The sequence below is a fragment of the Humiphilus diazotrophicus genome, assembly GCF_059726315.1.
On the sequence record NZ_AP040870.1, the window covers coordinates 4,366,300 to 4,417,500 of the forward strand.

The following is a 51,201-nucleotide window of genomic DNA, read 5'->3' on the forward strand; positions in this document are numbered from 1 at the left end:
GGCGACTCGGCCGCCGGAGTGGTTGGTTATGGTTCCGGCAAGGCGAAGGAAGTGCCGCAGGCGATCCGTAAGGGCATCGAGTCGGCAAAGAAGAATCTTATCCGTGTAAATCTGACGGAAACGACCATTCCGCACCAGGTGCTGGGTCGCTTTGGATCCGGACATGTGCTGTTGAAGCCAGCTCCCGAAGGTACCGGTGTTATCGCCGGTGGCGCTGTTCGCGCCGTTATGACTTCGGCTGGTGTTCAGAATGTTCTGACCAAGAGCTTGGGCACGGCAAATCCGCACAACGTGATCAAGGCTACCTTTGATGCCCTCGGCCAACTGCGCGACAAGGGCGAGGTTGCTTCGATCCGTGGCAAGCAGGTTGAGGAGCTCTAGTCATGGCAGAAAACGCGAAGAAATTGCGGATTCAGTATTACCGTTCGGCGATTGCCACGCCGGTAAAGCACAAGAAGGTCGTTAAGGGCCTGGGCTTTACCCGTTTGAATCAGATCGTCGAGCGGGAAGACTCTCCTTCGATTCGCGGCATGGTGAAGGCTGTTCCTCACCTGGTTCGCATCGTAGACTAATCAAGGCGGTGGCCTTAGCGCCACCTGCACCCCGATAGGGACAAACGCGAGTCGTCGGAATACCACCGTACGGCGTTGAGCGAGGATAGAATGGCGAAGAATCTTTCAAATTTAAGAGCTCCGAAGAAGGCGAATTCGGGGCGTAAGCGTGTCGGCCGCGGTATGGGTTCGGGCATGGGTAAGACCTCAACCCGCGGTCATAAGGGCCAGGGCTCCCGTTCCGGTTCGAGCCTGATGCGTGGTTTTGAAGGCGGCCAGATGCCGCTGCACCGTCGCTTGCCAAAGCGTGGCTTTACAAACATCTTCCGCACCGAGTATACCGTTCTCAACCTTGATCGCATTGCAGAACTTGGCGTTGCCGAACTTACGGTAGAAGAGCTTACTGCGCGCGGCTTCCTCAAGAAGAACAATGGCCTGATTAAGGTTCTCGGCAATGGTGAGTTAACCTCTCCAGTGACCGTACACGCGCACAAGTTCTCTAAGGCCGCTCAGGAAAAGATTGAAAAGGCTGGCGGTAAGGCTGTAGTAATCGGCTAAAGCATTTAGGTTTTACTATGGTTCGTTGAGAAATAGTGAAATGTGGCCGTTCTCTGACTGGATGGCCACATACTCATTGGATCTCTGGACTACACTGAAACCTAAAACGCTCCAACGGTAGCGTCGGGGCTCCGACGGGAAGCAAACGAATTGTATGTTTGAAAAGCTGGCCAATATCTTTCGCGTTCCAGATCTGCGCAAACGCGTATTGTTTACGCTGGGTCTGCTAGCCGTCTATCGGTTGGGCGCACATATCCCAACTCCAGGTGTTAATGCCAAGCTGCTGGCGCAATTCTTCGAACAGCAGCAAGGGTCGGCCTTGGGGCTGGTTGATCTATTTTCGGGCGGCAACCTTCGCCGTCTGACGATTTTTGCCCTTGGCATCATGCCGTACATCACGGCATCCATCATCTTCCAGCTGCTGACCGTTGTTTATGAGCCTCTTGCTCGTCTGCAGAAGGAAGGAGAGCTCGGACGTCGGAAGATCACCCAGTGGACCCGCTACCTAACTGTGGTCCTGGGCGCAATTCAATCCTTTGCGATTGCTATGACTCTCTCCGCGGGCTCTGGTGGCCAGTCGATGGTTCTCAATCCCGGACCATCGTTCATTTTATTGACAGTTCTTACTCTGACCACTGGTACGGCATTCATCATGTGGTTGGGCGAACAGATTACCGATCGCGGAATCGGCAACGGAATGAGCTTGCTGATCTTTGCCGGTATTGTCGTTGGTTTGCCGCGCGGTATCGCCGACTTGGTTGAAAAAGCCAAGAGCAGCGCCTGGGGAGCCTTTACGGTTCCTGCTCTGGTCTTGTTGCTTGCCGCCATGGTCGCTGTGGTCGCCTTCATCGTATTTGTCGAGCGTAGTGAACGCCGCATCCCGGTCCAATATGCCAAGCGGATCGTCGGCCGTAGAATGATGGGCGGTCAATCGACGCACCTGCCGTTGAAGGTCAACTCCGGCGGTGTGATGCCGGTTATCTTTGCCAGCTCGATCCTGTCGGCTCCATTGCTTTTCGGCAATACAGCATTTGTACGCAATAGCGCGTTCCTCTCCTCGATCATGGATGCCATGAGGCCGGGTGAGCCGTGGTACGAGCTGCTGTACATGCTGTCTATCATTTTCTTCGCCTACTTCTACATCTCGATTGTCTTCCGTCCGGATGACATTGCGGACAACATGCGGAAGTATGGTGGCTTTATTCCTGGCATTCGTCCTGGCAAGCGGACGGCGGATTTCGTGAACGACATCCTCACCCGCATTACCCTGATCGGTGCTCTTTACTTAATTGTGATTTCGCTCGTTCCGACCTTCCTTATGAGTGGGTTCCATTTGAATCACCTCTGGCTGGTTGGCTCGTTCTTTGAACGGCTTCCATCGTGGGTCACGAACGGACTCAATGTGAACTTCTACTTCGGCGGTACTTCACTGCTGATTGTGGTAGGTGTTGCGATGGATACCGTAAATCAGATCGAATCTCAGTTAATCATGCGGCACTATGAAGGCTTTTCGCCGAGATCGGGCCGCATTCGTGGAAGGAAAACGTGGTAATGGTTTCCCCGGCGACAGCAGGACAGGCTCTGGGGAATACCAGAAAGTTCATTCCTGGTCCTATTCTCCTTCTGGGAGCTCCGGGTGTAGGTAAGGGCACGCAAGCGAAGGAACTCGTGGCCGCTTGGGGCATTCCGCAGATTTCAACCGGCGATCTTCTGCGGAGCAACGTTGCGAAGGGCACAGAGCTTGGCAAGTTAGCTAAGGAAATTATGGGTCGTGGGGAGCTGGTCCCCGATGACCTTGTAAATCAAATGGTTGCGGCTCGGTTAACCGAGCCCGACACCGCTTCAGGTTATATACTCGACGGTTTTCCCCGGACTCTGGCGCAGGCCAAATGGTTGGATGAGCGTCTCGCCTCCGAGGCTGGTGGCCGGCCAGTGGTTGCCGTGAGTATCCGGGTTGGGTATACTCAACTTCTGCGCCGTATTACCGGACGGCGTAACTGTCCTACCTGTCAGCGGATTTATAACATCTACTTCCAGCCACCGTGTACGGATATGCGGTGTGACGTAGACGGAACAGAGCTGGCTCAACGTGCGGACGATACTGAGAAGGTCTTCGAGGAGCGCATGCGCACCTATGAGGCTCTTACGGCTCCTGTCGTAGAACACTATCGTGCGTTAGGGCGGTTTGAAGAAGTCGATGGTGAGCAGCCCGTTGCGGAGGTATTCGCCGGGATAAAGATCGCTTTAGAGCGGTTGAGAAAGTAGGAACCCGTGGCAGTAGTCATTAAGACGCCTCAAGAGATTGAAAAAATGAGGCGCGCTGGCTCGGTAGTACGAGAAGTTTTGGAGCATTTACGTACGGTTGTAAAGCCGGGTATTACTACGTTAGACCTGGAAAAGGCAGCCGCACAAAAGACAGCGGAATTGAAGGCGATTCCCGCTTTTAAGGGATATCACGGATATCCATGCGTGTTGTGTGCTTCTGTGAATAAGGAAGTTGTTCATGGAATTCCATCGGCAAAACGCGTTTTGCATGAGGGAGATATCGTCTCGCTTGACTTTGGAGTAGTGATCGATGGCTACTATGGCGATTCGGCGATCACAGTTCCGGTGGGGAATAAGATCGCTCCCAAAACACAGCATCTGCTGGATGTGACCAAGGCATCGCTGGACCGGGCGATCCAGGAAGTAAAGCCGGGGGCGACGCTGGGAGATATCGGCGCAGCTGTTCAGGAAGTGGTTGAAGCAGAAGGGTTTAGCATTGTTCGCGATTTCGTAGGACATGGAATCGGAACTCATATGCATGAAGATCCCCAGGTGCCGAATTACGGTCGCCGTGGTCATGGCCTGAAGTTACGCGAAGGTATGGTGATTGCCATCGAGCCGATGGTGAATGCCGGAAAACCAGGCGTTGAGGTATTGGAAGACGGCTGGACTGCTGTAACCGAAGACGGTAGTATGAGCGCCCATTTTGAGCACACGGTAGCCGTAACGGCAACCGGTGCAAGGATTTTGACCGAGTAACTGGTCTGGCCGGTGCAGCCGCACAGGCCGACAACAGGCAAGCCGGATTGCCGGCGGGAACAGGACACTGATTGTCGAAGGAAGACGCAATTGAGGTAATGGCAACGGTCTCTGAGACCTTGCCGAATGCGATGTTCAGGGTAAAGCTCGAGAACGGGCACGAAGTGCTGGCGCATGTCTCGGGCCGAATGCGGAAAAATTTTATCCGTATTCTCCCTGGGGACAGGGTAGCAGTCGAGTTAAGCCCGTACGATCTAAAGCGCGGGCGGATTGTTTACCGTTATAAATAAGCCGCCAGCTGGGAAGCAGGAAGAAGGAAAATGAAGGTTCGGGCATCAGTTAAGAAGATTTGCGATAAGTGCAAGGTGATTCACCGCCGCGGAGTAGTGCGGGTGATCTGTGAGAACGCCAAGCACAAGCAGCGCCAGGGTTAAGTCCCGGCGTTCCGGTATTCAGAGCATATTGCTTTGAATGTTCCTAAAGTGAGTGGAGTTCTTGAACCGAGAGGTTCAGGCAGGGCGAGTTAGCCGGGAAAGGCTTGCGATGAACCCTGATTCCATTCCAAACGGCAGCTCCGGTGAAGCTGGAGTTGTATAACCGCCACAGAACGCAAGTTCTGCGGGCAATAAGCTAAGGATAAGCATGGCACGTATTGCTGGCGTCGATCTGCCCCGCAACAAGCAGGCCCGGATCGCGCTTACATACATATTCGGAATCGGCAATCCCCGTGCGCTACGCATCCTGGAGAAGGCGTCTGTTGACCCTTTAAAGAAGATCCAGGATCTTGGCGAAGACGAGGTAAACCGCATTCGTCAGGTCATTGAGGAAGAGGGATCCGTCGAAGGCGATCTACGTAAAGACGTCTCGATGCACATCAAGCGCCTCATCGACATTCAGAGCTATCGCGGCACACGTCACAGGCGCAGCCTCCCGGTTCGGGGACAGCGCACCCACACCAATGCCCGCACCCGTAAGGGACCCCGTAAGGGTACGGTAGCGAACAAAAAGAAAGCGACGTCTAAGACCTAATGGCAAAACCACAGCAGAGCGGCGCTGCCGGAAAGGCCGCCAAGAACAAAAAGTTCAAGAAGCGCGAACGCAAGAATGTGCCTTACGGTTTGGTGCACATTCAGGCTTCGTTCAACAATACTATCGTGACCATTACGGATGGGCAGGGCAATACGCTCTCCTGGAAGAGTTCGGGTTCGCTCGGCTTCCGCGGGTCGCGTAAGGGTACTCCATTTGCCGCTCAGCAGGCAGCAGTGAATGCGGCCAATATGGCACGTGATCATGGTCTGCGCTCGGTAGATGTTCGCGTCAGCGGTCCCGGTTCCGGTCGTGAGTCGGCCGTCCGTGCATTGGCAGCGGCTGGTCTTGAAGTCCGCTCAATCCGTGACGTTACCCCGATTCCGCACAACGGCTGCCGTCCGCCGAAGCGTCGCAGAGTGTAACTATAGTCTTTAGCCGCTAGCCCTTTGGGTTAGCGGCTATTGCAGCATCTGCTGATCGAAGTCAGCTATGCTCAAGAGTTAATGAATAGCTAGAAGCAAGTAGTAGTTGCGGATAGCTGAAAGCTGAACTTTGAGGGACTGGGACGAAGGGGAGCCCCCCGTAAACCGGTCGTCCTCCGTAGTTCAAGGAGAAATAAGTGGCACGTTATACAGGAGCAGTCTGCCGCCTTTGCCGTCGCGAAGGCACCAAGCTTTTTCTGAAGGGCGCTAAGTGTTTTACCGACAAGTGCCCCATCGAAAAGCGCAATTTTGCCCCCGGCCAGCACGGCCGTGATCGCAAGGCAAAGATCGTTGGTTACGGTCTGCAGCTTCGTGAAAAGCAGAAGGCAAAACGTATCTACTTTGCCCTGGAAGGGCAGTTCCGTGAGTACTACGAGAAAGCCAGCCGCGCTACCGGCGTTACCGGTGAGTTGCTGTTGCAGCAATTGGAGCGCCGTCTGGACAATGTGGCCTATCGCCTTGGCTTTGCCATGTCGCGTCGTCAGGCCCGCCAGGTAGTTCGTCACGGACACGTTGAAGTGAATGGCCGCAAGGTGAACATCCCTTCCTATCAGGTTCATGTCGGAGACGAGATCCGCATTCGTGAGGGTTCGAAGAAGTTGATTATTCTCGAGACCTCTCGCGACTTTGCCAGCGGTCAACCGGCACCCACTTGGCTGTCTGTCGATCACAACAATCTTTCCGGAAAGGTTCTGGCCTTGCCGAAGCGCGAGGACATCAACCTGCCGGTCAACGAGCAGCTGATCGTCGAACTTTACAGCAAGTAAGCTGGTAGCTAAAAAGCTGATAGCCAAGAGCCGGGCGGCTAAAGTCCGGTTAGCTAAAAAGCGGGCAGCCAGAGAAGTTAAGAAAGACCTTCGGTCTCCACATCTAGCCTTGTTGGTTTGATGTGGAGGCTTGAAGATGAAAGCAGTACTACGCATTGCGTAGGGAACAAAATACATAAGGGAGAAACGCGTGCAGCCGTTGCAGAATGCTTCGCGGCGCTAGCTGCACAGAGAGAGCGATACGTATGCTTTGGAGAGGATTTCAAAAACCGAAACGTTTGGCAGTCGAGACCGAGACACTGACTGATAAGTACGGCAAATTCAGTGCCCAACCTTTTGAGCGTGGTTTTGGTACGACAATTGGCAACGCCCTGCGGCGTACACTGCTGTCCTCCATTGAGGGTGCAGCCGTAACCGCTGTAAAGATTGAGGGTGTGTTGCACGAGTTCCAATCGATCACTGGAGTGGTCGAGGACGCAACCGACATCATTCTGAACTTGAAGCAGATTCCATTCAAATTGAATGGTGAGGGTCCAAAGGCTCTTTATCTGCACGCAGAGCAGCCGGGTGTAATTACGTCAGGAATGATTGAAGCTGACGGCGACGTTGAGATTCTCGATAAAGACGTCTATATCGCAACCGTGAGCGAAGGCGGCAAGTTGGACATGGAAATGCGCTTAAAGCGCGGCCGTGGTTACATCTCTGCCGACAAGAACTTCGACTCCGATCTCGGAATTGGTTTTATCCCTGTCGACTCGGTTCACTCTCCTGTCCGGAAGGTGAACTACACAGTAGAGGCTGCTCGTCTTGGTCAGATCACCGACTATGACAAGTTGAGCCTGGAAGTTTGGACCAACGGTGCAGTTCTGCCGGCGGATGCAATCGGACTCGCAGCAAAGTTGCTGAAAGATCACATGAGTATCTTCATCAACTTTGAGGAAGAGATCGAGACCGAAGGTGCGGTGGATGAAAACCGCATGCAGCTGCGGAATGAGAATTTGAACCGTTCGGTTGAGGAGCTGGAGCTGTCTGTTCGCAGCTACAACTGCTTGAAGAACGCAAATATTCAGACGATCGGCGAGCTGGTCCAAAAGACCGAAGCCGAGATGCTGAAGACGAAGAACTTCGGTCGCAAGAGCCTGAACGAGATCAAGGAAATTCTCGCTCAGATGGGATTATCGCTCGGTATGCGCATCGACGAGAACGGGAATGCCGTCCCCGGCCCGACCAGCGTGCTGCCGGCTGCCACTTTGGCCGCCAACTACAGCCGCTTCGACGAGGATGAGGACGACAGCCTTGAGCCTCTGGATGCACCGCTCCCCGGCGAGACGGAGAACTTCTAGTTCTTTCAGGAACGACTTAAGAGATTCTGCAGCAACCCTGTTCGTTAAGGGTTGCTGCAGCGACAAGAAAAGCTAGAGTATGCAACCGCAGGGATTGCGGTTACCAGTAAAGAGAGATGCAACATGCGCCATCGGAATGCAGGATATAAATTAGGACGCAATACCAGCCATCGCCGTGCGCTTCTGCGCAATCTGGTTACGTCCATTCTTCTTGAAGACCGGGTGGAAACGACCGTCGTCAAAGCGAAGGCGGCTCGTCCACACGTAGAAAAGCTCATCACGCTAGGCAAAAAGGGCGATCTGCATTCGCGGCGTCAGGCTTTGTCGTATTTGCAGACGCGTGAGGCTGTGACCCGTTTGTTTGATACCGTTGCTCCTCGTTATGGAGAGCGCAATGGTGGCTATCTCCGCATCGTTCGCACCGGCTTCCGCAAGGGCGATGGTGGCGAGAAGGCCTTCATCGAACTGCTCGGAGCAGAGGCGATTCTCGATGAGAAGCGTCAGAAGCGTGCAGACGCTCGCGCCAAGAAGCGTGAGGAGATGCAGAAGGCTCTTGCCGAGCAGCAGGCCGAGGCTCCTGAAGGCGGCGAACAGCAAGCCTAAGTCATCTAGACTTCAAATAGCATTCTCGGGCGCACACTCCTTCTAAGGAGCGTGCGCCCTTCCTTTTTTGCTTCAACTGTATTGTTTTCTCTTCGTGAGCCTAGCTCGCTTGAGGTCTAGAGAGAAGCTTCCGGTACTCTCTCTTTGCTCACGAATGATACGAATCGTTGCTAAGGCGGGATCGCGTCAAGGTATCAATTCGATAGCCGGGCGATACTTCGTCGGTTTTACTGTTGAGGCTGAGGCTAGGCTAGGGTTTCAACTGGGTGTATTGAAGAGATGATGAAAACGGGCGCACAGCTCTTAGCTGTACGCCCCGAGTGAACCATTGTTAGAACTCGAATTTCGCTAAGACCTGACCTTGACGTGGTCCGACGATGGTCGCAGTTGGATCAAGATAGCCAAAGCTATTCAGATCATTAGGACCACCAGAGTTTGCACGGTTGAAGATATGCCGATTGAAGATGTCGATTAGATCAACTTCAAAACGGAACGAGATCTTCTCTGTAATATGAGTTCTTTTAATTATGCTGAGATCTTCAGAGAGATAGCGGTTCGTACGAATCTCGTCAGTCGTCCGCGCCATATTCCCGAAGCTATAGGAGCCACGTTTTGCAACCGCATCGGTCGTATTGGGATCGACTAGAGCTGCATAGTTAAAGTAGCGGTAAGGTTCAGGGTTCGTCGTGGCATCATAGACATCTGTTCCACCCCAGGTTGCTGGCTGTAGAGCCGGGTTAAATTTCCCATCTCGTGCCCACTTGCTAAGCAATTGCTGGCCGGGAACGCGCTGATAACGAATTGCTCCGTCGTATCCTGGAACCCCCGTGGCTGCGTAGAAAGAAATCGGTTGACCAGACATATAACGCTGGACGCCACCGATCTGCCATCCTCCAACGAAGACATCTGTAAGGCCACCCTTGCTGAGGAAGTGCTTGTTCTTCCCGAAAGGTAGTTCGTAGGTATACCCCACGACGAAGTTATTCGTCAGGTCCTGATTGCTGATAAAACGCTCTGCACGGGTATTGAAGACATTCTGAATCTGGCCGCCGCCGTTGGAAGCTGAGAAATAGGGGACAGCAGAATCTGCATTTGTCATCGTCTTTGACCAGGTGTAAGAGGCCTGCAAGGTCATTCCATTGCGAGAACGACGTTGCAATGAGAGCTGCATGGAGTTGTAGTCAGAGCTGCCACGATTCTCCAGACAGCAGTCACTGTTAAGTGCATAGAACTGAGGATAAGGACGAAGCGCCTGACCAACCGTATATCCAGTCGGGAAGGAGCTGAACGGGACTTTGATATTTGCAGCTTTGGCGTCTGTAGAATCAACAGTCTTGTTCAGCAGGCTACCCAGTCCGAACTTATCCAGACTGATGGAGTTTGTAGCATCGAACGTAGAACGGAGATGACGGCCGCGAGACCCAACGTAGGCCATGCTGAAGATAAGGTCAGGCACAATCTGCTGCTGAAGTTCCAGGCTATAGTTCTGTACCATTGCCGGACGGCCATGCGCACCCCCAATAAAGGCATTGGCAGGATATCCTCCGAAGTTGGATAGAGAGGCATTCAGTACTGGAGGCTTGGTGTAATTGGGGAATCCAGAGGCGAGCGTGAGGACCGGATCCAAGCCGTTCGAACTAACCCAGGTGGGATCGGTTTCGAAGCCCTGGCGCATCGCGCCTCCGTAGTCGGCATACTGCAGAGCCGAATACAAGATGCCATACTCGCCGGCAAGAGAGAAGGTATTGTTTTTGGAGGAAGGAGACCAGACAAAACCTACGCGTGGCCCAAAGTCCTTAGACCAGGTGTCGGCCCAGCGTTCATTGGTCTTTCCTGTTCTTCCAGTACCCTTTCCTGCGAATACGAGTGCCCCAGGAAGTCCGTCAGCACTGGGGTTTGGTGTTGTAAGGCTTAAGTTAGAGGTATTGTCATGTGCCTCTCGACGCGGAATATCCACATCCCAACGCAGACCATAATTCAACGTCAGGGATGGACGGACTTTAAACGAGTCCTGTAGGAAGATCGCATAGTATGAGGAGAGCCACTTCGGTTGGCTGGCATACGAGCTCAAAGCCGCATAACCGGGCGTACCCAAGAGCAAACTGGCAAAGCCATTGCCGGTCACTCCATTTGTGTTGACGTCGGCAGCAGTTGTAAGCAAATTGAAGTCGATTCGACCCGACTCTTGGCTGTGAGTAATCGGTGTGAAGACCTGGTACCGATAATCCACGCCAAATTTAACGGTGTGGCGTCCCTTGATCCAAGTTACTGTATCGTTGACGCGATAACCGTTATCAATTGCATCTCCGTCGACGGTTCCTCCCAATCCTGCATATCCCGCAATATAGAAATACGGGAAGTTCTTTCCAGTAGCACCATTGATACCCAGGAGAGAGTTCCAGTTTTTGCCGGAAGTCACGCCTGTGTCGTAATTTCCGCTGTTGGTCCGGTTATAGCCCAAGGTGAGGTGATTCAAGAGATTCGGGGTCAAAGTGTAATCGTGACCGAAGCGAATGTAGTGTGTGATGAAGCTCTGGTCTCGTCCCTCTCCGGCTGCATTCGGAAGCCAGGGATCGACGGATTTCCGCTCGTTATCGCGTGAACTGTAGGTAAAGAAGAAGCGCTGCTTTTCGCTGATGTTGTGATCGATGCGGAAAGTGTAGGTCGTATCGAGCGTGGGGTAGCTGAGTGTTGTAACGAAGTTATTTGTAAGGGACGAATTTGTTGGCGCCGGATAGTATGCCGCAATGTTGTTGATGATTTTCTGGGTAGCGCTATCGATGGCAAACGATGAAAGATTGATTTTGTTTCCAGGAAATGCCGTACGGCAAATGGTTCCGTTAGACAGAGTCTTTGTCGTGCGTGGATCGAAAATCTGTCCAGCGTAAACGGGAGTTCCGTCACAGGGATTACTTGCTTCTTTCACTGTGGATGTCAAACGGGCGCTGAAATCACCGGTTCGCTCCGCAGCAGTAGGAACCGTCTGATTGCTCGTTACGCCTGTATTCTTGCGATATTGTTCCCAGGAAAAGAAGAAGAAAGACTTGTCGTGTCCGTCGTAAATCTTGGGAAGACGGATTGGTCCTCCAAGATTTAAGCCATAATCGTTTTTCTCGTCTGGCTCCCGCCCCCACTGCTTTTTGCCCGCTGCAGTGGTAGCGCGAGAACGATAGAGATTGCGTCCCCAGTTATTTGCGTTCAGAACGCGGTTCTTGAACAACTCGTATACGGTGCCGTGATAAAGATTAGATCCGCCTTTTGTGTTGAAGCTCTCGATACCACCAGTAGTACGGCCCGATTCCGCAGGAACCGAAGAGACGCTCACTTTAAATTCCGAGATAGCTTCAACAGAGGGTGCCGTTTCGTCAAACGAAGATCCATTCTCAGAACGGTACATGCTGACTCCGTCCAGAAGAACTTCGGTTGAGTAATTCTGTCCGCCGTTGATCTTCGATTCCCAGGTGCCGCCTTGTCCGTTGGCCGTTCCGGGTCCCGCAGTACCAGGAAGCAAGAATACGAAGGCTTCAGGAGAACGCATTCCACTTACGACGCTGCCATTGAGATTAAGGGGAAGATCCAGAGCCTGCTTAGGGGTGATGACTCCCGCAATTTCAGAAGATTCAGTGTTTATAGCAAGACTGTCAGCCTGGACCGTGATGGTTTCCGATACGTTTCCCAGCTCGAGGGTCACAGGAATTGTGGTTGTGGTTCCAACCAGAACCGTGACGTGCTGAATTTCGGCGGTCTTGAATCCCTCTAAAGAGGCGACCAGCTTGTAGCTACCGATATTCAGGTTCGGGAAATGAAAGCCTCCAGCACTATTGGAGACTGCCTTGTAGTTCACACCAGTTTCCGTATTGGTGATCATTAACTGTGTATTGGGAATGACGGCTCCCGTGGCGTCCTGTACGGTTCCTGAAATTGCGCCCTGGCTGACCTGCGCAGAAATCTGCTGCATAAGTAGCACTGGCATCCCAATAAAGAAAAGTAGGCACAACAGTAAATGTTGCGCCTTACTGCCTAGCTGTTTTCTAGTTTTCATCATTTAGCGACCTTCCAACTTTTGACCTTGGGGGTACTCAGTCTCGTTGCCTGGCAGAGCCTTCGTTATTGATCGGGTGAAGTCTGGATTGGCAGCAGAGTCCTTTGTCCTTAGCCTGTTATGTAAGAAATCGTTTGCTATAAAACAAAATCTGGCTTAACTGCAAGTCGTGGGGATTCCATCAGCAAAACTCGAGAGCTACAACGCTATTTACGGTTTTTATGGACGTTAAATCCTGTAATTAGTTGTCATTATGTGATTTATATATTCATTAGCAATAGTGCCTATGCCCGTTAAGGGGCCCGTTATGAGGTGCTTTGAGCAGGTATTCCACTTTAGAGAGAACCCTCTGTCTTCTGGTCAACCTGGAAAGAATATGAGGCCTCTGTAGAAAATGTTTTCAGATCAAGCTGCGGCTATGTTGTTGATAAAAAAGCTCTTCGGAATAGACAAATTTTTAGAAAAGGCAGGGATAACTCCTGTGTTTTCAGCGGATATCTCGGAGAGGTAAAATCCCACTTCGAGCCAACGCCAGATAATTCCCGGCTTTAGAGGATTTTCGGACGCGAATGTCTATTGCGAGTCCACCTGAGGTTTGTGAACCGGAGATGTTCAGTCCGGAACAGATCGCGCTGATACGCCGGCATCTTGAAGATGTCCTGGCGAGTCATGCCTTTGCGGGAAGTAAGCGAACCAGGGATTTCCTCCAGTTAGTTGTTCGCCATGCTCTTGATGGAGAAATCGATAGTCTGAGAGAGCGAATGATTGGCGCCGAACTCTTCGGGCGTCCTGTCGATTACGACACCGGCAGTGATTCCGTCGTTCGCGTGAGGGCAAGCGAGGCTCGAAAGAAGTTAGCCCAGTTCTATAGCGACGCAAAAGAAAAGTCTGCTATTCGTATCGAGCTTCCAAGCGGATCTTACGTTCCAAAGTTCCATTTCGCCGTACAGGAGGTTGAGTCTCCTCTGCCGGAATCTTCTTCAAGTCTTCCGGCTGCTGATCCTGACGTCCAAGAAGTGCCGCCGGTCTCGACTCCAACGGAGGAAGAATCTGCCTCAATTCAAGTGGCTCCGGCAAAGGGGCTGGTGTTTCGGCGGTGGCATGTTCTAGCACTGGCTCTGCTTTCAGTAGTGCTGCTGGCCATTATCGCTGGGGTGAGTTATAGGAAATGGTTCGGTCGGCTGGCAGATCGCCGAGAAGTTCATTCGGTTGCAGTTTTGCCTCTCGAGAACCTCTCCGGAATCCCTTCTCAGGATTATTTTGCTGATGGAATGACGGAAGAGTTAATCAACGATCTGGGGCAGGTTTCTACGTTACGGGTGATTTCCATGACTTCTTCAATGAGCTATAAGGGCACGAAGAAGCGGTTGCCGGAGATTGCGCGGGAACTATCAGTAGATAAGGTCGTTGAAGGAGGCGTACTCCGGGAAGGGAATCAGGTACGCATCAGCGTTCAGCTGATCGATGCCAGAACGGACCGTCCTATCTGGGCCCATACCTATGTCCGGGATCTACCCAGTTCCCTTACCTGGCAGGGCGAGGTCGCAAAGGCGATTGCGGAAGAGATAAGCAGCGAAATTACTCCTCAGGAGCAGGCTCGTCTTACGCGTAAGCATCAGATTGATCCCGAGGCTCAGGACCTATATTTGCAGGGCATTCTTCATCTGAATAAGGATGACTGCACGGATGCCATTGGGTTCTTCCTGAAAGCTTTGGCAAAGGATCCGAATTATGCTCCAACCCATGCATCTTTAGCCAGCAGTTATGGACGCCTGGGGGAATCGGGACGGATTCCTTACCGCGAAGCCTTTATGAAGCAGAAGGCTGAAGCCCTCAAAGCTATCGAGTTGGATGACTCCTTGTCTGAGGGACATGCTGAGCTGGCAAATACAGCAATGACTCTCGACTGGGACTGGCAGACCGCTCAGACCGAGTTTCATCGAGCTTTGGGGCTCGATCCAAGTTCAGCTTCGATTCATAAGAAATATGCTTTTTATCTGGTCAGAGTGGGGCAATTAAAAGAAGCGATGGCCGAGATGGAGCGAGGCGTCAGCCTTGATCCTGTCTCGGGAAGTACCTTCCACGCCGAAGGGTTCATCTACTATTTTGCGCGCCAGTATGATCGTGCACTGGCTGTGACACGGACTGTTCGGGATTTGAAAATAGATCCGCCTGACTGGAGTTTCCTGCTGGGCGATATCTATGCGGAGAAGGGGATGTATGCAGAATCCATTACCGAATTTCTTAAGTCGGGCGATGGCCCTTATTCGCTAGGGCATTTAGGAAATGCCTACGCTCGTTCTGGTCGAGTCGATGCGGCTCAAAAGACAATTTCACAGTTACAAGAGCATGTGAATAAGAGTGGTGTGGGACGATACGAAATTGCCCTGGTTTATGCCGGAATGGGGAAGAAAGAAGAAGCCTTCAAGTGGCTCGAAGAGTCTTATGCGGCTCATGATGTGGGACTCGTTTATCTCAAGATTGATCCTTGCGTGGATCCGCTGCGTTCCGATCCACGCTTCGGAGATCTATTGCGGCGGGTGGGCCTTACTCCGTAACTATGTTCATTGGAGACATGCAGACCCCCATGCGATTTATTGTGCTTCGCAGTAAGTATCCTGAGCTGTAAGGAGTCGATACAACTTATAAAGAAAGGGCACAGCATCAGCTGTGCCCTTTCTTTGTACTTTTGCACTTTGTAAGCTATTGCTCTTATTACTGTCGTGCTGTCAGCATCGGTGTGCCCTTCCAATTAGAGGGGTTGTTGATGCGGGATATCCAGATAAGGAAAAACAACAAGACAAGTTGTGTCGCTAATGCACCGCTCATGTCGATGATGACGTCATGAGGAGAGCTCGTTCTACCCGGAATCAGGCCCTGGTGATATTCATCGGAGCTTGCCAGAAGAGCTGTGGTCATCAGCGCGTAAACACAAGCGCGAAAACGTCTGGAGCCCTTTGTGCGAAGTGGCATCGAGAGATACCAGGCACGAAAGAAGAGAGCACTGACCAGGCCATATCCAGTGAAGTGGCCTGCCTTTCGGATGTAGTGGTGGACGAGCTCCCACCTTCCATCCGAGACAGATCCGAAGAGAAATTCCCAAACCCTCCGCAGAGGCCCGGAGGTCTCTGCGGCGCCCATCATAACGGTTGACTCCAGCGCGATGATACCGACACCGAGGAAGGCCGGTGCCCAGATATACAGCAGGCGGGGCCAGCCGCGGAGATTACTCAACATGATAGTTAGGTGCTTCCCGGGTGATGATGACGTCGTGAACGTGGCTTTCGCGAAGACCTGCATTCGAGATACGCACAAAACGAGCTTTCTCGTGCAGTTCGCGAATCGAACCACAACCGACGTAGCCCATACCGGAGCGCAAACCTCCAACGAGCTGATAGATCATTGCTTCGAGCGGTCCACGATAGGGAACTCTGCCTTCGATTCCTTCCGGAACGAATTTTGCCAGGCGGTTCTGTCCATTACGTTCCCGATTAACGACACCTTCGCTGCTGACATCGGCGACGTCCATGTCTTCCTTACCTTGGAAGTACCGCTCTCCTGAGCCTTGTGCCATGGCGGAAAGAGAACCCATGCCTCTGTAGGCCTTAAAGGAACGGCCTTGATAGAGAATGGTTTCGCCCGGACTCTCGTCCACACCGGCAAAGAGCGAACCGATCATCACTGCTCCGGCTCCAGCTGCAACTGCTTTGGTGATGTCTCCCGAGAACTTGATTCCGCCATCGGCGATTACGGTGACGTTGTGTTGGCTGGCTGCACGATAGGCTTCCGAGATCGCTGTAATCTGCGGCATCCCTGCACCGGTAACCATGCGGGTTGTGCAGATAGATCCAGGGCCGATTCCTACCTTGATTGCATCTGCACCAGCATCAATCAGTGCCATCGCTCCTTCATAAGTCGCGACGTTGCCGGCCAAAAGTGAAACCTCGGGGAAGCGCTTCTTTACAGCGCGTATGGCATCGAGAACACGTGAGGAGTGTCCATGGGCTGAGTCGATTGCCAATGCATCGACACGGTTGCGAACCAACTCTTCGGCACGCTCCAGGAAGTCGCCTGTAGCTCCAATGGCTCCCCCGACACGGAGGCGACCCTGCTCATCTTTGCAGGCATTGGGGTACTTGAGTTTCTTCTGGATATCTTTAACCGTGATAAGACCTTTGAGCTCGTAAGCGTCGTTGACTACCAGGAGCTTTTCTACACGGTGTTTATGAAGGATCTTTTCGGCGTCTTCGAGGGTGGTTCCAACTGGGACGGTGATAAGGTTTTCCTTCGTCATCACGTCGACAATCGGGATATCGGTACGAGTTTCGAAGCGCAAGTCGCGGTTGGTCAAAATGCCAACCAGCTTTTTGTTTTTGGTAACCGGAACTCCAGAGATCTTGTAGCGGCGCATCACTTCGAGTGCGTCGGCAATGGGGCGGTCCGGGTGGATCGTGACAGGGTCGACGATCATGCCACTCTCCGAACGCTTTACCTTGTCGACTTCACCGGCCTGTTGCTCCATCGTCAGATTGCGATGGATGATACCGATACCTCCCAGCTGTGCCATCGCGATAGCTAAACGCGACTCGGTAACTGTGTCCATTGCAGCAGACAAAAGAGGGGTGTTCAGAGTAATTGTGCGGGTGAGCTGGGTTTGCGTACTGACCTGAGTAGGAACAACTTCACTGTAGGCAGGCGCTAACAAAACGTCATCAAAAGTAAGAGCTTCCGGCAAGGGATTCACAATCATGGTAGTAAATAAAGAAAAGCCGATGCTGCAGGTTGAAACTCAGCAAATGAGGCAGGCTTTTTGCAATTGTAGAGGATTCGGCAAGCAGTGTGGGACTCGCATGGGTCAATATTCCGTTTCTGCCAGGAATGGATTGGCGGTTTGGGACATTTATCTCCCGGCTATTCATATTGGTAGAAGAGAAGGTGCTCGCAGGTATGGCGTGCCACAGGCTGAGACTTCTCTCTTTTGCCTCCCCAGCCCTCCGCTATTGAATTTGACTTGAAATCGCCGTATTCTAATTGAGCAGACGAGTTTGTCCGCGATCAATGTATGCGTTGACGCGGAGAGATGAGTGGGCTAACGCCCACTTTTTCTTTGCGGCAAAATTTGTTGCCGCACGATCAAAACTGCAGAACTGAACGGCAGAATGGCTGTAGATCTGGAACAAATTCGTACCACCGCCGACCGCGTAGCTGCCTCCCATGGACTAGAAGTTGTCGAGTTGGAGTATATGGGCGGCAACAAAGGCCGAGTGTTGCGGGTTTTCATCGAAAAGAACGAGGAAGGCCGTGCGCAACTGAAGGCTCAGATTCAGGCTGGGAGCAATGAGGAATTTCCCGAACGCTTTTCCAGCGGCGAGATCAATATGGACCAGCTTTCCGGGGTTACTCACGAGGATTGCGAAGCCTTTAGCCGGGATTTTGGAACGGTTCTCGACGTCGAGGATCTAATTTCGGGAGCGGCTTACACCCTGGAAGTCTCCTCTCCGGGGCTTGATCGCAAGCTGTTCAAAAGAGATGATTTCCATCGTTTCAGTGGTAGTTTGGCCAAGGTAGAAACCGTCGAACCCATCGACGGGAATCGGTACTGGCAGGGAAGGCTTTCAATTGTTGGGGATACGGCAGTAACGCTGGATTTAACTGCGACCAAGCAGAAGGGCAAGGCGAAAAAAGCCAAGGTACAAGCCGTAACCATTGAATTGGCCAATATTGCTAAAGCACAACTGATTCCGGAAGTTTAGACAGTAGAAGCTCTGGAATAGATCGCATCTGAACTAAGAGAGTTTAGGAGTATGTCTGTGCGAAGCTGCGGAATGGCAGCAATCAGACATGACGGCGGCATCCAGCCGCGTGAGAGACGAGTTTATGGCAAGCCCTTTGTATCAAAGTATTGAGACACTGAGCCGCGAAAAAGGCATTGAGCCGGAGATTGTTGTCGCCGCCGTCGAGGACGCAATCGCACTAGCTACCCGTAAGTACTACAAGACGCAAGAGAACATGCGTGCAGAGCTCGATCGGGAAACGGGAGAAATCCGGGCTTACATCTACAAGACCGTTGTCGAAGCTGCGGATCAAATCGAGGATCCGCTGAATCAAATTGCTCTAGATGAGGCTCGTGCTCTGGTCCCTGAGGTTGAAGTCGGGGGCGAGATCCGTTATTACAAACCAACGGATGTGCTTGGCCGTATTGCGGCACAAATGGCTAAGCAGGTGATCTTCCAGAAGGTACGGGAAGCCGAGCGGGATACGGTTTTCAATGAGTACAACCATCGCATTAACGAAGTGATCAATGCGACGGTCAAGCGGATTGAACCGCAAGACATCATCTTTGACCTGGGGAAGGCCGAAGCCAGAATGCCTCGTCGCGAACAGTCGCGGTTGGAACAATTTGCTGTTGGCGAGCGTGTCCGGGTAGTTTTATTGCGTGTAGATCGCGCCGCGAAGGGCCCTCAAGTAATTGTTTCGCGCGCAGCGCCAGAATTGGTGCAGAATCTATTTCAGAGCGAAGTTCCTGAGATCTACGATGGCACCGTTCTTATTCGTGCCATTGCTCGTGAAGCGGGTGAGCGTACCAAGATAGCTGTCATGTCCCGCGATAAGGATGTCGATCCGGTCGGGGCTTGCGTTGGAATGAAGGGCATGCGGGTACAGTCCATCATTCGCGAGCTTCGTGGTGAAAAGATTGACATTATCGAGTACAGCGAAGAGATCACGACCTTTGCCGAGAAGGCTTTGCAGCCTGCCAAAGTCAGCCGGGTGAGTATTACCGACTTGGCGGAGAAGCAACTCGAAGTAATTGTTGACGATACGCAGCTTTCCCTGGCAATTGGCAAGAAGGGCCAGAATGTTCGTCTGGCTGCCAAACTGCTGAGCTGGAAGATCGATATCAAGAGCGAAGAAGAGAAGCGTCAGGAAGTCGAACAGCAGATGCAGGCCATGTCCGGTGGGCCGACTACACCAATCGAACGTGTAGCCGAACTGGGCGAGACCATCATCCAAAAGTTAGTGGCGGCAGGTGTGACAACCGTAGAGGCACTGGCCGACATGACGCCGGAACAGCTGGAGGAAGTCCCTGGCATCGGCGAAAAGACTTTAGAGAAGATCAGCGTAGCTGTGCGGCACTATTTTGGTCAGTATGAAGAGGGCGAAGCACGTGCTTCTTCTGCTGATAATGCTTCTCGGGACGAGGCTGTAACCGGGCTGGCGCAGACCGACGAACTTCCTGCTTCCAAAGATGGTTCGGGAATTGTCGATGACGATAATTCGTCCGCTCTGCTGCAGGAGATCACCGAGGCGGGACCACACTCCGGGGATGAGGGTGTTGTGAACTCAAGTGTCGGTGGCCAGGTTATTAGTGATCAGGTTGTGGCTGAGGCAGAGGGTTTGGAAGAAGAATTGGCGGAAGAAGCAGAAGTCCCTGGTGAAAAGGGTGAAGGCGATTCCGTCGTTGGCGAGCTTCCAACTCGCAGCCGTGGTCGGGATTTAGCAGACGAACATTCGGGAATTACCACCGAAGGTTCAACTGAAGACGAAGAAACTCGTGGTTGAAATGGCGATTGTAGCTCGAACGATGAGCGCACAGCGCGCGATTTCAGGGGATAATAAAGATTGGATTTCCATGCACTGCCGTGAGGTAGCTATGACAAGCTAAAGGCTTTGGGCAGGTGCCAAAAAGGGGCGGATGAGTAAAGTTCGAATCAACGATTTAGCACGCGAACTAGAAGTAAAGAGTAGACAGATCCTTGACGTGCTCGCAACGCTTGGAATCGAGGGTGGCAAAACACACTCAAGCTCTCTGGAAGGCGATGAGGCTGAGCGTGTGCGCTCCCATTTCCAACGTGGCGAACGTGCGGGGAATGGACCACAAGCGGCCAAGAATGAGGTAGATACCAAGCCCAAGATCGATTGGTCACAGGTATCTAAACCTGGAGATGTTTTGAAGGCCATACAAGCACGCAAAGAAGCTGCATCTGCTGTTAAGGTAGTTCCTCCTCAGCGCCCTGAACCTGCTCCGACGCGCCCCGTTGTTACGGCAGCGCCGTCAGCCTCGGCTCCGAAGCAGCATGCACCACATGCTCCGCATGCACCGGCTACTCCGACCACACATCACGCCCCGCAGCAGCATGTGGCCGCCAAGCCTGAGCCCAGAAGAATTGTTCCGCAGCCCCGGCAGGGTCCGAACATTATTGCGCCGCCTCCGGCTGCGCTCGCTGGTCGTCCCCCGGTTGGACCTGTGGCAGCTAAGCCTCCGGTGACGGCTGGTCATACTCCTGCTTCGACAGAAGCACGTAAGCACGTTCCGGCAACACCTGCAGCGCCTCATGCTCCGGTAGCTCAGCAGACTCAGCAAAAGTCAGTAGCTACTCCTCCGGCCCCTGTAGTGGCGGCAGTGCCAGCAAAACCGGCAGAGACGGCGGTAGCTGTTGCTCCTGCTCCTGCGTCAACTGTTCCTACAGTGCAGGAAACGCCTCAGCAGACTATTAAGCCCGAGTCGACAATGCCTACTCCAGTGGCCACAACTCCTGCTTCTCCGGCTCCAGTTGCAGCTGTTCCCACCGCTTCGACGGCACCTGCGGCTCCAGCTGCTGGTCCGGCCGCCAAGCATGGTGTAACTCCTGCTGCAGCCGCACATACTCCGATCACCCCGTCAGCTTCGGCACATGCGCCTCATGCGCCGCATGTGCCAACTCATCTCGGACCTGGAGCCCCGAAGCCGGGTGCTCCTGCTCGGCGCGTCATTATGCCGCAGACTGGGCCTCGTCCCGTCTACACGGCGCCTCCGCAACCGATTGCTCCCCCTACGCCTCCGACTCCCGCTGGTGGTATTCAGCGTGGCAAGCCGATCTTTGATCGACGTCCTCAGGGTGGTCCAGGTGGTCAGCGCTCTCAAGGTGGCGGGCAGGGTGGAGGACAGTATCCAGGTGGTCGTCGCCCCATGCATCCTACGCGGAATGCTGGTGGTCCAGGTGGTCCTCGTCCAGGTGGTCCCGGTGGACGTCCGGGTTTTGGTGGACGCCCAGGTTTCGGCGGTCCGCGCCCAGGTATGGGAGCTGCTGGTATGGTGCCGCCTCCGACCGATGCTCCTCGTGCTCAACGTGGAGCTGCCGCAAAGGGGCGTGGACGTCAGCAGTACGAGAAGACTAAAGAAGGTCCGATGAAGGGCTTTGTACCACCGCCACGTTTTGGTGGTTCGGTACCGCAGCAGCCCTTGCCGATCACTCGTGAAATTACGGTGACCGAAGGTACCAGCGTAAAGGATCTGGCTGAGAAGCTGGGAGTACGCGGTAAGGATCTGATCTCGACACTCTTGATGCGCGGTGTCTTCGTTACCGTGAACCAGTCGCTGGATACAGAGCTGCTGAAGGATGTCTCCAGGCAGTTTGGTGCAGAAGCGAAGGTCATCAGCTACGAAGAAGAGATTGCCAACGAGGCTATCGAAGAGATTCTCGAAAGCGACAATATCGACGAGCTCGAAGTACCACGTCCGCCTGTTGTGACGGTCATGGGACACGTCGATCACGGTAAGACGTCGCTCTTGGATGCAATTCGCGAGACGGATGTAGCCGCAGGCGAAGCTGGTGGTATTACCCAGCACATCGGTGCTTATAAGGTTCGTTTCTCCAAGGAAGGTTCTCCTGCGCATGGTCGCGAGATCGTCTTCCTCGATACTCCTGGTCATGAAGCCTTCACTCGCATGCGTGCTCGCGGTGCGAAGGTAACCGACTTGGTTGTGGTCGTAGTTGCTGCCGATGACGGCGTAATGCCTCAGACTCTGGAAGCTATCGATCACGCGAAGGCCGCAAATGTTCCGATCCTCGTAGCCGTAAACAAAATCGATAAGCCTGAAGCACAGCCTGATCGTGTGAAACAGCAGTTGGGTGACCGTGGACTGGTTCCTGAAGCTTGGGGTGGAAGTACCGTCTTCGTTGAAGTTTCGGCGAAGAAGCGGATTAACCTCGATCTCCTTTTGGAAATGATCTGCCTGGTTGCCGATATGCAGAACCTGAAGGCAACGCCGGGACGTAAGGCGGTTGGTACTGTACTCGAAGCCAAGTTGGATCGTGGTCGCGGTGCTGTTGCCACTATTTTGGTGCAGAACGGAACGATGAAGTCTGGCGATAGCTACATCGTCGGAAACACCTTCGGTAAGGTTCGCGCTATGTTCGACGACCGTGGCCGTCAAGTAGAAGATGCTGGACCTTCAACTCCTGTCGAAGTTCTCGGTTTGGAAGGTATGCCGGATGCGGGTGATACCGTGCTGGTCGTTTCCGATAGAGACAAGGCAAAGGGGATTGCGCAGTACCGCAAGATGAAGGAGCGCGAAGCTCAGCTTGCCAAGTCTTCTCGCGTTTCGTTGGAAGGACTGGCAGAGCAGATTCGCCAAGCTGGCGTAAAGGAACTGCCGCTGATCCTGAAGGGCGACGTGACAGGTTCGGTCGAAGTGCTGGCGGATTCGCTGCAGAAGATGTCTACCGAGAAGGTGCGCATCAAGGTTATCCGCACCGGTGTTGGTGCAATTACCGAGAGCGACGTGCTTCTGGCTTCTGCTTCGAATGCCATCATCATCGGTTTCAACGTGCGGCCTGAGCGGAAGGCGTCAGAGCTTGCCGACCAGGAAAACGTCGAAATTCGTCTACACTCGATCATCTATGAGCTGCAGGACGAGATTCATCGCGCCATGCTGGGACTGCTCGAACCGACCATCAAGGAAACCTATGCTGGTCGGGCCGAAGTGCTCAACATCTTCAAAATTCCGAAGGTTGGCACTATCGCTGGTTGCCGCGTAACCGACGGCGTCATTCGTCGCGATTCGGAAGTTCGTATAATTCGCGATGGCGCTCCGGTCTTCAAAGGCAAGCTGGGTTCGCTCAAGCGCTTTAAGGACGATGCCAAGGAAGTTACAAACGGAATGGAGTGCGGTATCGGTATTTCCAACTATGGAGATCTTAAGGTTGGCGACACCATCGAAGCCTTCACTTCCGAAAAGGTGGCAACGGATCTCGGCGCGCTTACGGAAACTGGGGTAACGGCGTAAAAGCAGCTAAGAACCGGTCAGTAAAACTCACTAGTAAAGAGGGTGTTTGGCGGAATTAATCTACGCCAGGCACCCTTTCTATTTGCGAATACTTTTTGAAAGTAGATTTGGCCTGAAAGAGATGTGTTGGCGTGTTGCTGAAGAAGATTCCGATTGTTATCGGGCGTATTTAAGAAATTTCCCGTATTCGTGAGAAAAATGTAGCTGACCGCTGTATCAGCTGGCAGGACTTTAGCTGATCGGTTTTTTGCTGACCGCTTCTTAGCTGAACTACAATCAACCTCGTTACTTATGACCATCGAAGCGATTCAAGTTGCACTCCGTGAACAGGGCCTGGACGGATGGCTCTTCTACGATCACCATCATCGCGATCCCATTGCTTATCGGGTATTAGGACTGGATGAGTCCATGCATGTTACCCGGCGCTGGTTTTATCTGATTCCAGCAGTTGGGGAGCCTCGCAAGCTGGTTCACCGGATTGAGCAGTCGCGTTTGGACACGCTTCCGGGTACGAAAGGCGTCTATTCTTCCTGGCAGGAGTTGGCGCAAGGGCTGGATGCGATGTTGGATAAATCGCAGCTAATTGCCATGCAATATTCGCCACGGAACGAGATCATGTACGTTTCGATGGTCGATGCCGGTACTGTCGAGTTCTTGAAGGGCTTGGGCAAAGAGATTGTGAGTTCCGCAGATCTGGTCAGCCAGTTCGAAGCGGTACTGACCGAAGCTCAGGTTGCCAGTCACTATGAGGCCCAACGAGCCCTGGACGAGATCCTTGCCGAAGGGTTCAAGGAGTTGGGGCGGCGTCTTCGTCCTGCATCCGGGCAGGCGACTCCTGTAACGGAACACGACATGGTGGTCTGGTTCCAGGAAGCAATGCGCCGAGCGGAGCTCATTTGGGAGAACGGCCCCAATGTCTCCATCAATGAGAATAGCTCCGATTCTCACTATGAACCGACGGCTGAAAAATCTCGTACTATCCGAGAGGGCGATTTCCTGCTGGTTGATATTTGGGCACAGAGAAACATCCCGGGCAGCTGTTATTACGACATCACCTGGACTGGCGTAATTGGCCGTGAGCCGACGGAAAAGGAGCAATTGGTTTTTGATACCGTTCGTCAGGCGCGTGACTCTGCCGTTCGATTTGTCGAGAATGCCTTTCTTAAGGGAGAGGCCATTCAGGGATGGCAGGTCGACGATGTAGCCAGAGCTGTTATTCAGAAGGCAGGTTTTGGCCCCTATTTCACACATAGGTTGGGACACAACATCGCGACCGAGATTCACGGCAGCGGGGCGAATCTGGATAATCTGGAGACCCACGACATCAGGCAGATCCTGCCGAATACGTGCTTTTCGGTGGAACCTGGTATCTACCTCCCCGAATTCGGTGTTCGTACCGAAATCGACATGATGACGACTCCAGGGGGAGCTCGGGTAACGGGACGCATTCAAACGGAGTTGGTCCGAATCTAGCTGGTATAGTCAAGAGGACAATGGTTTCAAAGACAGAGACAGTAGCGCGTGGTGAGGCAGGCAAGACAGGCTTCGTATATGGGGCTCTGATCCTTGGCTGGTTGATTCCGGGAGCGGGGCATCTGCTACAGAAGCGCTGGATACGCGGCGGACTCCTTTTCATTTCTATTTCCGCCATGTTTGTCCTGGGCCTCATGATGCAGGGCAAGCTGTATGCCTCCGCCAACGATGTTCTCGATCTGTTGGGGCTGCTCGGCGACTTAGGAACAGGACTTCTATTCCTGATAAGCCGGATGGCCGGACTCGGACAGAGTGCTGTTCAAGTAACAACCGCGGACTACGGCACCAAGTTTATTGTTGTGGCGGGATTGTTGAATTTTATTGCGGCAGTCGATGCCCACAATCTTCGTATCGGTAGGAAATCATGACCTTCGCGCCATCTCATTTTTCGGCAGTGCTGTTGTTTGCCCTTTTCGCCTCGGTGGTCTTCGGCATCACGCAGCGTTCGACGCCCAAGGCAATGGTTCGCTACGGAGCTTACTGCTTCAGCATGTTTGTTGTGTCTGTGCTGGTTGTAAGTTGGGTAATGTATTTCATTCATCGCTAACGATGAGAATAGCGGCGGCTTTGGCCGCCCAAGCCAAACTCCCACGCTTTCTTCATTGGGCTGCTTTTTAGCTTGTTGTTTGCTCGGTGGCAAAGCCACCTTAACCGGATCCTAGCTGCTTACTCTCTCGTCCACACCGCAGCGTCGAAGGTGTGAATCGTTCTGAAACCCTCAAAACGATAGAGCTCTACTGCACGGTTATTTCCCTCGGTGACGGTCAAAGAGCGCGCCTGGAAGCCACGATTGCGAAGTACTCGGGCAGACTCCTCCAACATGATGCGTGCCAGTCCTCTGCTGCGATATGCCGGATGAATGCATAGTTGGGTTACATGCCCCACATCGTCGCGTACACGAGAGCAGAGCAGCATTCCCGCCAGCATTCCGGAGTGCCGGTGCACGAGGACGCGGGAGGCCTTAGGCTCAAAGAATCCGCAGCCAGGGAAGCGAACTACGTTGTGAAGAAAGCGTAGAGACCCATTTGCCGAGCAGTATTGATCGTTGATTACGCTGTCCAGGTGGTCTTTGTAAGCCATCGTAATCAGCTCAGCTGCTGGGATCAGGTCCGAATCATTCCATGACCGCATTTCGAGCTCTTTGGGAAGAACCGGAAGAGTTCTGCGCTCCGGCTTCTGCGTCAAATCCTGCTCCATAAAAAGTCTCGGATAGATCTGGCAGTCGAAGCTGCGAAAGATTTCGGCATGTGTGCCGCTGGACGGAAGTAGAATCTGCGATTCGATTCGCTCTACATGAGGAGTATTTTGGAGTAGCTCCAGTAGATGGAGAAGCAGGGTTGACTCGATCCGGTCTGACGGTTTGGTATTTCCGCCGGCAAAGACGTCTCCAATGACAGCTTTTGTATTCTCGTGGACGCAGAAGACATATCCCAGGACGGTGCCGCCTTCTAGCGCAACATAGCCGGGCAGGATGTGGGAGTTTAGATATTGCAGAAGGAGATTCGCCGAGCCGTAGTAATCCCAGTGGAGGCGCTCGCTCCAGACGCGGCTCTCCTCCTCCAGCAGGCTGCGGAGCTTAGCGCCCGCGAAGTGGCGCAAGTCGAGAATCTCAAACGGCACAGCCGAAATCATAACGGCGAACCAACTATTTACGAAATCGAGGTACTTGGCAGAGAAGCTTAGCTCTTCAAGATCCGGCAGATACTTTATAGATCACAAGATTCTGCGCTGGATAGTCAAACAGTTGCTGATAGCTTCGTCCCTTCAAGTATTGACCCAATTCTGGAGTAAACGCCTTCCGGACTACCAGGAGATGTTCTTGTTTAGGTACCCCATCCAACTCGTAATTCGCTAACTGGTGATTCCGATAGAATGCCAGGCCAAATTCGACATCTCGGCGAACCCTAAAGACTGCAATCGTGTATCCGGGCGGGACAATATCGTCAACAATCCGAGAGAGGAGCCGTGCGGAATAGGTTGCGTCGAGTAGCTGGATGTTTCTTTTTGTCTCAGGCAGCTTGAGGAGTCCAAAGATAGGGCCGATTCCGAAGAGGAAGAAGATCAGAATCACCATGGGAGCCATGGTCGCGATACGCAGGCGTTTAATTCCAAATCTTCCTACAGAAACCAGGATCAGAATCGCTGCTGCCAGTCCGGTAATGCCGGCGGCGGCAACAGAGCGGGCCGGTGGCCAGCCATTTCCATGCACGATGTGCCAGGGGAGCAGTAACACGACGGTTGTCATGACTCCAACGAAAATCGCGTGTACTACGAGCGTCCAGGTGCGCAGTCCGCTTTGCCGGATGCGATTGAGATAATCTCCCGTGAGAATCGTAATCGGAGGAACGGCGGGCAGAATGTAACCGGGGAGCTTCGATTTAGAGAGGGAGAAGAAGATAATCGGGAAGAGGGCCCACAATACGAGGAATTCAGGGAATGCGTCACCTGTTCGAGTATGTCCTACGTAGCGAGAGGGATCTCTCCGAACCTTCCACTCTGCGAATGACTGCTTGACTGCATCGACCAATGCTTGGATCGCCACGATCGTCCACGGTGTGAGCGACAGGAGAACGATGGCCAGGTAATACCAGGAGGGCTGGATATGCTGGTAGCGATTGGTGGCGAAACGTTCCAGATTGTGTTCCAGGAAAAAGACACGCAAAAAGCTAGGATTGCGGTGCTGGACGGCGATAAACCACGGCAGCACCATCGCGAAGTAAAGAATGATCCCTGGAATCCAGATGGTACGGCGCAAAATGGACCATTCTCGTCTCAACGCCGCGAATAGGACAAGAATGGTGATTGCCATGAAGGGGGCTACAGGTCCCTTTGCCAGGGTGGCAGCTCCCACAAAAAAATAAATATCGAAGAGCCAGAACTTCGAATCCGTTTCATACCACGCGTACCAGCCCAGCATTCCTATGCAGAAGGGGGCAGCCAACTGCATGTCCGTGGAGGCGCCACGGGCAAAGCCCATGATGCCGACACAAGAAGCGGTAATCAGTGCTGCATTCAGCTGTCCACCCGGACGGAAGCGCCGGATATGCAAGTACGTGAGGATAATCAGAACGAATGCGAAGCTGGCGGAAGGTATCCGGGCCGACCAGTCATGGACCCCGAACTCCTTGAACGCAAACATGGCCCGCCAGTAATACAGTGCGGGCTTTTCCAGCCACGGCTGGCCATAGAGATAGGGCGTTACAAATGCGTTCAAACGGTCCCGCAGCGAATACGCATGATCGAGTTTGGTAAGCATCTCATGCGCAATCTGTGCGTAGCGGGGCTCGTCAGCACCGACCAGGCCCAGGTAGTCCCCTCCGAAGATAGGGACTAAACCATAGAAAAGGAAAAAAATCGTGAATACAAAAAGTGTAGCCACTTCCAGCGTCGTACTGAGCGCAGGGAAACGGGAGACGAGCGTTGTCTCGTCAGTTCGGGGGGCCGGAGTTTGATCGGAAGAGCTAGCCACTGGTTCTTTTATATCGCGTGCCCCGCCTCTGCTCCAGAGAGGTAGAAGAGGGCAACGGGACAAGGCTAACAGATTGAGGCCAATCCTCGAAGAATCTGTTCAAGCAACATCGGAGACCACGGTGGCGACTGCCCTCCGTAATTCGGTGAGGATCCGCTCGGTAGCCGTCTGCAAAGGCAATTTAATATTGCAGCCACTGGCCGAATCGTGGCCTCCGCCGCCGAACAATTCCGCAATCTTCGCTACGTTGACATTGCCTTTGCTACGGAGACTGAGACGGACACTATGGTCCGGCAACTCGCGTAAAAAGACCGCTACTTCTACCCCGGAAATACAGATGGCGTAATTTACCACTCCTTCACAGTCTTCTTCTGCCGCACGGGTCCGGATCATGTCCTGATGCGTGACCCAAAGCCAGGCGATCCGGCCTTCTCTTTGCAACGTGGAGAGGGCCGAGCCCAGAAGAAGCATCTTGGACATGGGGTTGGAAAAGTAGACGTTCTGAGCAATTGCAATGGGATTCGCGCCAAGTTCCACCAGCCGCTGGGCCAATTCAAAGGTCCGGGCTCGCGTTCCCTGGTAATGGAAGGATCCGGTATCTGTGAGCACGGCTGTGTAGATACACGTCGCCATCGCCTCCGTTATGCGAACTCGGGCCGCAACGGCAAGATCGTAGATCAGCTCTCCTGTGGCGCTGGCCTCACGGTCAATCCAATTGAGGTCGGCAAAAGCCTGACCACTCGTATGGTGGTCGATATTGATCAGGAAACGGCCTTCCAGGCCCTTCAGGCCCGTTCTGGCTGTTCCGTCGCACTCCAGGAGCAATACCGCGTCGTATTGTCCCTCGACGTTGGAGACGAGACGTACACGATTCACTCCGGGTAGAAATCGATAAATGAGAGGCACTCGATCACTGGAGAAGACATCAACCTGTTTCCCCAGCTGATCCAAGAGCATGGCGCAAGCCAGCATGGAACCAAGAGCATCTCCATCCGGTCGCGCATGTGAAACAACCAGGAATCGATGTCCAGAGCGTAAGGTCTGAAGAATTGCGTCGATGGTATGCCAATCTTCCATCATTCGCCGCTTAAGCCCGCTTTCTCCTTTTGGCGTTTTTTTGCTCTGCCAAGCAATTCGTCGATCCGGCTCTTCATCTTTTCCGACCGGTCGATGTGGAAGGTCAGATCCGGCACATGGCGAACTCCCATGCGCTCGAGCAGCTCATGTCTGATATAACCGCGCGCGGCTCCCAAGGCTTCGATGGTCTGTTCTTCTTCCTCGGTACCGCCATCAACTGCAACATAAACGCGAGCAGATTTCCCGCCCGGGTTGATCTGCACTTCACTTACATAGGCGAAGCTGATGCGCGGATCGGAAAGCTCACCTTCAATCATGGTGCCAATTTCTTCACGCAGAGTTTCTGCGACTCGGTCTTGGTGGTATTTACGTGCTCTCACTTCCGGCATTGTTTTGTCCTCGGTAAAACCGTCTAGAATAGCAGACGACCGGGCGGACGGGAAGGACACTTTCTCAGTCTTCGAGATATTGCCAGTACGAATCCGCCAAGGTGGCACCTAAGTCATTGGCCATCCGTGCGGTAGCTCTTTCCACCTGCTCCATTAAGCCGGAAAGATAGTCCCGGGAACGGGAAACGGCTGAGATCCCAAGCGTTGCCGAACGCCAGGTAACGGCTTCGTCAAGTTCCGATACGGAAACATTGAATCCTTGGCGAAGTTTGTCTTTGATAGAGCGGACAACCTGTCTGCGGTCTTTGAGCGATTGTGCATGCTCAATGTGGAGTTCGATCGTGAGTAACGTAACAGGCATCTTGTCTCTTTGTTGCTACGACACGTGAGAAATATATCAGCCAGACTGTTCTCAAGAATTTTACATAGCCGATAGTATTGAGAGACAGCCTGAGCTGGTTTGTCCCTGGGCTGGAACATGTGGAAGCCATCGGTATCTTGAAAACGAGTCCGGAGTGACCTCTAACTTAGGTTGATAGCAGGCTTATTTCCTGGAGGGAAGTCCGTTTAGCAGAATCTTGAGAAGTTTCTCTGCATAGGATGCGCTTAACCGGTTGCGCTGCACCATTAAGACAAAATGTAACGGGCCATACATTGCATCGAGCACTGTTTCGATATCGAAATCCTTAGGTAACTCTCCCGTGCTTTGGAAGCGCAAGAGCGCTGTCCTCCATAGGTCGCGGCGAGGCTTGAGCCAGTGCTTGATATAAGCCTCGTGTACCTCCGGAGCCACCTGTGCAGCTGCGATGACCGCTGTCATGAGCCGGCCATTTCGTCCGCTCATCGCCTTGATGAACTGACGGATGTGACCAGTGATGAATTCTTCAAGAGTGTCTGCCGCCTGCATCGGCATTTGAGGAGAGAGCGTTGCAACGAACGCGTCAATTACGACGTGCTCTTTATTAGGCCACCAACGATAAATAGTAGCCTTGCTGGTCCCAGCACGCAGCGCAATTGCATCGCAGGTAAGGTTGAGGAAACCTTCTTCGATCAGAAGATCGATAGCTGCCTCTTGAATACGGGCGCGAGTAGCCTCGTCCCGCGGCCTTCCAGGTTGCTTCGCTGAACACGGGTTGGATTGACACGCCCTCATTCTTGACTCGATAGGATATCATTAGTAATAACGAAACGAAACAGTTCTGTTTCTATATGGATGAGGTCACGATTCCTTTATGTGGGTTGTTCGGCTCGCGCTTGCACGTCCTTATACTTTTATTGTTCTAGCTGTCCTGATTCTGATTGCCAGCCCGGTTGCGATCGAGAGGATGCCGACCGACATCTTCCCAAACATCGATATTCCAGTTGTAGCTGTGGACTGGACCTACACCGGTCTTAGTCCGGTCGAATTCGAAGGCCGCATTGTTTCTCTTTATGAGCGCAGCCTTTCGACGACGGTGAACGACATTGAGCACATCGAATCCCAGACCCTCAATGGAAAGTCAATTGTTAAGGTCTTCTTTCAGCCAAATGTAAATGTCAATACGGCAATTGCCGAGGTGACCGCGATTTCTCAAACGGTACTGAATCAAATGCCCAAAGGCATAACGCCTCCGCTGATCATTAGTTACAACGCTTCTACTGTTCCGATTTTGCAGCTATCGCTATCGAGTCCAACTCTTTCCGAGCAGGAGTTGGGCGACTTAGGCATGAACACTATGCGTTCGCAACTGGCAACGGTTGCTGGAGCCGCTGTTCCGTGGCCATATGGCGGCAAGAATCCTCAGATCATGGTTGACCTCAATCCTGCGCTGATGCAAGCCAACAATGTCTCTCCTCAGAATGTGTTGAGCGCACTGACTTCGCAAAGTCTGATTCTGCCTGCAGGTACAGCGAAGTTGGGACAGTATGAATACAACGTGGATATGAATGGAAGTCCACAGACAGTGCAGGAGATCAGCGACCTGCCGCTGAAGGCCGTTAATGGCACGACTCTTTATATGCACGATATCGGAAGCGTGCGCAGCGGTTTTGCTCCTCAGACCAGTATCGTTCGACAGGATGGAAAACGCGGCGCTCTGCTCATCGTCTATAAGGCAGGTAATGCTTCCACTCTGGATATTGTTAGCGGTATTCGCAAACTACTGCCGACCGTAGCGGCGATTCTTCCCAAGGATTTGAAGATTACTCCGATTGCAGATCAGTCAGTCTTTGTCCGTGCAGCTATCAGCGGCGTAATTCGTGAAGCGCTTCTTGCCGCATGTTTGACGGGGATCATGATTCTCGTCTTTCTGGGCAGTTGGCGCAGCACCCTTGTGATTGCCATTTCCATTCCTCTTTCGATTTTGAGCTCACTTCTAACCTTGGCTGCCCTGCATGAAACGATCAACACAATGACGCTGGGTGGTCTGGCTCTTGCTGTGGGTATCCTGGTGGACGATGCGACGGTTGTAATCGAAAATATCGAGCGGTACCTCGAGCAGGGAATGTCGTTGCACAAGGCGATTCTTGCCGGTGCCTCGGAGATCTCGATTCCCGTCTTGGTATCGACTCTATGCATCTGCATTGTGTTTTTGCCGATGTTCTTCTTGAGTGGAGTGCCACGCTATCTATTTGTTCCACTGGCAGAGTCGGTAGTCTTCGCAATGTTAGCTTCATACATCCTGTCTCTAACTCTGGTGCCGACGCTTGCCCAATATATTCTTAAAAAGCACAAGGATGCGGAAGAGGTCGAGATTCAGAGGCAGAGCTGGCATCCCTTCCGCAGCTTTCAACAGAAATTTGCACAAAGTTTTCAGGCTCTGCGTGGCGGTTATTCAGCTCTTCTTGCAACATCGATTCGGACAAGAAGGGTCTTCCTTCCGGGCTTCCTGTTTTTCTTTCTTATTCTGTTTTTGCTGATCCCCTGGTTAGGACAAGATTTCTTCCCCAGCGTAGATTCGGGGCAGATCAAACTGCACATGCGTGCACCTACAGGAATGCGTATCGAAGAGACTGCAAAGATATGCGATGAAGTTGAGCGGGAAATTCGGCAGGAAATTCCGACGCGAGATTTGGATGGAATTCTGGACAATGTTGGCCTTCCGATCAGCCCAATCAATCTGACGTATAACAATGCGGCTCCTATTGGCAGTGGTGACGCTGACATTATGATCAATTTAAAGGAGCACCATAAGCCGACAGAGAAGTATGTTTCACTACTCAGCGACCGCTTACATCAACAGTTTCCAGATATTACTTTCTCCTTCCTGCCTGCGGATATGGTGAGCCAGATTCTGAACTTCGGCATGCCTTCTCCAATTGATGTTCAGGTTGTAGGTCCGAACTCTGAGGCAAATCGAGTCTTTGCCGATTCTCTGCTGCAACAGCTGCAGCATGTTCCTGGGGCTGCGGATCTTCGCATTCAGCAAGCTTTCAATCAGCCTAAGTTACATTTCCAGGTTGATCGAAGCAGGGCTGCCGAAGGTGGATTCACTCAACAGGATGTAGCGACCAATCTACTGATTTCACTGAGCGGAAGTTTTCAAACGACACCGACCTACTGGCTTAATCCGAAGAATGGTGTCAGCTATAACCTCGTCGTTCAAACTCCGCAATACCGTATCCAGAATGTCAACGATCTTAGAAATATTCCTATTAGTGGAACGAATGCGCCTCAACCTGGAATCCTGGCGGACGTTGCCTCGATGCAAAGGTCGAATGAGATGGCGGTTGTTTCCCACTATAACGTCCAGCGCGTCATTGATATTTATGGCACGGCACGTGGTCGCGATCTGGGTGCCGTTGGGCGTGATATCCAAAGAATCGTAGAAGCTAACCGTTCCAAGCTCCCCGTGGGCAGCCGCATTTTTGTTCGTGGACAAATTGCAACAATGAAAGATTCTTATATCAGTCTGATTGGTGGGCTGGCATTCTCCATCGTTCTTGTCTATTTACTAATGGTGGTCAATTTTCAGTCCTGGCTCGATCCATTCATCATTATTACCGCGCTTCCCGCGGCGCTGGGCGGTATTGTGCTGTTTCTCTTTGTCACGCATACGACGCTGAGTGTACCGGCTCTAATGGGCGCGATTATGTGCATGGGAGTGGCGACCGCCAACAGCATTCTTGTTGTGGCGTTTGCCAGAGACAAGCTACATGAGACGGGTAGCTCGGTGACTGCAGCTCTCGAAGCCGGTGCAACCCGCTTTCGTCCGGTACTGATGACGGCATTGGCCATGGTCATTGGTATGGTTCCGATGGCACTGGGCCTGGGAGAAGGCGGTGAGCAGAATGCTCCTTTAGGACGCGCAGTCATTGGCGGCCTGATCTGCGCCACTATTGCTACGTTGTTCTTTGTCCCAGGTGTATTCAGCCTGTTGCATAGAAACTATCAGCCTTCCGCTCCGCGCGAAGAGTAGATCCCGGAACGTAACAGAGAGACTTTTGAAAGAGATCGATATGGAAATGCCGAATCATCAGAATGACAGCGAACACCGGACAATGGGAATGTCGAAAACAAAGTCCTTGTTGATTTGTCTAGTTAGCGGAGCAGGATTTCTTGTTTTGCTTATTGCCTACGGCATTCACAGCCGTGTCCATGCCGAGGCTATGTTGGAACATGCTACGGAAGCAAATGCGGTGCTGCGGGTGCGGACCATTCAGCCTAAGCTTGGCTCACCATCTGAAGAGCTTGTGTTGCCGGGTAACATGGAAGCCTTTACCGATACTCCGATTTATGCGCGGACAAATGGATATCTCAAGCGTTGGTATGTAGATATTGGGGCACATGTAAAGGCTGGGCAACTGCTCGCTGAGATCGAGACTCCGGAGATCGATCAGCAGCTACGTCAGGCGCGCGCACAGCTATCAACCGCGCAAGCCGACAGCCGGCTGGCAAAATCAACAGCAGAACGCTGGAAGAACCTGCGCAAGACAGATTCGGTATCGCCGCAAGAGGCAGAGGAAAAGACCGGAGTTATGGAATCCAAGGCGGCGACAGAGGATGCTGCCCGCGCAAATGTCCGTCGGCTCGAGCAGATGCAAGGCTTCCAAAAGATCTATGCGCCGTTTAGCGGAGTGATTACTGCCCGCAATGTCGATATTGGAGATCTGATCAACGCTGGAAGTAATGGACCAGCCAAAGAGTTATTTCATTTGGCGGCAATCCGGCAGATGCGTGTCTATATTCAGGTTCCTCAGCTGAATGCACGCTCGGCCATGCCTGGAACGCCGGTGGAAATAGCCCTGCCGGAAGCCCCCGGCAAGATGATCTCCGCACACGTGGTACGGACCTCGAACGCAATGGATCCTTCCTCCCGAACATTGCGGGTAGAAGTCGATGTAGATAATGCAAATGAAGCGCTGGTTCCTGGCGAGTATGTGCAAGTTCATCTAAAGCTGGACGCCCCTTCTAATTCGTTGATCGTTCCGATTAATGGAGTACTGTTTCGCTCGGAAGGTATCAGCGCAGTTGTGGCACATGGAGATCATGTGGAGTTGCGCCCAATCACCATTGGCCGCGACTTTGGCGATGGATTGGAAGTGACTTCCGGATTGTCCCCCAGTGATCGCATTGTCATCAATCCTCCTGATTCCATTGTCTCCGGGCAAAAGATTCAGCTGGCCCAGGCGGAAGCACAATGATGAAGTCTCCGATTGTGGTGCTTGCAATTACTGCCAGTTTTTGTGCGGGATGCAGGGTGCAGCCAAAATATGTTGCTCCCAATGTGCCAGTGCCTCCAGCCTATAGGGAAGGAACTCCGGCAGTTGCTTCTGGATCGAGTGGCTGGGCGCAGGCCAATCCTGAGGATGCCTGGGCAAAGGGGAACTGGTGGGAGATTTACGGCGATCCTGAATTGAATGCTCTGGAACAGCGTATAGATGTCAGCAACCAATCGCTGAAGGCTGCAGCGGCACGATTCGTCCAAGCGCGTGCGCTTGTTCGTGAAAACCGGGCTGCCGAGAAACCTTCGGTCTCTGTGGGAGGATCTATCGCACGTGATCGTTTATCTCGAAATAAAGGAAACCCTCCGGCGGCTGCTCAGACCGATTTTGGAGATTTTGTTTTAAATGCATCTGCTTCCTGGGAGCCGGATCTCTGGGGGCGCATTCGTACAATCGTGAACGCGTCTGTGCAAAATGCTCAAGCCACAGCTGCGGATTTAGAAAACGTGCGCTTAAGTCTTCATGCAGAGCTGGCTGTCGACTATTTCGCTTTGCACAGTATCGATAATGAGAGAAAGGTCTTATCCGATTCTGTTAGTGCCTATCAGAAGGCATTGGAGCTTACCCAGCATAGATATGAAGGTGGAGTTGCAAATCGTGCAGAGGTTGAGGAAGCACGTACGCAATTGGAATCCGCTGGAGCTCAAGAAGTTGATCTAGAGAATGCTCGGACTCAATATCTGGACGCGATAGCAGTACTTACTGGACAGTTGCCGGAGAACTTTTCTATTACTGAGAAGGTTCAGGAAATGACACCGCCTGCAATTCCTGTTGGTGTGCCTGCAGAGCTGCTGCAGCGGCGGCCGGATATAGCGGCAGCAGAACGGAGAGTGGCCGTGGCCAACAGCCAAATTGGCTTAGCTCATACGGCCTATTATCCGCAGGTAATCCTGAGCGGAGTGATTGGCTTGCAAGGCCGAAGTCTGGAGAAGTGGATCGCCGGCCCCAGCCGTTACTGGGCGGTAGGTCCGTCATTATCGGAGACTCTTTTCGATGCAGGAAAGCGTCGAGCAGGAGTAGCACTGGCGAACGCCAATTATGACGAAGTGGTCGCCGATTATCGGCAAGATGTTCTGACAGCTTTTCGTCAAGTAGAAGATAATCTTGCCTCGCTCCGCATTCTGGCCGATGAGTCGGAGCGCCAGCAACGAGCCGTGAATGCGGCACGGAGTGCTGAAGCACTGTCTCTGAATCGCTATAAGGGTGGAATGGTTACTTATCTTGAGGTGATTACAACCCAAAATGCACGTTTGCAGAATGAGAGAGTTGCCGTAGGAATCCAACGTCGGCGGATGGAAGCCAGTGTGCAGTTAATTCGTGCTCTGGGCGGCGGTTGGAAGGAGAGTTCTTTGCCGAAGCCTGCTGCGATAGCAGCCTCCAAGTAGGGCGGCTGCTATCGCCGGAAGTATAGAAAATAAAGCGCCATATATTCCGATCGCGATCTGGCCGGAATATATGGCGGCGGAGTACTTTGTTATCCCCTCGTTGCTGTAGGTACGGCTTACCTGGCGCTTGTATGCAAATGCCTATGCGTGATCGGCAAACTGGTCCAACTTTTCCTGTCGGGGTGGCTTCGTGGACAGACTCACCAGAATCAAACACAGCAGAGCCGCAATCAACGCCGGAAAGATAGCATCTCGCTGTGCAATTACAGCTGGGACCTGATGCTTAACAAAGGGAAGATCCCAGCAGATTGTGACGGCTGTTCCAACCGCAATTGCAGAAACCGCTCCAGCGGAGGTTGCTCTTCGCGAATAAAACGCTGCAAGAATGACCGGAGTGAGCGCAGCGGAATAGACAGTGTAGGCATAGAGCATTTTCTCTAGAACGCTTTCTGCTCCGATTGCCTGATAGAGCGCCCAGATGCCTAGGAGCACGACGACGAGACGAGAGACGATCAGGATCTTCTTATCCGAGGCGTTGCGATTGATATAACGCGAATACACGTCGTTTACTAAGTTCGTCGCAGGCGAGAAGAGATAATTAGAGGCTGTCGAAATAATCTTTGCGAAGACTGCGCCGAGAAGTAGCGCTCCCATAAATGTGGGCATGCCGTTACGCGCTGTGTAGGGAATGATCTCGCGCGGGTGTTTAGCCACTTCACCTGTCGGGAACAGTGCCGATCCGATAACGGCAATAGCGACAATAAGTATCTCCAGCACAAAAGTTCCGGCAATCCATCCGACGACTGCGTTGCGTGCATCCTTCTCGTTTCGGGCTGAGAAGAACTTCTGGTACATGTTCTGATTTCCCAGCATGAGCAGCATTGTCGGAATTAGGAATTCAAGCGCACGCGTGAGCGTCAGACTCCCCAATACCTGAAAATGACTGGCCGGAAGAGCCGCATGTAAGCCATCCCAACCGCCAACCCTCGAGAGGAGCATGGGAACGGATGCGAGACAAATCACCGTCACCATCGATCCAATCAGAACGTCCATGTAGGCGACTGAGGCCATACCTGCAATTGCCGTAAAGACGATCACAAAGCAGGCGATGATGTACATCCCAAGAGTCGAGGTAATTGTGTTTGGAAAGATCAGGTGGAGAATGTCACCACCACCGCGAATCTGATAACTGGTGATCCCCGTATAGGCAAAGAGAATGGCAATGGTTCCCAAGACTCGGGCTGTTTGGTTATATCGGGCTTCCAACAGATCAGGGATGGTGAATTGAGCAAACTTCCTGGCTCGTGGAGCGATGAAATAAATCGCCAATAGCCCGATCCAGCCACCGGCAGGCTGCCATAAAGCCGCAAAACCGTTGCGATAAGCGTTTTCTGCTCCGGCAAAAAGGGAGCCGGCTCCGATCCAGGAGGTGAGCAGAGTAAAGACAAGAACGACTGCAGGCAAGGAGCGGCCGGCAACAAGATAATCGGCTTTAGTCTTGACCTTGCGGAGTCGTGAAAGAGAAGCAACCAACAGGCTGAGAACAATGACGCCCAGAACTGCAGCGTAGAGATTGGTCATGCGTTTTCCTTCAGTTTGGGCGTTCTATGACGTTTTTGCGTTTCTGCATCCTCGTCAATACTGAGTCTTGGTATTTTGCAAAAACGCCATCAAGGAATTCGATTTCCATCGAATGTAATTACAAGGAAGTGTAATGCAGAATACGCTGGAAGCGAATAGAGAACTACTCAACAGGGACTAATCCTTCAAGAACAGGCAGCAATTCTGCAGCTGTGCGTCCTGCTACTGCCACGACTTTTGTTCTGGATTGTGCTCCGGTGATGACTTGTACTGACGACCGCGAAACGTGAAAGAGATCTGAGAAGAATTCAATCAAAGCCTCGTTGGCTTTCCCTTCGACAGGTGGTGCGGAGAGAGCAATCTTCAAGGCTGTTCCCATTACACCAGTGATCGCGGTCTTGCGAGCACGGGGATGAACACGCACTTCCAGGGTAGCTCCTCGCGTTGTATCACGTATCGGGATCATTTCGAGTAATCTCTGGCTCCAAACAGAGCCGTGCCAATGCGAACCCGGGTGGCGCCTTCCTCAATTCCTACCGCGAAGTCCCCGGACATTCCCATGGAAAGAGTGGCGAAGTTCAGCCGGGGATGCTTGGCTGCGAGTCTATCGCGCAACTGCCGAAGCTGCTGGAAGTAGGGGCGTGCCTGTTGCGGATCTTCTGAATACGGCGGTACAGTCATGAGCCCTTGCATTTCGATATGAGGGAGGTCCGGAAGGTGCTCAAGTAGTTCGTTCAGTTCGTCAGAATCAGGAGCCAGACCTGTCTTGCTCTCTTCATGGCTCAATTTGATTTCGATCAGGACTGGGAGCTTCCGATTGAGCTTGGAGGCAGCTTCCTCCAGCCGCGTAGCCAGGCGCAAAGAATCCAGCGCGTCGATGCCCTGAAATATCTCGGCAGCGCGCGTTGACTTGTTTGATTGGAGGTGCCCGATCAGATGAACCTGAAGCGGCAGCTCTCTGAGCTGCTCAACCTTCTGCTGGTACTCCTGTACTCGATTTTCCCCGAAAAGTATAAGTCCGGCCTGATATGCCTCACGCAGTGCTTCAGCCGGATGGGTCTTGGAGACCGCCATGAGTTGAACTTCCTCAGGAGAACGATTGCATCGGCGGCAGGCTGCGGCAATCTGTTCCTGTATGTGTGCGAGATTGGCTGCGACATTCGGTGTGGTTGTACTCATGGTGAACGGCTTGATAAATCCCGAAGCCCTCTTTGTACAGTTTACAGTCCTGCCAATCTACTCGGGTTCGACCATATCCAGAAAAACTGTGCGCCCGGTTGATACAACATCGGAGGCCAGGGCATCGAAGTCTTCCATCTGGCTGCGGTGATTCACGTTTGCGATGCGTATCGCATATTCGCCGTGGAGGGTGGTTCCGGAAACGACGTATTTCCCTGACTCCTGCAACCGCAGCACAATCTCACGATTGATTCTGTTCAATGTCTCGATGTCGCATATTGCTTGCGGACGGAATCGGAAGCAGACAACATTTATGGCGCGTGGTGCCATAAGTTCCAGTTCTTTATCTGCTTCTATTAACGAAGCCAGATGAGCAGCTTGTTCAACGTTCTGTTCGATCAAGGCTGCATAGGTGGAAACGCCGTAAGTCTTGAGCGACATCCATACCTTGAGGGCCTTGAAGCTCCTGGTCAATTCAATGCCTCGGTCAGAGAAGACAATTCCACCAGCCAGCATTCCACGTTCTGTTGCTTCCAGATAATTCGCAGGAGTTGCAAAGGCGGCCTTGTGGGTATCGGCATCGCGAATCAGGGCGCAACCGACATCGAAGGGGAGCGACATCCATTTATGTAAATCGAATGCCAAAGAATCTGCTGATTCCATTCCCTCCACCAGGTGCCGGTAACGAGGCGAGACGGCCAGGAGTGCTCCGAAGGCTCCATCGACGTGAAACCAGAGATCCTCCTTCTTGCAGAGCTCTGAGATGGCTGGAAGGTTATCGATTGCTCCGATATTGACTGTACCCAGATTCCCAATAACTGCGATGGGCCGATGTCCCGCATCGCGGTCGGACTGAATGGCTGCGTCTAATGCTGTGAGATTGATCCTGCCTTTGGAGTCCACTGGAATTCTGTGCAGCGAGCGATTTCCCAGTCCAAGCAACTCCATAGATTTCCGTGCCCACATGTGGGTTGCGGTCGAGGCATAAACGACTAGCCGTGGATGTTGCCCTTGTAGGCCTTCTTCGCGCACGTCAAAGCCAGCCTTGGCATGGCGGGCTACTGCGAGCCCTGTCAAATTTGCCATTGTGCCACCGCTAGTCAGGATCCCGCTGCTGCCCTCAGGCATGCCCATAAGCTTGCGCAGCCATTCGAGCACTTGCTCCTCAACCAACGTTGGAGCTTGATTTCCGCCTGCAAGATGAGCATTGATGCCGGAAGCCAGCATATCGGCAAGCATCGCCATGGGCGTGCCATTCCCTCGCACCCATCCCCACGCTCGTGGATGGCGGTTCCCACTGGTATAGGGAAGAACATTGGTCAGGAATTCCTGATATACGGATTCCGCCGCTTCGGGATCTATTGGTAAAGGCTGGTGCTGTAGTGCAGAGCGGACATCGTGTGGCAAGGGTTGCCAGGCGGCTTGCGTTCGAAGAGTGGAGAGGTGGTCGAAGATGTCGTCGATCATGCGATGACCAAGAGTACGGAGTTTGTTCCAATTCTCTGGATCAAGCGTTAGTTCGCGAATCTCAGACTCGGTAAGTACCGGCATCGCGCGGAAACCTCGCAAGATGAGTTAAATATCAGGCGAGGCCACCACAAATCCCTATGCGAAGGGGCAACGCAGGAATCGAACGAAAGATCGTGTCTTCCGTCATCCGGTCAAACCCCACGCATATGAAAGCGTGTAAAGGAGCCGACGTCTGGGTCCACGGCCCCAAAAGGAGGGCTCGCAGCGCCAAGACTAAGGATAAATGAATTAGCAAAAGAAAACAGCGCTGCTCGAAAAGTGGCAAATCAAATTGAAAATGAAGTTCGCTTCATTTATCTGCTCGGGATTTTGATAAGGCTGAAAGCTCCTGGACAACCTGTTGCACAACCTTGCTCCAGTCCCCGAGGGCATCTTGCCGGAATATCCGGATAGAGGGATACCAGGGACTGTCTGTACTTTGAGAAAGCCAGCGCCAATCCGGGGTGTAGGGAAGCAGGAGCCATACCGGTTTGCCCATGGTTGCGGCTAAATGTGCGACTGCTGTATCGACTGAGACGATCAGATCCAGTTTCGCAATCTCTTTGGCCGTATCAAAAAAGTCCTCCGCTTTCGAACAGAGATCGGTGATTGGGAATTGGTTTTCGAGAGAAGACGTCTGTGCCAGTGCTGGTCCTTTAAATACAGAGAAGTAAGAGATATTGGGAATCGCTTTGAGCTGCAAGAAAGTACTTAACGGGATAGATCGCCTTCGATCGAAACCATGATCTGGACTGCCTGCCCAGACAAGACCTACCTGCAAGCTCTTATTCTTCATAGAGGTAGATCCGGCAGAAGTATCTACAAACGAGGGCAAAATCGCTGGAGCTGGAATACTGTCGAGAGTAGTGCCAAAGACCAAAGGCAGACTCATCAATGGACAGTGCGCATCGAATTCCGGCAATGGGTCTCCATAGACCACGATCTGCGCTATTCCTGGAATTCCTGCCAGCAGACGTTGGAGTGGCTCGCGCATTTCAAAGACAATCTCTGCTCCAGAGGCTTCTGCTGCCATCGGAATATAGCGTGCAAACTGGATGGTATCGCCAAATCCCTGCTCTGCATGCAGTAGTAGCCGCTTCCCAGGCAGCTTCTCCCCTCGCCACAGCGGCTGAGAGAAGTTTCTCTTTGGTGAGCGGAGGCTATCGATTTTCCAGCGCCATTCGTGTTCTCTCCAGCCTTCCGGATATTCACCATGCAATAGCAGAGCTAAGGCAAGATTCCAATGAGCATCGGCATAATTGGGCGAGAGCTCGGTTGCTTTACGCAGAAGCGCAATGCCCTCTTCTTCTTCTGCTGCTCCGGTAAGAGAGAGTGTTCTCCCTAAGTTACTTAATGCTTCCGGATAGTCGGGCTGGTGCTTGAGTGCCCTACGGAAGCATTGCGTAGAATGGAGATCATCCATGCCATCGAGGATTGCACCCATTAGATTCCAGGCTTCTGCGGAGTTGGCTTCCAATTGCAGAACTCGTTCTACCGTTGCTTTTGCTTCTGTGAAGTCGCCAATCTTCTGTGAAGTCGCCAATCTTTTGAAGAACAGAGCCAAGGTTTAGAAGTACTTCTGTGCTGTTGGGAATAAGTTGAGCTGCGATCTTGAGACTGAAGACGGAGGCCCTATAGTTCTTGAGCTCTTGCAAAACTAGCCCTAAGTTATTCCATGCCTCCCATAGGCTCTGATTACATTCGACGGCGCGACGAAGGGAATCGATGCTGGCTTGCAGGTCTCTTCTGCCGTAGTGCAGAAGTCCCAGGTTGTAGTGAGCATCGGCATAACTTGGGTTTAGCCGGATTGCTTCCCGATAGCATCCTTGTGCTTCGTCGTATCGCTTCAATCTGGCTAGAACATTCCCTAAGTTGTTGTGATAAGTCGCTTCGGAAGGTTTGATCTTGATTGCGGCGCGGATCAGCTTCTCCGCCAGTTCTGTGTGTCCGCTTTGATACTCCACAACTCCGCGAGAATGCACTGTATCAGGATCTTGTTCGGCGGGCTTAGGAATGGATGGTTCGGAAGACTTCCGCATAGGAAAGTCTCCCTCCTGATTTTGTCTTGGGTCTTGCATCGGATATTGGTTTCCGACTGAATTTTGTTTATAGCGTTGCTGTCGATGATGGGTACACATCCAGCCGAGGCAAATTCGTGAATTCGAAGGGTGCGTAATTGTTCTTTGCCGCTAGTATAGAAAGCTCATTAGCAACTTCTGCAATTACCGAATTCCAGTCTCCAATTGTCTTTTGTCTGAAGATCTTTGCCGTGGGATACCAGGGGCTGTCCTGGCGGTTATAAAACCAGCGCCAATCGGGACGGAATGGGAGCATGATCCATGTAGGCTTTCCCATCGTTCCGGCCAAATGCGCTACAGCCGTATCCACGGAGATAACCAGATCCAGGTCCGTGATCTGCCGTGCCACATCGATAAAATCTTGTGCCGTGGAGCAAGCATCGATAATGGGGAAGTAAGGAGCTACTTCTGTAATTTGAGCGGTTGCCGGCCCCTTGAGCAGCGATACGAACGATACCCCGGGAATTCTTGCCAGCGGTGCCAAGAGTTGAAGTGGCATTGAACGCTTGTGATCCAGCCGATGTCCAGGACTTCCGGCCCACACCAATCCCACGCGTAAACTTCTCCTCGAAGAAATCCGGGCTGGTATTGAGCACGTGAATTGAGGGATTGCCACAGGTGCTGGAATCGTATCTACAACCGTGCCTAATACCATCGGCAAGCTCATTAGTGGGCAATGCACATCGAAGGGAGGAAGTGCCTCTCCTTCGGAGATGATTTCGTTAACCCCAGGTATGCCTGTCAGCAGCTTCTTTAGTGCAGGTTGCACTTCCAGAGTGACCTTGGCTCCATAGCGCGCAAGCATTGGGAGAAAACGCACAAATTGAATTGTGTCGCCGTGGCCCTGCTCTGCATGAACAAGAAGCCTCTTCCCTTCCAGGTTTTCCCCTTTCCATTGTGGTTGCGGGAAATTGCGTTTCTTTGACGGGAAGCTAGGCGACTTCCATCTCCACTCGAATTCCTTCCAGCCCTCGGCGTAATTGCCATTGAGAAGATAGAGGAGAGCGAGATTAAAGTGAGCTTCGGCGTATTCGGGGTTGTATTGTAGCGCTCGCTGTACGCACAGCATGGCTTGTGGTTCGAGATTGTCGTGGAGAACCAATCCTAAGGTGTTCCAGGCATCAGGATAGGTGGGACGTAGGCGAATAGCCTCGTCCAAGTGTGCGATTGCAGCTCTATAGTTATCAACTCGTGATAAGGCGTTGCCCAGGTTGGCATGTCCTTCTGGAAATTCCGGATCGAGTTCGAGAGCTTTTGTAAATGCTGCAATCGCTGCCTGGTAATTTTTCATATCCATCAGTGCAACGCCAAAATTGTTCCAGGCGTCGATGTTCTGAGGATTGGTTTCTGTGGCCCGGCGAAAAGAATTAGCGCTATCTTGGAGCCTGCCCTTGAGGTAGTACATCTTGCCGAGGCGCAGATGTGCTTCGGTATAGTCCGGCTGCAGCTCTATTGCTTTTTGAAAGCTGGCAAGTGCATCGTCGATACGTCCCACGTTCTCTTCAACAACGCCCAGGCTGTTATAGAAAAAATGCCATGAGGGGTTGATCTTGATAGCTTTTCGAATTAGCCGGATCGCTGTTTTATGATCCCCGCCCTTACTAGCTACCAGGCCTAGCAAGTGATAGGCATCAGGCTGCTTGGGACACTTTTCGAGTATGGCATTGCAGAGTCGCTCTACCTCGGGGAAGTTTCCTTCCTTGTGATGCTGAAATGCAGAGGCCAGCGCTGCCATAGGATCGAACATGAATCAAGCTTCTCCTATCCCTTCAAAATGATTCTTTAAGGGTAGAGTGCTTATCTGCAGCATGAGGGGTGAATTGGAGACACCAAAGTTTGATCTGCCGAAAAGGGAATTACTTCCCGTTTTGGCGGTGGAAAGAATGTAAATTCGGGAGACTTGTAATCTGAATGGATACGAATGCCCAACTATGATTCGTCGTAGCTTCCGAGAATCATGTTGGGCATCCTGTGAAATTGGCTCTGACCGGTTTTGGCTAGCCGGGCTTTTGCTGCCTGCTGTTTGGTCTTTTACCTTCCTTGCTCTTCGAGGAACTTTTCCACTTCCAGAGCTGCCATACAGCCTGAGCCTGCTGCTGTAATTGCTTGACGGTAACGACGGTCCTGCACATCACCGCAAGCGAATACACCCGGAACGCGCGTAAAGACGTTGTTTTGTGTCTTGATGTATCCGTCTTCGTCGAGGTCTATTTGTCCGGCAAACATTTTGGCATTGGGCTCATGTCCGATGCCGAGAAACATTCCGCTAACCGGCAGGATGCTTTCTTCGTTGCTGACGACATTGCGAAGCCGTAGTCCCTTGACCTCTTTTTCTTCTATGCCGAGAACTTCTTGCACCGTGGTATTCGTCAGCATTTGAATCTTCGGGTGATTCATTGCACGGTCTGCCATGATTTTCGAAGCGCGGAAGCTATCTCTGCGGTGAATCAGCGTGACCTTGGAAGCAAAGCGAGTCAGAAAGAGCGCTTCTTCCATAGCAGAATCACCGCCGCCGATTACGGCAATTTCCTTGCCTGTGAAGAAGAAACCATCGCAGGTTGCACAGCTCGAGACTCCATGTCCGATTAAGGCTTCTTCTGACGGAAGACCAAGCCAACGAGCTGAAGCTCCGCTGGCGATGATCAAGGTACGAGTCAGAATCTCTTCCTTCCCGATATTCAAAACAAACGGACTCTTTGAAAGATCTGCAGAGGCTAGGTGCGCCATGCGGAACTCGGCTCCAAAGCGCGCAGCCTGCTTTTTCATGTTGTCGATCAAGTCCGGGCCCTGGATGCCTTCTGGCCAGCCAGGAAAGTTCTCAACCAGGGTTGTAATCGAAAGTTGCCCCCCTGGTTCATGACCCTCCAGGACGAGCGGGTTAAGGTTGGCACGGCTGGTGTAAATTGCGGCGGTCAGGCCTGCACAGCCCGATCCCAGGATGACGGTATCGCGAATGTCTGGCATAAAAGGTTTCTTTTCGATTCTACTCAACCTTCCGGCAAAACTGTGTAACCGAACGAATTCAGGACAACAGATGCCGTAGTCCTTCCATTCGATTCTGCTGCCCCTTCGCCAGAGAAGGGTTAAGTCTTCTTACTCCTGTTGTTTCAGGAATGTACACACTTTGGAGATGCACCGAAAATGGTGCTAAGTCCGAAGAAGAGAGCTGTATCTTTTACCGCTACCGCTGCATCTTTGAAGTAGAGAGGAAGGAATGTCGAGTTCTTCCCAAGAAAGGCTCTATGGCTCCCCTCCATATTGCCGGAGGTTAACGTGGATAGCGACGCACAGAAGAAAACGATCCAACTTGTACGCCCGGGAGCAGATGGACGGCGACCGAGAGTTCTCATCTTAGGCGGTGGATTCGCAGGAATTCATGCTGCCGAAGGACTGGCAAAACTTCCCGTAGATGTGACTCTGGTAGATCGCCGGAATCACCATACATTCCAGCCGCTTCTGTATCAGGTGGCCTTGGCTGTACTCTCTCCTGCAAATATTGCCCAGCCTATTCGCGCTATATTTCGAGGAAAGAAAAATATCGAAGTATTAATGGATGAGGCAATCGGATTCGATGTCGAAACACGTCGGGCCCGGATGAAGAGCGGTGTCGAGCTGGAGTATGACTATCTGGTAGTTGCTACTGGAAGCACTCACTCCTACTTCGGAAAGGACGAGTGGGCCCAATACGCTCCCGGTCTGAAGACTATTGAGGATGCTACCGAGATCCGGCGTCGCGTACTTCTCGCATTTGAATTAGCAGAACGCCAGATGCTGGAAACTGGAACTCACCCACCGCTGAATTTCGTTGTCATTGGCGGCGGTCCGACGGGCGTGGAACTGGCTGGAGCTATTTCCGATATCGCAAAACTCTACATGCGGCACGATTTCCGGCATATCGATCCTGCTAAAGCCCGTGTTCTGATCCTCGAGGGTGCGCCAAGGATTTTGGCGAACTATCCGGAGGATCTTTCACAGAAGGCGGTAGAACAGCTGAATCATCTAGGCGTCGAAGTTCATACCGGAATGCATGTAACCGATATTGGTCCCGGATATGTAAAGATTGGTGATCAGCGTCTGGCTTCCGTTGTGACACTTTGGGCCGCCGGTGTGCAGGCCTCTCCTTTGGGGGGATTGCTCAAGGTTGAGACAGATCGGCGTGGATGTGTGCTCGTAAATGAACATCTGAATCCTAAAGGGCATCCTGAGATTTTCGTCTGCGGCGATCTCGCACATTTTGAGCAGGATGGAAAGCAAGTTCCAGGAGTAGCCCAACCGGCGATGCAAATGGGCGATCATGTTGCACGGATGGTTGAAGACGATCTGCACGGAAAGCCTCGTTCCAACTTCCGGTACTTCGATAAAGGCGATATGGCGACCATTGGACGCCAATCCGCGATCGCAAAGGTGGAGTGGCCATTTAAGGCTCACTGGAGCGGTTTCCCGGCTTGGATGACTTGGCTTGTCGTTCACATCTATTTCCTGATCGGATTTCGTAACCGTTTGGCTGTCTTTTGGGAGTGGGCCTGGACATACTTCACTTTTACGCGTGGTGCGAGGTTGATTACAGGCGATCAGAATCTTGTCGGATGGAATGAGCAGGAAGGCGCAGTGCCCCAATCGATCTCCGGCACTCCGCTGGATATGACATCCCCGAGTGCAAGCACCCATAAACACACGGTTACAACTCCGGAACCGAACGCACCGATTCCTCGTCAAGCCGCAGTGCGTTGAAGAGGGAGAGTCTCCTAATCTTGAATGGTTCTAAATACAAAGGGCACATCTCTAGTCTGAGATGTGCCCTTTGTATTGTTTGCAGATCTTGTTAAACCGAAATTGCCGTGTCGGCTGTTACCTTCGTAGGCGTGAGCCAGCCAAAGCGATCGGGCTTCAGTCCATTAGCGATTCCAAAGAATTCGTCGGCAATCTGCTTTGTGACCTGTCCTGTATTCCCGTCGCCAACCAGAATGCGATCAACTGACCGAATCGGAGAGACTTCAGCGGCTGTTCCCGTAAAGAAGACCTCATCGGCGATGTACAGCATCTCGCGTGGCATTGCCTGTTCCACCACAGGAATGCCGAGGTGACGAGCGATGGTAAGCACCGAGTCGCGTGTAATGCCGGAGAGAACGGAGTGTGCTAGCGGCGTGGTGTAGATGACACCATTGCGGACGATAAAGACGTTCTCGCCGGAACCCTCGGAGACATAGCCGTTAACGTCCAGCGCAATGCCCTCGGCGTAGCCGTTTGCGTCGGCTTCCATGCGGATCAGCTGGGAGTTCATGTAGTTCGCGCCCGCCTTAGCCAAAGATGGCATCGTATTGGGAGCGAGGCGGTTCCATGAGGAGACGCAAACGTCTGCGCCACCGTGACCGGCGATGTATTTCCCCCAGGGATAGTTGGCGATGAAGACTTCGATTGGCGAGTTCTTCGGATTAACGCCCAGCTCTCCATAGCCGCGCAGTGCGATGGGGCGAATGTAGCAAGGAGCGACGCCGTTCGCTTCAACAAGGTCAACCGTAGCGCTGCATAGCTGATCGAGGTTGTAGGGTAGCTCCATGCGATAAATGCGCGCTGAATCTAGCAGTCGCTGCATATGTTCGGGCAGGCGGAAGATTGCCGATCCGTGGGGTTGAGCGTAGCACCGAATCCCTTCAAAAACACAGGAGCCATAGTGGACAACATGGCTCATAACGTGAATCTGGGCTTTGTCCCAGGGGATGAGGGTACCGTTATGCCAGATCTTTTCAGTAGGTTGAATGGGCATTGTTTTGAAGACTCCTTGCCAAATAACAGAGAGAAACCCAGATTACCGCTTTCGTTATGACAGTGTCACGTGAAAGCGGTCATGGGGTGCCCTTTCGGGCAGCTTTGCGCTTTCTTAGATGGAACAGAAAGTGTTCATCAGACAGAGGTAGCGTAGTGAGAGGGAGTTGGGATAAGGTCACAGTGAGATGCTGAGCACGGCAAGTTCTGCACTGAACGAACTGCACTCAACCTACGTCCGATTTTCGCTTCTGGCGCTGAGTTCGATTTTCTTTCTCGTCGACCCGTTCGCGATGTTGCCATCGTTCCTGGCCATCACCAGCGGTGCCGATACGAAGAAGCGCCGGCGAATGGCCTACCGGGCGTCGCTTACCTGCTTCCTCGTCCTGACAACATTTGCCCTGGCAGGCAGGTTGATCTTTCGTATGTTCGGTATCACCTTGCCTGCATTTGAAATTGCCGGGGGCTTGATTCTGCTGCTTATCGGCCTGGACATGCTTGAAGCGAAACGTTCTGCCACGCAGGAATCCTCTGGAGAAACGGTGGAGGCGGTGTCGAAGGAAGATGCCAGCATCGTTCCCCTCGGTATCCCCATGTTGGCCGGCCCCGGCGCTATTTCAAGTGTCATGGTGATCGTTGGACAGGCCTCCTCTCCCTGGCAGATGGCAGCCATATTGGCTGCCATTGCGGTAACGGCCTTGGCCAGCTTTGCGATTTTGTCGGGAGCGGATCGTGTACAACGACTGTTGGGCGAAACCGGGATTCGTATTCTGGTGCGTATTATGGGCTTGTTGCTGGTTGCGCTCGCCATGCAGTTCTTTGTTAACGGATTGACAGATTTGGGCTTGATCGCAAAGCCCTCGGGGCTCTAGCAATTAGCTTTTAGCTGGCAAAAGAAAGCGGGTTCGGCGTGAGCGTTCATCAAAGAAAGTGAGTCCTTCTGTAGAGGAAGTTCCGCCAATCTGACAGAGATTTGGTTGAGCCTTTTCGATCTTGGATGTAGATCGACAATTGACTATACGGGGATATTCCAGGGCAAGGATCAGAGCCGGTATGTCCATTGTTGATAAATGATTTGAAAAGAAATGTTCTTGGTACAGAACTGAATCAGCTACTCATTGCGTATGAAGAGATGTCGGAGATCTTTCGACCTTTGGTTGTGCGATGAGAGACAAAGAGCTTAGGAGCATCGGTCGAGTGGTGCAACGGTACAAAAGCTTCAGTGCGGCAATACTTGCCGCAGTAATTATCTTGAGTGGGCCCCTCGCTGAGGCTCGCTATGAGCCTCAACCATGTAGAAATGCCTTCAGTCCCGAACGCGAAATCCAGGAAGGACAGAAGGCCAAGGCAGAGGTTTATAAGACCATGCCTGTTCTCCCGGATTCCAGTCCGATTACCCAATATGTTCAACGGCTTGGGGCTAAGCTGGTTCAATTTGCACCCGGGGATAAATGGCCGTACGAATTCCATGTTGTGAATCAGGCAGAGATCAACGCCTTCGCTCTGCCGGGCGGGCCGATCTTCGTTAATTTGGGGACAATCCAGGCTGCCGGAACGGAAGCGCAGCTGGCCGGGGTGATGGCCCATGAGATTTCTCACGTAGCCCAGCGGCATTCCACCTGTAATCTCACCAAGCAGCAGACGCCGAGTCTTCTGGCAGGTCTGGGGCAGATGGCCGCTGGAATCTTCCTGCCCGGGTCAGCCGGGGCTCTAGCCCAAACAGGGATAGGAGCCATCGCCGGATTCAGCTTCTTGAAGATGTCCCGCGACGCAGAGAAGCAGGCCGATCTGATGGGGACCGATATTCTTTATGACACCGGATACGATCCGCGAGCCATGCCACAGTTCTTCGAGGTGATTGAAGGAAAATACGGCAATGGAGGCGCGCAGTTTTTGAGCGACCACCCTAATCCGGGCAACCGCGTCGATTACGTGCAAGCTGAGATAGATTCCCTGCCTCCCAAGGCTCATCTGCAGAAGACTTCAGCGGAATTTACCTCGATTCACAAGCAAGCGGAAGGGATGCACGCCTATACAGCTCAGGAGCTTCAGTCCGGAGCTTGGAAGAAGGAAGCGCCTAACGCTTCGG

The 51,201-nt window shown here is 52.6% G+C and carries 44 protein-coding genes (2 of these 44 cut by a window edge); 26 read left to right on the forward strand and 18 right to left on the reverse strand.

Annotation, left to right across the window (positions count from 1 at the left end; genetic code table 11):
* The 13 genes from rpsE to rplQ all read left to right on the forward strand — a co-directional run.
* On the forward strand, positions 1-381 hold the 3' portion of the coding sequence (gene rpsE, locus AC6I7T_RS18535) for a 30S ribosomal protein S5 (protein WP_497788937.1). The gene continues 129 nt to the left of window position 1, outside the view; 381 of the gene's 510 nt are visible here — the last part of the coding sequence; the start codon falls outside the window, past its left edge; its stop codon occupies positions 379-381.
* Positions 382-383: 2 nt separating this feature from the next.
* Complete coding sequence (rpmD, locus tag AC6I7T_RS18540; RefSeq protein ID WP_497788939.1) at positions 384-572, forward strand: 50S ribosomal protein L30; 189 nt, start codon at positions 384-386, stop codon at positions 570-572.
* Positions 573-662: 90 nt separating this feature from the next.
* A complete protein-coding gene (rplO, locus tag AC6I7T_RS18545; protein WP_497788940.1) occupies positions 663-1,109 on the forward strand; it encodes a 50S ribosomal protein L15 in 447 nt (148 codons plus the stop codon).
* A 154-nt stretch (positions 1,110-1,263) separates the two neighbouring features.
* The gene (secY, locus tag AC6I7T_RS18550) at positions 1,264-2,661 is read left to right on the forward strand and encodes a preprotein translocase subunit SecY (protein WP_497788941.1); all 1,398 of its coding nucleotides are present in this window, start codon (positions 1,264-1,266) and stop codon (positions 2,659-2,661) included.
* A complete protein-coding gene (locus AC6I7T_RS18555) occupies positions 2,661-3,374 on the forward strand; it encodes an adenylate kinase (protein ID WP_497788943.1) in 714 nt (237 codons plus the stop codon). The genes secY and AC6I7T_RS18555 overlap by 1 nt, the downstream gene beginning before the upstream one ends.
* Before the next feature lie 6 nt (positions 3,375-3,380).
* Positions 3,381-4,133 carry a type I methionyl aminopeptidase gene (map, locus tag AC6I7T_RS18560; RefSeq protein ID WP_497788944.1) on the forward strand — a complete coding sequence of 251 codons (753 nt, stop codon included), beginning with the start codon at positions 3,381-3,383 and terminating at the stop codon, positions 4,131-4,133.
* Positions 4,134-4,204: 71 nt separating this feature from the next.
* Entirely contained in the window at positions 4,205-4,423 is a 219-nt protein-coding gene (gene infA / locus AC6I7T_RS18565; RefSeq protein WP_497788946.1) for a translation initiation factor IF-1, read from the forward strand.
* A gap of 30 nt (positions 4,424-4,453) precedes the next feature.
* The gene (gene rpmJ, locus AC6I7T_RS18570) at positions 4,454-4,567 is read left to right on the forward strand and encodes a 50S ribosomal protein L36 (RefSeq protein ID WP_013581269.1); all 114 of its coding nucleotides are present in this window, start codon (positions 4,454-4,456) and stop codon (positions 4,565-4,567) included.
* A 208-nt stretch (positions 4,568-4,775) separates the two neighbouring features.
* A complete protein-coding gene (rpsM, locus tag AC6I7T_RS18575; protein ID WP_497788948.1) occupies positions 4,776-5,162 on the forward strand; it encodes a 30S ribosomal protein S13 in 387 nt (128 codons plus the stop codon).
* Entirely contained in the window at positions 5,162-5,584 is a 423-nt protein-coding gene (gene rpsK, locus AC6I7T_RS18580; protein ID WP_497788950.1) for a 30S ribosomal protein S11, read from the forward strand. Before rpsM ends, rpsK begins: the two co-directional genes overlap by 1 nt.
* Positions 5,585-5,781: 197 nt before the next feature.
* Positions 5,782-6,411, forward strand: coding sequence for a 30S ribosomal protein S4 (gene rpsD, locus AC6I7T_RS18585; RefSeq protein ID WP_497788952.1), 630 nt, complete (start codon positions 5,782-5,784; stop codon positions 6,409-6,411).
* Positions 6,412-6,656: 245 nt separating this feature from the next.
* Positions 6,657-7,754 (forward strand): DNA-directed RNA polymerase subunit alpha, encoded by a 1,098-nt coding sequence (locus AC6I7T_RS18590; protein ID WP_497788953.1) that lies wholly within the window; start codon positions 6,657-6,659, stop codon positions 7,752-7,754.
* Positions 7,755-7,877: 123 nt separating this feature from the next.
* The gene (rplQ, locus tag AC6I7T_RS18595; RefSeq protein WP_497788955.1) at positions 7,878-8,357 is read left to right on the forward strand and encodes a 50S ribosomal protein L17; all 480 of its coding nucleotides are present in this window, start codon (positions 7,878-7,880) and stop codon (positions 8,355-8,357) included.
* A gap of 331 nt (positions 8,358-8,688) precedes the next feature.
* On the opposite strand, the gene AC6I7T_RS18600 is transcribed toward rplQ, so the two are convergent.
* Positions 8,689-12,402, reverse strand: a complete 3,714-nt coding sequence (locus AC6I7T_RS18600; RefSeq protein WP_497788956.1) for a TonB-dependent receptor — start codon at positions 12,400-12,402, stop codon at positions 8,689-8,691.
* 566 nt (positions 12,403-12,968) lie between these two features.
* On the opposite strand from AC6I7T_RS18600, the gene AC6I7T_RS18605 reads away from it, so the two are divergent.
* Positions 12,969-14,957, forward strand: coding sequence for a tetratricopeptide repeat protein (locus AC6I7T_RS18605; protein ID WP_497788957.1), 1,989 nt, complete (start codon positions 12,969-12,971; stop codon positions 14,955-14,957).
* A gap of 157 nt (positions 14,958-15,114) precedes the next feature.
* On the opposite strand, the gene AC6I7T_RS18610 is transcribed toward AC6I7T_RS18605, so the two are convergent.
* Together AC6I7T_RS18610 and guaB are read right to left on the reverse strand one after the other, a co-directional pair.
* A complete protein-coding gene (locus AC6I7T_RS18610) occupies positions 15,115-15,636 on the reverse strand; it encodes a VanZ family protein (RefSeq protein ID WP_497788959.1) in 522 nt (173 codons plus the stop codon).
* Positions 15,626-17,149: an IMP dehydrogenase gene (gene guaB, locus AC6I7T_RS18615; protein ID WP_497788960.1), complete on the reverse strand. Its 1,524-nt coding sequence runs from the start codon at positions 17,147-17,149 to the stop codon at positions 15,626-15,628. Before guaB ends, AC6I7T_RS18610 begins: the two co-directional genes overlap by 11 nt.
* 409 nt (positions 17,150-17,558) lie before the next feature.
* On the opposite strand from guaB, the gene rimP reads away from it, so the two are divergent.
* From rimP to AC6I7T_RS18645, 6 genes are all read left to right on the forward strand, one after another.
* On the forward strand, positions 17,559-18,152 hold the full coding sequence (gene rimP, locus AC6I7T_RS18620) for a ribosome maturation factor RimP (RefSeq protein ID WP_497788961.1): 594 nt from the start codon (positions 17,559-17,561) through the stop codon (positions 18,150-18,152).
* A gap of 124 nt (positions 18,153-18,276) precedes the next feature.
* The gene (nusA, locus tag AC6I7T_RS18625; RefSeq protein ID WP_497788962.1) at positions 18,277-19,959 is read left to right on the forward strand and encodes a transcription termination factor NusA; all 1,683 of its coding nucleotides are present in this window, start codon (positions 18,277-18,279) and stop codon (positions 19,957-19,959) included.
* Between the two features lie 133 nt (positions 19,960-20,092).
* The gene (infB, locus tag AC6I7T_RS18630) at positions 20,093-23,446 is read left to right on the forward strand and encodes a translation initiation factor IF-2 (RefSeq protein ID WP_497788963.1); all 3,354 of its coding nucleotides are present in this window, start codon (positions 20,093-20,095) and stop codon (positions 23,444-23,446) included.
* Positions 23,447-23,737: 291 nt separating this feature from the next.
* A complete protein-coding gene (locus AC6I7T_RS18635; protein ID WP_497788965.1) occupies positions 23,738-24,919 on the forward strand; it encodes a M24 family metallopeptidase in 1,182 nt (393 codons plus the stop codon).
* Between the two features lie 20 nt (positions 24,920-24,939).
* A complete protein-coding gene (locus tag AC6I7T_RS18640; RefSeq protein WP_497788966.1) occupies positions 24,940-25,347 on the forward strand; it encodes a DUF6677 family protein in 408 nt (135 codons plus the stop codon).
* Complete coding sequence (locus AC6I7T_RS18645; protein WP_497788967.1) at positions 25,344-25,526, forward strand: hypothetical protein; 183 nt, start codon at positions 25,344-25,346, stop codon at positions 25,524-25,526. Before AC6I7T_RS18640 ends, AC6I7T_RS18645 begins: the two co-directional genes overlap by 4 nt.
* A gap of 119 nt (positions 25,527-25,645) precedes the next feature.
* On the opposite strand, the gene AC6I7T_RS18650 is transcribed toward AC6I7T_RS18645, so the two are convergent.
* The 6 genes from AC6I7T_RS18650 to AC6I7T_RS18675 all read right to left on the reverse strand — a co-directional run bounded on the left by AC6I7T_RS18650 (position 25,646) and on the right by AC6I7T_RS18675 (position 31,067).
* The gene (locus AC6I7T_RS18650) at positions 25,646-26,611 is read right to left on the reverse strand and encodes a GNAT family N-acetyltransferase (RefSeq protein WP_497788969.1); all 966 of its coding nucleotides are present in this window, start codon (positions 26,609-26,611) and stop codon (positions 25,646-25,648) included.
* 55 nt (positions 26,612-26,666) lie between these two features.
* Positions 26,667-28,448, reverse strand: a complete 1,782-nt coding sequence (locus tag AC6I7T_RS18655; protein ID WP_497788970.1) for an ArnT family glycosyltransferase — start codon at positions 28,446-28,448, stop codon at positions 26,667-26,669.
* Between the two features lie 99 nt (positions 28,449-28,547).
* The gene (locus AC6I7T_RS18660; protein WP_497788971.1) at positions 28,548-29,528 is read right to left on the reverse strand and encodes a DHH family phosphoesterase; all 981 of its coding nucleotides are present in this window, start codon (positions 29,526-29,528) and stop codon (positions 28,548-28,550) included.
* Positions 29,525-29,914 carry a 30S ribosome-binding factor RbfA gene (gene rbfA, locus AC6I7T_RS18665; RefSeq protein ID WP_497788973.1) on the reverse strand — a complete coding sequence of 130 codons (390 nt, stop codon included), beginning with the start codon at positions 29,912-29,914 and terminating at the stop codon, positions 29,525-29,527. Before rbfA ends, AC6I7T_RS18660 begins: the two co-directional genes overlap by 4 nt.
* Before the next feature lie 64 nt (positions 29,915-29,978).
* Positions 29,979-30,275, reverse strand: a complete 297-nt coding sequence (locus tag AC6I7T_RS18670; RefSeq protein WP_497788974.1) for a DUF503 domain-containing protein — start codon at positions 30,273-30,275, stop codon at positions 29,979-29,981.
* A 183-nt stretch (positions 30,276-30,458) separates the two neighbouring features.
* The gene (locus AC6I7T_RS18675; protein WP_497788975.1) at positions 30,459-31,067 is read right to left on the reverse strand and encodes a TetR/AcrR family transcriptional regulator; all 609 of its coding nucleotides are present in this window, start codon (positions 31,065-31,067) and stop codon (positions 30,459-30,461) included.
* 79 nt (positions 31,068-31,146) lie between these two features.
* Between AC6I7T_RS18675 and AC6I7T_RS18680 the strand changes: the two genes are divergently transcribed.
* Genes AC6I7T_RS18680 through AC6I7T_RS18690 form a run of 3 tightly spaced genes read left to right on the forward strand, consistent with a single transcriptional unit; the run spans position 31,147 to position 37,002 of the window.
* The gene (locus AC6I7T_RS18680) at positions 31,147-34,311 is read left to right on the forward strand and encodes an efflux RND transporter permease subunit (RefSeq protein ID WP_497788976.1); all 3,165 of its coding nucleotides are present in this window, start codon (positions 31,147-31,149) and stop codon (positions 34,309-34,311) included.
* A gap of 25 nt (positions 34,312-34,336) precedes the next feature.
* Positions 34,337-35,536 carry an efflux RND transporter periplasmic adaptor subunit gene (locus AC6I7T_RS18685; protein ID WP_497788977.1) on the forward strand — a complete coding sequence of 400 codons (1,200 nt, stop codon included), beginning with the start codon at positions 34,337-34,339 and terminating at the stop codon, positions 35,534-35,536.
* A complete protein-coding gene (locus tag AC6I7T_RS18690; protein WP_497788978.1) occupies positions 35,533-37,002 on the forward strand; it encodes an efflux transporter outer membrane subunit in 1,470 nt (489 codons plus the stop codon). The genes AC6I7T_RS18685 and AC6I7T_RS18690 overlap by 4 nt, the downstream gene beginning before the upstream one ends.
* Positions 37,003-37,143: 141 nt before the next feature.
* On the opposite strand, the gene AC6I7T_RS18695 is transcribed toward AC6I7T_RS18690, so the two are convergent.
* The 8 genes from AC6I7T_RS18695 to trxB all read right to left on the reverse strand — a co-directional run bounded on the left by AC6I7T_RS18695 (position 37,144) and on the right by trxB (position 46,313).
* Positions 37,144-38,583, reverse strand: a complete 1,440-nt coding sequence (locus AC6I7T_RS18695) for a sodium:solute symporter family protein (protein ID WP_497788980.1) — start codon at positions 38,581-38,583, stop codon at positions 37,144-37,146.
* Between the two features lie 163 nt (positions 38,584-38,746).
* Positions 38,747-39,049: a DUF167 domain-containing protein gene (locus tag AC6I7T_RS18700; protein WP_497788981.1), complete on the reverse strand. Its 303-nt coding sequence runs from the start codon at positions 39,047-39,049 to the stop codon at positions 38,747-38,749.
* Positions 39,046-39,762, reverse strand: a complete 717-nt coding sequence (locus tag AC6I7T_RS18705) for a YggS family pyridoxal phosphate-dependent enzyme (RefSeq protein WP_497788983.1) — start codon at positions 39,760-39,762, stop codon at positions 39,046-39,048. The genes AC6I7T_RS18700 and AC6I7T_RS18705 overlap by 4 nt, the downstream gene beginning before the upstream one ends.
* A gap of 57 nt (positions 39,763-39,819) precedes the next feature.
* On the reverse strand, positions 39,820-41,313 hold the full coding sequence (locus tag AC6I7T_RS18710) for a pyridoxal phosphate-dependent decarboxylase family protein (protein WP_497788984.1): 1,494 nt from the start codon (positions 41,311-41,313) through the stop codon (positions 39,820-39,822).
* Between the two features lie 268 nt (positions 41,314-41,581).
* Positions 41,582-42,715, reverse strand: a complete 1,134-nt coding sequence (locus tag AC6I7T_RS18715) for a tetratricopeptide repeat protein (protein ID WP_497788985.1) — start codon at positions 42,713-42,715, stop codon at positions 41,582-41,584.
* Positions 42,687-43,310, reverse strand: coding sequence for a tetratricopeptide repeat protein (locus AC6I7T_RS18720; RefSeq protein WP_497788987.1), 624 nt, complete (start codon positions 43,308-43,310; stop codon positions 42,687-42,689). The genes AC6I7T_RS18715 and AC6I7T_RS18720 overlap by 29 nt, the downstream gene beginning before the upstream one ends.
* A 67-nt stretch (positions 43,311-43,377) precedes the next feature.
* Positions 43,378-45,096, reverse strand: coding sequence for a tetratricopeptide repeat protein (locus tag AC6I7T_RS18725; protein WP_497788988.1), 1,719 nt, complete (start codon positions 45,094-45,096; stop codon positions 43,378-43,380).
* A 284-nt stretch (positions 45,097-45,380) separates the two neighbouring features.
* The gene (trxB, locus tag AC6I7T_RS18730) at positions 45,381-46,313 is read right to left on the reverse strand and encodes a thioredoxin-disulfide reductase (RefSeq protein ID WP_497788990.1); all 933 of its coding nucleotides are present in this window, start codon (positions 46,311-46,313) and stop codon (positions 45,381-45,383) included.
* Between the two features lie 309 nt (positions 46,314-46,622).
* Between trxB and AC6I7T_RS18735 the strand changes: the two genes are divergently transcribed.
* Positions 46,623-48,080: an NAD(P)/FAD-dependent oxidoreductase gene (locus AC6I7T_RS18735; RefSeq protein ID WP_497788992.1), complete on the forward strand. Its 1,458-nt coding sequence runs from the start codon at positions 46,623-46,625 to the stop codon at positions 48,078-48,080.
* A gap of 91 nt (positions 48,081-48,171) precedes the next feature.
* Here AC6I7T_RS18735 and AC6I7T_RS18740 read toward each other — a convergent pair whose 3' ends face one another.
* Positions 48,172-49,113, reverse strand: a complete 942-nt coding sequence (locus AC6I7T_RS18740) for a branched-chain amino acid transaminase (RefSeq protein WP_497788993.1) — start codon at positions 49,111-49,113, stop codon at positions 48,172-48,174.
* A gap of 187 nt (positions 49,114-49,300) precedes the next feature.
* Here AC6I7T_RS18740 and AC6I7T_RS18745 point away from each other — a divergent pair, with 187 nt between their 5' ends.
* Both AC6I7T_RS18745 and AC6I7T_RS18750 read left to right on the forward strand, forming a co-directional pair.
* Positions 49,301-49,984, forward strand: coding sequence for a MarC family protein (locus AC6I7T_RS18745; protein ID WP_497788995.1), 684 nt, complete (start codon positions 49,301-49,303; stop codon positions 49,982-49,984).
* 328 nt (positions 49,985-50,312) lie between these two features.
* On the forward strand, positions 50,313-51,201 hold the 5' portion of the coding sequence (locus AC6I7T_RS18750; RefSeq protein ID WP_497788996.1) for a M48 family metallopeptidase. 551 nt of this gene lie beyond the right edge of the window; the window shows 889 of its 1,440 coding nt (coding positions 1-889); the start codon lies at positions 50,313-50,315; its stop codon lies beyond the right edge, outside the window.

Excerpts from the sequence above, each read along its gene's own strand:
- rpmD (WP_497788939.1), top strand. The coding sequence starts at position 384 with ATGGCAGAAAACGCGAAGAAATTGCGGATTCAGTATTACCGTTCGGCG.
- rplO (WP_497788940.1), top strand. The coding sequence starts at position 663 with ATGGCGAAGAATCTTTCAAATTTAAGAGCTCCGAAGAAGGCGAATTCG.
- secY (WP_497788941.1), top strand. The coding sequence starts at position 1,264 with ATGTTTGAAAAGCTGGCCAATATCTTTCGCGTTCCAGATCTGCGCAAA.
- AC6I7T_RS18555 (WP_497788943.1), top strand. The coding sequence starts at position 2,661 with ATGGTTTCCCCGGCGACAGCAGGACAGGCTCTGGGGAATACCAGAAAG.
- rpmJ (WP_013581269.1), top strand. The coding sequence starts at position 4,454 with ATGAAGGTTCGGGCATCAGTTAAGAAGATTTGCGATAAGTGCAAGGTG.
- rpsM (WP_497788948.1), top strand. The coding sequence starts at position 4,776 with ATGGCACGTATTGCTGGCGTCGATCTGCCCCGCAACAAGCAGGCCCGG.
- rpsK (WP_497788950.1), top strand. The coding sequence starts at position 5,162 with ATGGCAAAACCACAGCAGAGCGGCGCTGCCGGAAAGGCCGCCAAGAAC.
- AC6I7T_RS18590 (WP_497788953.1), top strand. The coding sequence starts at position 6,657 with ATGCTTTGGAGAGGATTTCAAAAACCGAAACGTTTGGCAGTCGAGACC.
- rplQ (WP_497788955.1), top strand. The coding sequence starts at position 7,878 with ATGCGCCATCGGAATGCAGGATATAAATTAGGACGCAATACCAGCCAT.
- AC6I7T_RS18600 (WP_497788956.1), bottom strand. The coding sequence starts at position 12,402 with ATGATGAAAACTAGAAAACAGCTAGGCAGTAAGGCGCAACATTTACTG.
- AC6I7T_RS18605 (WP_497788957.1), top strand. The coding sequence starts at position 12,969 with ATGTCTATTGCGAGTCCACCTGAGGTTTGTGAACCGGAGATGTTCAGT.
- AC6I7T_RS18610 (WP_497788959.1), bottom strand. The coding sequence starts at position 15,636 with ATGTTGAGTAATCTCCGCGGCTGGCCCCGCCTGCTGTATATCTGGGCA.
- guaB (WP_497788960.1), bottom strand. The coding sequence starts at position 17,149 with ATGATTGTGAATCCCTTGCCGGAAGCTCTTACTTTTGATGACGTTTTG.
- rimP (WP_497788961.1), top strand. The coding sequence starts at position 17,559 with ATGGCTGTAGATCTGGAACAAATTCGTACCACCGCCGACCGCGTAGCT.
- nusA (WP_497788962.1), top strand. The coding sequence starts at position 18,277 with ATGGCAAGCCCTTTGTATCAAAGTATTGAGACACTGAGCCGCGAAAAA.
- infB (WP_497788963.1), top strand. The coding sequence starts at position 20,093 with ATGAGTAAAGTTCGAATCAACGATTTAGCACGCGAACTAGAAGTAAAG.
- AC6I7T_RS18635 (WP_497788965.1), top strand. The coding sequence starts at position 23,738 with ATGACCATCGAAGCGATTCAAGTTGCACTCCGTGAACAGGGCCTGGAC.
- AC6I7T_RS18640 (WP_497788966.1), top strand. The coding sequence starts at position 24,940 with ATGGTTTCAAAGACAGAGACAGTAGCGCGTGGTGAGGCAGGCAAGACA.
- AC6I7T_RS18645 (WP_497788967.1), top strand. The coding sequence starts at position 25,344 with ATGACCTTCGCGCCATCTCATTTTTCGGCAGTGCTGTTGTTTGCCCTT.
- AC6I7T_RS18650 (WP_497788969.1), bottom strand. The coding sequence starts at position 26,611 with ATGATTTCGGCTGTGCCGTTTGAGATTCTCGACTTGCGCCACTTCGCG.
- AC6I7T_RS18660 (WP_497788971.1), bottom strand. The coding sequence starts at position 29,528 with ATGATGGAAGATTGGCATACCATCGACGCAATTCTTCAGACCTTACGC.
- rbfA (WP_497788973.1), bottom strand. The coding sequence starts at position 29,914 with ATGCCGGAAGTGAGAGCACGTAAATACCACCAAGACCGAGTCGCAGAA.
- AC6I7T_RS18670 (WP_497788974.1), bottom strand. The coding sequence starts at position 30,275 with ATGCCTGTTACGTTACTCACGATCGAACTCCACATTGAGCATGCACAA.
- AC6I7T_RS18675 (WP_497788975.1), bottom strand. The coding sequence starts at position 31,067 with ATGAGGGCGTGTCAATCCAACCCGTGTTCAGCGAAGCAACCTGGAAGG.
- AC6I7T_RS18680 (WP_497788976.1), top strand. The coding sequence starts at position 31,147 with ATGTGGGTTGTTCGGCTCGCGCTTGCACGTCCTTATACTTTTATTGTT.
- AC6I7T_RS18690 (WP_497788978.1), top strand. The coding sequence starts at position 35,533 with ATGATGAAGTCTCCGATTGTGGTGCTTGCAATTACTGCCAGTTTTTGT.
- AC6I7T_RS18695 (WP_497788980.1), bottom strand. The coding sequence starts at position 38,583 with ATGACCAATCTCTACGCTGCAGTTCTGGGCGTCATTGTTCTCAGCCTG.
- AC6I7T_RS18700 (WP_497788981.1), bottom strand. The coding sequence starts at position 39,049 with ATGATCCCGATACGTGATACAACGCGAGGAGCTACCCTGGAAGTGCGT.
- AC6I7T_RS18705 (WP_497788983.1), bottom strand. The coding sequence starts at position 39,762 with ATGAGTACAACCACACCGAATGTCGCAGCCAATCTCGCACACATACAG.
- AC6I7T_RS18710 (WP_497788984.1), bottom strand. The coding sequence starts at position 41,313 with ATGCCGGTACTTACCGAGTCTGAGATTCGCGAACTAACGCTTGATCCA.
- AC6I7T_RS18715 (WP_497788985.1), bottom strand. The coding sequence starts at position 42,715 with ATGGGTGCAATCCTCGATGGCATGGATGATCTCCATTCTACGCAATGC.
- AC6I7T_RS18720 (WP_497788987.1), bottom strand. The coding sequence starts at position 43,310 with ATGCGGAAGTCTTCCGAACCATCCATTCCTAAGCCCGCCGAACAAGAT.
- AC6I7T_RS18725 (WP_497788988.1), bottom strand. The coding sequence starts at position 45,096 with ATGTTCGATCCTATGGCAGCGCTGGCCTCTGCATTTCAGCATCACAAG.
- trxB (WP_497788990.1), bottom strand. The coding sequence starts at position 46,313 with ATGCCAGACATTCGCGATACCGTCATCCTGGGATCGGGCTGTGCAGGC.
- AC6I7T_RS18740 (WP_497788993.1), bottom strand. The coding sequence starts at position 49,113 with ATGCCCATTCAACCTACTGAAAAGATCTGGCATAACGGTACCCTCATC.
- AC6I7T_RS18745 (WP_497788995.1), top strand. The coding sequence starts at position 49,301 with ATGCTGAGCACGGCAAGTTCTGCACTGAACGAACTGCACTCAACCTAC.